The organism is Pinibacter aurantiacus (assembly GCF_019130065.1).
GTDB classification, from domain to species: Bacteria; Bacteroidota; Bacteroidia; order Chitinophagales; family Chitinophagaceae; genus Pinibacter; species Pinibacter aurantiacus.
This window is the reverse complement of the sequence record NZ_JAHSPG010000003.1, coordinates 576715-634385: the sequence shown is the minus strand read 5'-3', so window position 1 is coordinate 634385 and position 57671 is coordinate 576715. Positions and strand designations below refer to the sequence as shown.

The window sequence follows — 57671 nt, the reverse complement described above, 5'->3', positions numbered from 1 at the left end:
GAGAGACTGGCTGAAAGAGAAAACGGAATTCATCATGTCCCAGGATCTTGAAAAAGTGAACCAGCTGTTTGCTTTGAAAAAGAAATTTAGTTTGCGAAAATCTTTGCAGCGCGAGCTTTCAGTCGTTCACCGTGTACTCAATTATCCATTTGCAAATACTCCGGAAACAATCGCTCATTTTGAACTAAAGGCAGCAGCGAATGAGTTGCTCTCCAACTACATAAAAAAAGCATTGATGCTAAAAAGTAGCGTGGCTGATGAAAAAATAGTGCGACCAGAGGTTCTCAGGATGCGTGAAATCAAAAGCTACATCAGGCAAAATGTTTTACGCGGCACACCTATTTCACTACCTGAACTGGCAGATAAATTTTCCATGAGTGAAGCCAGTTTAAAAAGATATTTTAAAAAGTTTGCCAGCACCACTTTCACAGATTTTTACAATAACGAAAGGCTGAAAAAAGCTTTCGATGTTATCAGTAGCGACAGGAACAGTACTATACAGGAAATTGCCGGTCGGCTGGGCTACAAAAACACCTCTCACTTTGCAAAATCCTTCAAGACATTTTACAACTTTTATCCCAGCGAGATCAGGAGCAGGTTTTCGGCGTAGGGAGTAACTGAATAGCTGAATAACTGAATAACTGAAAGTTGTTAGTTGTTGGTTGTTGGTTGTTAGTTGTTAGGCTTTCTGCGCAGGGTTCCTTACCAACAACTATCAACTAACAACCAGCAACAGGCCTTGAGACTTCAGTTATTCAGTTACTCAGTTATTCAGTTATCTGCATCCAGGTTTTTTGTAAAAATCTGAGGAAAGTTATGGAAAACGGTGGCCCCCGCATCTCTAAGGAGCTAATATGAAACTCCTGAAAAGATTATTCATACTTTTTGGCCTATTGCTGACAGTTATGTTGTCGGCAGCCGCCTTTTATTACTATTCTCTCAAAAAAATGCCTTCGGCAAATGAAATATTGAAGGCAAATATTTCTTATAAAAACAGCACCGCATTTAAGATAGTGGCTCCTTCCCTGGTTAAATATTCTTCTCAACACAAGATGAGTAACCGCTACATATTCTTTGTTGACATGCATATTGCATCCGGCAAAAACAGGTTTTTCGTGTACGACATCCAGAAAGATTCCATTGTTAACAGCGGTCTTGTTGCGCATGGAAGATGTAACCAGGAGTGGTTGGAAGGGCGCAGATATGGTAACGAAGTTGGCTGCGGTTGCACATCCCTCGGGAAATACAAAGTTGGAAATCCTTACAGCGGGCGTTTTGGAAGAGCTTATAAATTGGTTGGCCTTGATTCAACCAACAGTAATGCTTTTAAACGATTTGTGGTTTTACACGCACATCAATGCGTTCCCCGGAAGGAAGTTGATCCGCTTGGCATTTGCCAGAGCGATGGTTGCCCTACCGTTTCACCTTTGTTCCTGGAGCACTTAACGAAATATATCGATTCCTCAACAGATCCGATTTTACTCTACATATACGACCGAACCTGATAAACCCTACCTCCTATGTGCTAAAAGTCCCGGTGCAAGACCGGGACTTTGTTTTTATGTAAAAGCTGTTTTTCAAATCTAGTGTTGTGGCCTTCCCTGCTGTGGGTGCGGCGTTGGTTGTGGCTGTGCATGCGGCATGTTTTGCGGTTGCGGCCTTGGTTGCTGCATCTGCTGAGGCTGATGTTGCGGCTGCTGGCGTATTTCCGGTTGACGCACCGGCTGTGGCTGCTGATGCACTTCGCGTTGCACAGGTTGCGGAGCCGGATGATTCACGTTCTGTGGCCTGCTGTTAGTTGCAGGAGCAGGATTTATATGTTCCGGTGCACTATTTCTGTTCGTATGTACTTCTTTGTTAGAAGGCATATTGTTCCTGTTATGATTAACATTTACCGATGGCCTGTTCGCATTTTCATTTGCCGGACGGCTTACATTATTGTTTAGCGGCCTTTCGTGATTCACATTGTTTGGCACAGTTGTGTTTACCGGCCTGCCGTTATTTGGTCTGTTCGGCGCAACGTTCGCACTGTTGTTACTTGGAACCGCATGGTTATTGTTTCTGATAACTGGTCTGTAAATATTCACCGTGTTATTGGCAACATTGGTTGTGCCCGGTCTTGAAGCGTTATTTACATGCATCGTTGTTACTGGTCTGCCCACAGTTCTTTCCACATCTGCACGACGCGGTCCGCTCACATATCTTGCATTGTTATAAACGTTGGTATTGTTGATCACCGTTGTTTTGTTGATGATGGTAACATTCTGCGACCTGTTTACATAGTAGTTATGAATTTGCGGAGAAGTGATGTACCTCACCGGCACAAAACACCAGCGGTCCGCAGGTACAACGGTTACTGAGATACCTACACCGGGAGATAATGGCGCCCATCCGTAATAATCGCCGCTGCTGCGCCAGCTAACCCATGCCGGTGCCCACTCGTAGCCCGGAACCCAGATCCACCCGTAGGCATTGTCGTAGGCCCAGCGACCGTAGTGGAAGGGTGCCCAGCCCCAATCGTAGTCGGAAACCCATGTCCAACCATAATCCGTATATGCCCAGTGGCCGGCAGTTTCGTATGGGGTGAAGCCGGGAGTATTACAAATCCAAACACGTCCATAGCTACCATAATCTATCCACCTCCCGTAAGGACTTAGTGTGTTATAAAATACGTTTATGTCCACATCCTGTGCTTTCAGGGTATTGTTAGGCATTGCCGAGACCAATGAAAATGAGATCAGCAATACTTGTATAATTCGTTTCATAAGTGCAAATTTTTCAACTATATGGGATGAAAAATCGTGCCACCGGTTTAAGAATCGATTCTTAAATAAAACAAAAAAGCAGACCTCTTTAAAAAGTCTGCTTTTGTAATGTAGTTAAAATGAAATATTTACACTGCGAAGCTTTCTCCACATGCGCAAGTTCTTGCTGCATTTGGATTGCTGAAGAAAAATCCTTTTCCATTCAGTCCGTCGGAGAATTCCAAAGTGGTATTTACAAGGTATAAAAAGCTTTTAAGGTCGGTTACTACTTTAATGCCTTTATCTTCGAAAACCTGGTCGCCCGGTTTTTGTTCGTGATCGAAGTCCATTTTATAGCTCAAACCTGAACATCCACCGCCTACAACAGATACACGTAAAAAGTAATTTGAAACATCGTTATCACCTGCTGTTTCTACCAGTAATTTTTCCACCTTCTCCTTTGCGTTGTCACTTATAAAAATCATACTGTTTAGTTTAATTTTTGTAATGGGTAATCTGAAAATGCTCCCATTGATCAAGTTCAAAATTACATTTATTCTTAATTAATGACGAAAGTCATTTGTTAAAGCTGTGAGCTTTGAGTAATTCAATGTTGCTTGTTAGGCTGTTTGGAAAATAAAGGTTGCTTGTCATCCCGAGGAACGAGGGATCTGGGTCTTACGCATACATGCTGTTTGTGCAACTCTCAGATCCCTCCTTCGTCGGGATGACAAGCAGCCTTTTCCAGTAAATCGTATCCTTTAAAATCTAGTCGCATATTTTACTTTGACACAATTGCTAATGTATTCGTAATGTTTTTTCCGTTCTAAGCTTCGTAACCGTTGCCACCACTTTTTCAACCACATAATCGATCTCTTCTTCGGTAGTAAATTTTCCCAAACTAAAACGTAAACATGAGCGTGAAAGTTCGTCACTTATACCCAGCGCCTTCAATACATAAGATGGCTCAAGCGATGCAGATGTACAGGCTGAGCCGGATGATACAGCCACTTCTTTGTTGAATCCCGCCAGTAATTCGTCGCTTCTCAGGCCCTGGAAGGATACATTGCTGATGTGGGGCAGACGATGCTCAATACTGCCGTTTACAAACGCGCCATCAAGCTTAAGTAATGATCGTTCAAGCTTATCCCGCAACTGTGTCATTCGCGCTGCATCGGCTTCCATTTCGCTTGCAGCAATATCCGCAGCCTTTCCAAAGCCCACTATTCCCGGTACATTTAGCGTGCCGCTTCGCATTCCTCGTTCATGACCACCACCGTCCATTTGCGCAGCAATCTTTACACGAGGGTTTTTTCTTCGCACATATAACGCACCTACGCCTTTTGGGCCGTACATTTTGTGTGCAGTAAAAGCCATCAGGTCGATGCCGTCTTCATTTACATTTACCGGCACTTTTCCCATTGCCTGTACCGCATCGCAAAAGAATATAATGTTGTGTTTTCTTGCAACAGCGCTTACTTCACGAACCGGCTGAAGATTACCGATCTCGTTATTTGCGTACATAATGGCAATCAAAATCGTAGTTGGTTTTATGGCTGCTTCCAGTTCGCTAATATCAATTCTTCCGTCTGGTTTTACTGGCAAATAAGTTACTTCGCCGCCTTTTTTTTCGATATGCTTGCAGGTATCCAAAACGGCCTTGTGCTCTGTAGATGTGGTAATGATGTGATTCCCCTTGCTTGCGTACAGCTCAAAAACACCTTTGATTGCCAGGTTATCTGATTCCGTAGCACCGGAAGTGAAAATGACTTCCTGCGTTTCTGCTCCAATGAATGCCGCCAATTGTTCCCGCGCCACTTCAACAGCGCCTTCTGCTGCCCAGCCAAACACATGATTACGGCTTGCCGCATTGCCAAAGTTTTCCGTGAAGTAAGGAAGCATAGCCTCCACCACCCGCGGATCGCAGGGCGTTGTTGCGCTGTAATCAAGATATATGGGCAATTTGGGCATCTACGAAATTACTGAATAACTGAATGACTGAATAACTGAATGTTCCTGTTTTACAGCCTTTTTGACTTTCAACGTTCAGTTATTCAGTTAATCAGTTATTCAGTTATTTTTGACTCATGAGAAAAATCGAACACATTGGAATTGCGGTGAAAAGCTTGTCAGCCGCCATTCCGCTATATGAAGCGTTGTTGAATACCGGATGTTACAAAACCGAAACTGTTGAAACTGAAATGGTGAACACTGCCTTTTTCCGAACAGGAGAGAGTAAAATAGAGCTGCTTGAAAGTGCTGATGAACAAGGGGTTATAGCAAAGTTTATTGAAAAGAAAGGAGAAGGTATCCATCACATAGCCTTTGACGTAGCCGATATTCATGCCGAAATGGCGAGATTGAAAGCTGAAGGCTTTACGCTATTAAACGAGGTGCCTAAAAAAGGCGCCGACAATAAGCTTGTTTGCTTTGTGCATCCCAAAGGAACGAGTGGTGTGCTGGTAGAGCTGTGTCAGGAAATAATTGAAAAGTAAAAAGTAAAAATTCAAAACTGGCTGCTACTTGTACAGTTTTAGCACAGGAACCATTTTTGACTTTTTAATTTTGATTTTTGAATTGTCGCCTATTCGCTTTCTTCAACTTTATTCAAGCCAAGTTTTTCCACGGCTATTTGAGACGCTATCTGAGAGGCGTCTTTTTTGTTGTAGGCTTTTCCCTGCGAAATGACTTCGCCATCCACAACTGCGCCTATAGTAAACAGGCGGCGGCCGCCTTCAATGCGCTCTTCAAGGGTTTCAAATTCCAGGTTCTTGCCATTTTTGTTTGCCCAGCCGTATAATTTGTTTTTGTGGTTGATCTCAAGATTTTCAAGATCGTCCATAAACATGTAGGGTTGAATAACGCGTAGTAAAACCCAGTCTTTTGTTTTTTTATAGCCTTTATCGAGGTAGACTGCTCCAACAACCGCTTCGAGCGTGTTGCCGAATATCTGGCTCATTTTAAGCGAATTGTCAAACTTGTTGTAGTAGATAATTTTTTTCAGGCCCATTTTTACCGCGACATCATTCAGCGTAGTTCTGTTCACCATTTTACTACGCATTTCGGTAAGAAATCCTTCTTCACGATAGGGATATTTCTTGAATAAATAATCGGCTACAATGCCGCTCAGTATTGCATCTCCTAAATATTCTAGGCGCTCGTTATTGTCTGCAGCGCTGTCACGCACAGAACGGTGAGTTAATGCAGTTTTATACAGCGAAATATTGCCGGGAGTGAACCCTAAAACATTATTCACTTGCTTTTTAAACGAAGTATTTTTAGCAGAGCTTTTGGAAAAAACGTCGAAAAATCCCACAGACTTTTATTGGTTTATTTACTAAAGGTAAATCCTGTTTGCCAAAAAAAGACAGACTTCTGAAAAAAACAGTGAACCTTGATCTGAATCATGATGAAAAGACTAAAAATCTTATTCATAATGCTTTACAATAATTGCCGCATTGTGCCCTCCGAACCCGAAAGTGTTGCTCAGTGCTGCTCTTATCGGGCGCGTTTGAGCCTTGTTAAAGGTGAAGTTCATCTTGTTATCCAGTTCAGGATCGTCTGTAAAGTGGTTGATAGTTGGTGGCACGATACCGTGTTTCAAAGCCATGATACAAGCAATGGCTTCAATTACACCCGCAGCACCAAGACAGTGGCCTGTCATTGATTTGGTAGAGCTTATGTTTAATTTATAAGCGTGCTCGCCGAAAACTTCTCCGATAGCTTTGATTTCAGCTATGTCTCCAAGCGGAGTAGAAGTTCCGTGAGTGTTGATGTAGTCAATATCTTCCGGTTGCATGCCTGCGTCTTTAAGAGCGGCAATCATTACATTTTTTGCACCCAGCCCTTCCGGATGTGGAGCTGTGATGTGGTGTGCATCTGCAGTTGCGCCTGCACCTGCGATCTCACAATAAATTTTTGCACCTCTTGCAAGGGCGTGTTCCAATTCTTCTAATACAAGGATACCGGCAGCTTCTCCCATAACAAAGCCATCGCGATCCTTATCGTAAGGACGGCTGGCTGTTTTAGGATCGTCATTTCTTTCGCTCATCGCTTTCATAGCATTGAAACCACCAACGCCGGCTTCGCTGATAACAGCTTCACTACCGCCGGACAGTAAGATGTCTGCTTTGCCTAAGCGGATGAGATTGTAGGCTTCCATGATACCGTTTGTGCTACTTGCGCAAGCACTTACTACCGCGAAGTTTGGTCCGCGAAGGTTGTGCCTCATTGAAATGTGGCCTGCAGCAATGTCCAGGATCATTTTTGGAATAAAGAAAGGATTGTAGCGCGGAGTACCGTCACCTTTGGCAAATTCCATCACCTCGTTTTGGAAAGTGATCAATCCGCCGATGCCGCTACCGAAGATAACGCCAGTTCTGTCCGGATTGACATTCTCTTTGGAAAGGCCTGCATCTGCCATTGCTTCATCACTTGCTACGATAGCCAGTTGAGTAAAGCGGTCAATTTTGCGGGCTTCTTTACGATCCATGAATTGGGTTGGATCGAAGTTCTTTACCTCACAGGCAAACTTTGTTTTGAATTTGGAAGCATCAAATAAAGTAATAGCATCGGCACCTGATACGCCGTTCACGAGACCGTTCCAATAATCGTTTAAATTGTTACCAAGCGGTGTGAGTGCGCCAATACCTGTAACTACTACTCTTTTCAGTTCCATTTTCGGTTTGTCTGGATTTAAGATGATTAATCCGCCTTCGAATAACATAAATTATCGAAAGGCGGATTAGTAAAAATTTTGCCTATATTAGGATCTACCGTGAGACTACTTTGCGTGCTCTTCCAAGTAAGCAACGGCTTGACCAACGGTAGTGATGGTTTCAGCTTGTTCGTCAGGAATTGAAATGTTGAATTCTTTTTCAAATTCCATAATCAACTCCACGGTGTCCAAAGAATCGGCACCTAGGTCATTTGTAAAAGAAGCCTCATTAGTTACCTCAGCCTCGTCTACACCTAATTTGTCAACTATAATCTTTTTAACTCTTGTTGCGATGTCTGACATTGTTGTAAAGTTTAGTTACGGGTGCAAAAATATAATTTTTGGCTAAATGGCAATGTTTAAGCAGCATTTTGTTCAAAAAAGAAGAATTACTGTAGAAATCATTGCTTCAACCTTCTTGGCATAACAAGCTTGAATGCACGCTGGTTCTAAGTTTTCCAAAAAAATAAAATAATTATTGTCCAACGTTATTTTTTGAAAAATAGGGTCGTTTTGGCGCGAAAATATGACTACTTTCTCTCTGTATTATAGAAAAATGAGATATTTCGGGTGTATTTGGTTGGCCCGGATCAAAATTTATGTGCCCTTATATTTGTAAATTACATTAAATCTACAGCATGGCTTTAAAACTTATAGACTACGGTTCCAGGGAATATCAGCAAATGGTTCATTTGCGCAATGAAGTGTTGCGTAAACCGCTCGGTTTGTATTTTACCAAGGAAGAATTAGAAAGCGAAAAAGATCATATTTTGATCGGAGCCTTTGAAGATGACGAACTGCTGGCCTGCTGTATATTAATACAAGTTGACAAAGAAACAGTGAGGCTTCGTCAAATGGCAGTACTCAGAAATCTCCAGGGAAAAGGCGTTGGCCGGGCCATTATGAACTTCGCAGAAAAAGTTGCCCTCGACCGTGGGTATACGAGAATGGTGATGCACGCCCGCAAATCTGCCGTTGGCTTTTATGAAAAACTGGGTTACGAAGTCACCAGCAATGAGTTTGTAGAGGTTACCATCCCTCACTTTGAAATGGAAAAGCCGCTGATAAGCGTGCCGGAGTAGTAGGTTTTCTTTTCGTTCTCCAAAAACTACATTACAGTTATTATATATGGCAATTGCTGCAGCATATGCTACCATCCTTTAGGTTGGTCAAGTACATTTGTGTAAACCTATCGCTATGGCATATAGAGGCAAGATCATCAGAAATGAGGTTACGGGACAGTCTATACGATTTGTCATCACATCCGGCGACAGCAAGGGTGAGTTGCTTGAAATGGTGACGACCTACGCGCCGCATTCCACGCCGCCTGCACCGCATTATCATCCCGAACAGCATGAGGAGTTTAGTGTTCTGGAAGGAGAGTTGACGGTAAAACTGGATGGTAGCATCATTGTTTTACGAAAAGGTCAATCCATCGATATTCCCAAAAACAGCAATCACAGCATGTGGAACGCCTCGGCGGCAAAAACTATTGTTAGCTGGAGGGTGACGCCTGCGTTAAATACAGAATATTTCCTTGAAACAGCTACCGGCCTGGCCAACGATGGCAAGGTGAACACAAATGGTCGTCCTGGTTTGTTACAAGTTGCATTATTGGCGAACCGGCATCGTGGCGAATTCAGGCTTTCGAAACCATCGTTTATTGTGCAGCGTATTTTGTTTTCAATATTGTCGCCAGTTGCCTTGCTGGCAGGTAAGAAGGCAAGTTACCCGGAGTACATTAATTGATTTTGTAGAGACAAGGCACTGCCTTGTCTGTTTTTCAAGACAGAGGGTTCATTTTTCAAAGAGACAAGGCAGCGTTTTTTTTCAACGAGACAAGGCAGTGCCTTGTCTGTACGTGTTAGTGTTTTTGCAGCAACTCCAAAAACTTTCGGTCTAATTTGTAGCCGTGCCAATCTTCGTAAGTCACATCTGAGCGGCCAGAATTAAGAATGCCGAAATCGCCGATAAAGTTCCAAATGGCAAAGCCTATATTGTTGGCTGATAAAATATCGAGCACGTCTGTGAACCACGCAATGAAAACATCGTGCGGCGTTTTGTTCCAGCAACCACATTCACCGCAATGCACACCCACTCCCTTTTTGGTTAGATCGATCCATGGCTGATAATATTTTACCAGCATCGATTTGTCGAGGTATTGATTGCCTACTTGTCCGGGCCATTTAGGTTCTGGCAGATGTTCCGGATCTTTATTTGCCCATGGCGCTTTGTAGTGTGAAATGGCGTGAGGGAAATAGCCGCGGCAACTTTGTGCAATGTTTAAATCTATTATTTCCGGAATAACGGAACTGCCAACGTCATTGCCATCTGCAATTACTAAATGCGTGGGGTTTTCCTTTCGAATGGCTTCTGCCGCGCCTTTTGCAACTTTCCTGTAAACATCGCCCGGTACAGAGCTTGCGGCAGAATGTTGGTCGTTCATGTCTTCGCGCATACTTGGCTCATTCACCAAGTCGAAGCTTATCTTTTTGTTGGAAATATTTTTGTAACGCTTCGCCCACATGTTCCAGTGAAAGTAAAATGCTTTTTGTGCCTCTTCATCTTTCCATAAATTATAGGGCTCATGAAAGCCGGCATTGATGCAGTATCCTGGCGCACGATGCAAATTGATGCTTACATGCATGTTGTATTTCTGTGCCATGTAAACGACTTTGTCAACAAGCTCGACGGCCACTTCATTTATATTATATACTTCGTCCGGTGTAATATTTTTGCTGCGGTCAAATTTTAAATAGCCGGGATAGGCAATGGGCAGTCGAACAAAGTCGAAGCCCCAATCCTGCATCCATTTGAAATGCTCCTCAGTTGCAACGATTTTTTCGAATGGCCTTGGAGAAAAGAAATCCAGGAGATTGAATCCTTTCCATTTGGGCAGTTTATTTTTTAAAGGTGCTTTAGGAAATGCAGATGTTCCGGTTAAGCTTACTGCCGCGGCCAGCATGCTGGTGTTCTTAATAAATATTCTTCTTTTCATGGCAAGAAAAAGAAAGTGAATGATTTAGTGACGAACATTAATTTAAAGCTTTTTGCCGCGCAAAGGGAGTGGAGAAGAAATAGTACCGCATTTTGCTAAAAAAACATTGATCTATTTTTCGCGCAGGTCATCATCAGCGGCGTAGGTTTCGTCCTGGTTTGCTTCGTTATCTGACATTGATTCCGGGTCAGGCAATTCTCCGTTGCCACCGCATTCGTCTTCCTGCGGAGAGCTTTTTTTGTCGTCATCCGGCTTTTCCGTTTTGTCTTTTTTAGGATCGTACATTAACTTGATTTTTATGTGCTTGTATTAAACTACAATAAAAGTTGTACCAAATCAAGCCTCTGACTTATTTTAAATTAAATAAGTTATGACTCACAGCACAGATCAATTTGTGTCAGAATTTTTACTTTAAAAATGTGACAGCTTTGAATAAAAGTGTGACTGATTCAGAAACAGAATTGAAAACCAATAAAATAGTTTTGACAAGAATTAAATAATTGCTTGTTTAAAACGGATGGTATGAGAAAATTATTCGCCATCCTATGGAAAACCCAACATTCGCTAGTATTCATAAATCCTATTTTTTGCGTGGTCATATTTTGTATGATCATGAACGAATCTGTTACGGCGCAGATACAGTTGCCACAACCTGCTCAACCATTGCCCGGAGGTCCGGTGAATCCCTTTGCACCACAGACGTCTCCCGTTTCTCCTAACATAGGCCCAACACTTCAAGACATTATTGATCAGGAGCAAATGAGGAACAATATCCAACGCCAGCAAGCAATTGAAGAGGCAAACCGTGATATTGAAATGCTTTATAGCAAAGAGCGGGAATGGACGTACTTAACAAAAGTATATCGTGAGGCTTATGATTCTTTATCGCAACTCAATCCAGATAGTTTTTCAATATCAAAAGCGGTGTTCATTGCAGAAAATGCTTTTTACGACAATAGGTATAAATATGTAGATTTTCAGCAGGCGCTTCAGCGTAATGCTGCACTCGTAAAGCAAATTGTAAAACGGGAAGGGTTAAGTGAAAAGAACAATCTGGCACTTAACTACGGGATTATGAAGTTGTATGGACAGCCCAATAATTTTTATAATGCCCAAACCAAGCAAAGAACGACTGTTGAACCGTTCGGCTACGATTTTGAAGATTTTATGGGTAAGCAGGATTACAGCAAAATGTTTACCCTTAAAGCCCTCGCCACGCGCAAAGGACAGTGCCATTCGTTGCCGCTTATTTATTTGATGCTTGCAGAGCAACTTCATGCCAACGCCTGGTTGTCGATGGCGCCTCAGCATTCCTTTATACAATTCATGGATGGCAATAATAACCTGCTAAATTTTGAAACCACCAATGGTCAGTTGGTTTCCTCTGCGTGGTTGCTGCAATCGGGTTTTATCAATGCAAATTCCTTGCACATGGGCACTTTTCTGGACACGCTCTCTAGCCGTCGCTTATATGCGCAGTGCATGGTTGATTTGCTAAACGGATTCATATTTCGTTTTGGCGACGACAATGATTTTGCCAAGAATATGACACAAAAAATACTACAGATCGATTCCAATAATCTTAGTGCAAATATGATTAAGGCCAACAGACTCACTGCTGTTGCCATGAAGAAGATAGTTGAAGCCGGCCGACCAAAGCCAAAAGACCTTCCTAATTATTCGGAAGCTTATGCCGCCTGGCAGCAAATGCAACAAGCCTACGAAAAAGTAGATGCACTCGGCTACCAGGATATGCCCCGCGAAGCATATAACGCATGGCTCAAAAGCATAAATACTCAACAGCAAAAGCAAGCGACTAAAGAAGCGCAGCAACGCATGCAACAGGAAATGCAACGGCTGAGAAACCTAAAAGTAACCATAACCAATACTCCGCGAAAAAAATAACACCAAACTCTTTTTGACAACTATGAAAAAAGTACAACTTTTATGTTTGCTATTGTTGGTGCTGGCGGCTGCGGCGAAAGCGCAGAACACAAACCCGTTTAAAAGCATTGGCAAAAAAGGAAAGATAATTACCTTGTCCCGCGGCCGCTATGAAGAAGTGTTTGATACGGATACGATACAACGAATTGGATCTGTATTGTACAACACTCGTACCAAAAAAGTAGTAAAGCTGCTGGATGAAAAACAGGTTTATGAAAAATACTCTGACAACACCTCGAGTAGTCGTTGGTATAGTGTGGACCCTTTGGCAGATAAGTTTGCGCAGTATAGTCCATATAATTTTTGTGTGAATAATCCGATAAATCTTATAGACCCAACGGGAATGGCGGCAACTGATTGGGTGGGGAAGATAAATACGACGGGCGGCACAAACTGGAGCTGGGATGAAAACGTAAAATCAGAAGAACAGGCAAAGGCTGCGGGGTATGATAGCTATTTGGCGCCAGGCTCAAGAATAGAAAATGCCAGTATAAATGGCGCTGCTCCGGGCGTAGTTTTTATGGGCTATAGTGCCAATGATTTTGGTTATGATGAATCTAACTTTACAAACTGGAATGCGCAACACGGCTCGGAGTATGGCAACCGTACCGAAGCGTATAGAGCATGGCATAGCGATCCTAATTATCATTACGGCGAAGGTTTTTGGGACAAGACATTTAGGACGATTGGGTATGGAACGATGGAAGCAAGGCGGGAGTATGCTGCGGGAGGGATGAATATGTACGGGGGATATGGGAGGCAGCTATTTTCGGTTAACCCTAGTAAATTTGACTATTTTTTTGGAAAGGTTGTGACTGGAGATGCTAAAAATATAGCTCGTTCTGTTCAGAACTTGAACGACTTGACCCAATTGGGAATAACTACGCAAGAAGAATTGATCGCCGTTTTTAATCAAGCGATTAAGAGTGGTACAATTGTCTCAACAAAGGCAACTGAGTACGGCACAACAATAATGAAAAGCGTTAACATAGGTGATAAGGGAAGTGTGGGGGTTGGATTTTTTTATGAAGGTGGAAATATGAATTTGATTCCCAAGATCACTACACTGATTCCTAAAATATATTAATTTATGGAAGTAGTCTTTAAAGAGATATCTGAAACAGAATTTTTGACTCAACAAATTACAGTGCTTTTTACTAATAAAAACGGCAATAGAAAATTTGGAATTGTATCACTGAGTAACAGAAGTTATAAATTTTCATGGCAAAGCGATTTAATAGAGCCTGTAATCACAAAAATTGCAGATAGCATTTGTGCTGTAGGGGTAGACCAACATTTTGTAATTATAGATTTTGAACAAAATAAACTCCTTTTGGATTTAAGTCTTTTTTACAATTTTTATGATACAAAAATCTGGGAAGAACAGATTTTTGTGTGTACGGAATTGGAAGTCTTAGTAGTTGACAAGGTCGCTTTCCGCATTGTTCGTTCAATAGACTTGCCCGATTTTTTTGAAAGGTTAGTATTTGAAGACAAAAAGATTAGAATTGTTTGTATGGGACAGCTTGTTGTCGAGCAGACTTTATGATTTTTTGAGTTTATCATGTTAAATAATAATATGGATTATATAAAAGAAATAATAAACAAACCTGATTATTCCCTCGAAGAAATAATTGGTTGCTTTGAAAAAGTAAAAGAGAATGGAGATGTTGCAGTAATAAAATTTGATGGCGAACGTGGTGAAAATAGTTATACTGTTTTTGTTTCGTTTCCTACAAAAAAAAGGGATATGCTTAGAGCAGATGAAAATGATCTGAAAACTGCTTTATTGAAAGTCTTAAGTAAGTACATAGAATAACTGATGAAAAAAATTATCGCCCTGTCAACACTACTTCTGTACATCAATTTCTGTTATACTCAGCCTTTGTTAAATACAAAAAATAATTATAATGCTTGCCTTGACTCTCTTTCGGTATTGCTTAAAAATAATGGAAACTTCAAAAAAGCTGTATTTCTATCTGAGAATTGTTTTTTCAATAACAAAATGCAATATGAGAAGTTCGATGCAGAAGTACATCGTCTGACACAGATTGCAAAGCTTTGGCAAAGAGCCAATCCTTTGATTGATTATAAGGAAAAAGATTCTGCCGATTTGATCAATAATCTTTCCATATTCAAGCTGCTGAAAGATACAATTACATTTATTGGGCCTTCAGAAGAAAAATATTATCACCAGCCTTACACGTATGATTTTAATGATTTTTTCGGCAGGGAAAATTGGAGCAATATGTTTGTAACCAAATTACTGCTTACACATAAAGGCAATTGCCACAGCTTGCCTTATTTATATAAAATGCTGGCAGATGAGTTAAACGCGAACTGTTGGCTGGCGCTTGCCCCCAATCACATGTATATCAAAAACAGGTGCAGGAAAATTGGTTGGTATAATACTGAGCTTACTAGCGGAGAATTTCCTGTTGACGCATGGATAACTGCTTCCGGCTATATACCGGTAAAAGCTGTGCAACAAGGAATTTACATGGACACATTAAGTAATCAACAAGCAATCGCCTTATGCATTTTGGATTTAGCAAAAGCCTATCAACAGCAGACAGATAACTTTGATGATGGATTTATTATGCAATGCTGCGATTTAGTATTGAAATATCATTCAAATAATGTGCAGGCCTTACTATTAAAAGCAGAAACCGGCAAGCGCATGTATCAAAAAGAAAAATTTAATAAAATCAATACATCCAGTGCATCGTTCAAAGAGATGGAACAATTATATACGCAGATATATAATATCGGTTACCGTGAAATGCCAGATAAAATGTACATGCAATGGTTGCGCAGCGTTGTTGAACAAAGTGAGAAGTATAGCAACAAACAATTTGCTGATGTAATAAGGAAAAATTAAAAAGAAAGGCTCCACAATTTGTGGAGCCTTTCTTTTTGATTGAATCATGTTATTCAGGGAACACAAACGTTATCACACCTCTAAAGCCAAAATCTGTTTTAAAATTGGAAGGTCCTGCTACCGGTATTCTTGGGCCAACACCCAAAGAGACTATTTGTTTGCCAAGTTTTGTAACGCCTGTCATGATCGGGTTCACAAACGCTGTGGTTGTTTTTGCGTGCCAGTTTGCAGTGATCTCCGCATTTACACCAAGACCGGCACCGCTTTTCCAGTTGTGTGTAAAAAATGGTTGGAGGAACATTTGATTAATATCTGATCTGTCGCTAGGTCCTGCAAATGACCAGATCTGATTAACAAGAAAGCCAAACGTTAATCCTGGCGATTGTTTTAGCACCAATGCTGTTGGACCCACTCCCCATTTTTTGCCTGAAAGAAACTCGTTAGTACCAGTGGGAACAAGAAACGCAGGACCCGCTCCCCAGATCAATCCATTTTTTGGTTTTGCTGGTGAGAAAAAACCGCTGATGGTTGCATCGCCTAGCCCGAATTCATTTTTATCTGGTCCGCTTATATTGTGCTGATCAATAACCGGCACAATGTAACGTGTAATAAGATTGAGTTTGGAATTAAGTTTAAAAGGAATTACCGGCTGTACATTCAGCGTGTATCTAGAACCCTTGTATGGCCCAATGCCATAATCGACATTGCTTTGAAGAGGTACGCTTATGAGGCTGGCAACAGGGTTTGCTAGTTTGTCTGCCAGCTCTTGTGCGTCGCCGCCTGTAGGCTTGCCTGCTTCTTGTGCTATTGCAGATAGTCCAAGAAACGATAGGAATAGAATAAAGTTTAGTCTTTTCATCGTTGTTGTTGTTTTAGTCTTCAGGAAAGATTGAAAGCTAAAAACAACGTGAATAACTAAATTGTTTAGAAAAGTACTAACATCTTGTTTACTTGGTGGACAGATGTTCTGAAATTAAACTTCTAAAAATTTCCTCAGTTTCATTACTGTCAAACATTCTTTTTTGAATTACATGAGCGTCTTCTCCGGGAATGTAAAGAAATATAAAGTTGCGCGATTCCTGATAATGAGTAAATCCTTTCCACGGACGAGTATATTCAATACCTACACCAGTTTTTTCCATTCCCCATTCGTTGAATGTATATACTATGTTGTTAAAATGATTTTTACGAACTATTCTTAACACGATAGCTGCCAGAGCACCAAACGCAAGAAAAAAAGCGGCTATTACAAATGGTACCCACAATGCACTGAAGGCGGAGGCGTAGTTAGTCTCTTTTCCCGTGGGAGTTGCGAAAATTGTAATTACAGTGTTGAATATTGAAATGGCTACCAACCAAATGAAAAGCCTTCTCATTATTTTCATTCGTAGAAACTGGTAGTAAATCACTTTTAGAAATTCTGGAAATGTCATATCCTGTTTAATACAAACTTTATTTTCCATTGTAAGGGGTTTGGATGTAAACCAAAAATATATAAAAAACCGAAGCTAAAATGAAAGAATCATATCAGTGCAAATCCATTTAATCCCTGCCCGAATAAATTCATTCAGGCGGGCGTGTCATCTGTGTGCAATTCTTTTTTCTTTTTGCGTAAATGGATTTCCTGATTGTAGAAATGATTTGAATCATAACGTCCAATCTTTGTATCTCTAAAACAGACCCTTAATGAAGAAGATTGTTTCCTTACTATTGTTATCTGCATCTATAATATCTACCGTTAATGCACAAACGAAAAAAGAAGTAAGCGCTATAAAAAGCCTTTGCGGATGTTACGAGGTTGAATTTAAATACGCTGAAACCTTTGCTCCATCTAAAGAGTATCAGTTTAAAGAAAGATATAAAACAGGCGGCCTTGAGTGGGTGGTAGCGGAAGAATTTTCCGATAAAAAAATGGTGCTTCAACATTTGTTGGTGATCAATGATTCCACAGTTATTAAGCACTGGAGAGAAGATTGGGAATATCAACAAAATCAATGGCTTGCATTTGACAAGAATGCAACATGGAAAAAAGTATCTGTGCCTGGGGCAAACGTAAAAGGCCAGTGGACACAAACAGTGTGGGAAGTAGATGATGCACCACGCTATCAGGGCAGCGCAAAATGGGTGGAAAATGATGGTAAATATTATTGGGAGAGCACTGCTGACGCGCCTTTGCCTAGACGCGAATACACTAAACGAAACGACTACAATGTAATGAAACGCGGCAACCGCATCATTGTTACTGACAGCATGTGGATACATGAACAGGACAATGAAAAAATAATTAGAAAGGATGGAGCAGTTGATCAGTTGCTCGTTCTTGAAAAAGGCTATAATATTTATCGTAAAGTAGACGATAGTAAATGTGCACAGGCAAAGCAGTGGTGGGTTTCTCACAAACCTTTCTGGAACGCTGTTCGTCAATCATGGACTGGCATCATAAATCAGCAAAATCAAATTCACCTGCAATCTAAAGTAGATGATAAATTCCTTTATCAGCAATTAGATGCAATTGAAGAAAAGAAACTGGATACAAATACTTTGCAGCAAGAGACCCGTGCGGTAATCACTAAATACGTACAACCTACCGAGAACAAGACAGCAAGCAAGTAGAGAGACGTGAAACGTGAATGGTAATCTCTGATTGTAAATTGCAAATTGAGATCGAGACTGAGGAGTCGTGCATTCACGATTCACCATTCGCGACTCACTGTCCTTCCCATGCCCAAACTTAATCACTCTGATATGTATAAATGTTTAGCGCTGTGCTGTTGTGTTTTGTTGCACGTTTATAACGCGGGGGCACAAAGCAGCAATGCAACCGTAAAAGGAACGGTGCAGGATGAAGCAGGTAAACCTGTGAGCGGCGCTATTGTGCAGCTTAAGCAAATAAAGAAGCAAACGCAAACATCCAATGATGGTTCGTTTGCCTTGAATGCACCTGCCGGAAAATATACATTGTCTGTAGAATCAATGAATGCGGAAGCGCAAGAAATGAGCGTTGAAATGCATAATGGTGAAACTGTTGAATTGCCCGTTTTACATACAACTGCAAAGTATAAAGAACTGGAGCCAACAGTTTGCACCGGGCAGTTTGAGCCGCAGTCGTTGCGAAGGTCCGTTTACAATGTTCGTGTCATCTCATCGCAAAGAATAAAAGCACAGGCATCAAATGATCTCACCGGCATTTTGAATAAAGAACTTGGTTTCCGTTTTACATACGATGGCGCAACAGGTACTTCTGATGTTGTACTGATGGGTCTTAGCGGAAGAACGGTAAAAATATTGCTGGATGGTGCACCTATGACCGATCGCGGAGATACACGCGAAAGCCTGAACCAGATTGATGTAAACACGATCGAAAGAATTGAAATTGTCGAGGGGCCAATGTCTGTTTCTTACGGGTCAGATGCATTGGCAGGCGTAGTGAATATCATCACTAAAAAAACAACTTCTCATCGTTGGGATGTGAATGCCAAAGTGCAGGAAGAAACGGTGGGCAAAGAGTATGATCCATTTACCGGAAAGGGGGCACACTTTCAAAATGTTGGCGCTGCCTGGCAATACAAAGGGTGGGGCATTTCCGGAGGCATTACTCATAATGACAACGGAGGCTGGCAAGGAACTGACACCGGCAGGGTGAAGCAATGGAAACCTAAGGAGCAATTGCTTGGGAACATAAAGCTTGGCTACGCAAATGATCATTTCAATATCTGGTACAGACTGAATACATTGAACGAAACGATTTTGAGTGAAGGCAGGAATAACGCAGGCAAAGCACAGGATCAAAAGTATATCACGGATCGCTACATGCACCAGGTGCAAACAGAATGGCGTGCGACTGACAAGCTAACCGTCAACGGAATTTTATCTTACACGGACTATCAAAGAAGAACACAAACAACAGATGTAGATCTGGCAACTGGTTATCGCACGCTTTCTATTGATGGCGAAGGTTTGCAGGATGTCGCAAAATTCAACACACTGGTTGTAAAACCTGTTGCGCAGTATAAATTCAACGACATTGTTTCATTGCAGGCAGGTCTTGACCTCACAATGGATAATGCATCGGGACAGCGCATAAAAGGATCGCCGTCGATAAATGATTATGCATTTTTTGCTTCCTCGGAAGTCAAGCTGTTTGAAAAGTTGTATGTGCGTCCGGGCGTGCGGTTGATAAAAAACTCAGTTTATGATGCACCACCGATAATCCCATCATTGAATGTAAAATGGAACCTTTCGAAAAATGTAGATGTTCGTGTTGCCTATGCAAATGGCTTTCGCTCGCCTGCATTGCGTGAATTGTATTTCAACTTTATTGACGCGAACCATGCCATCATCGGCAATCCGAATTTAAAAGCAGAAACGTCAAATAGTTTTGATGCGTCCGTAAACTGGCAACCTGTAACAAAAGGGGAGTTTAAGATACGTACCGGCATCCGGGGTTATTACAACAATTTTAATAACCTGATCAACTATGGTATTGATCCGTCAAACACAACGGTTACAACACTGATCAATGTCGATAAAAATAAAACAGTTGGCATACTGCAGGAGAACTCTATAAGCTGGAAAAAGCTGAGCGGCAGTGTTGGTATCGGATACCTTGGTTCATACAACCAGATCTATAGCGATAGTGCTGGTAAAGCAAATTCCCTGCCTGAGTTTATGTGGACGCCGGAAGTGAATGCGAACTTGTTATACTCGTTCAGTAAAATTAAAATGACCGTTGGTGTATTTTACAAATTCACCGGCAAGCGAAATGTTTACACAAGCACACAAGATGGCGTTGTGTTGGGCACAACATCTCCTTATCATCTGCTTGATGTAACGCTTACAAAGACTGTTGGAAAATATATATCACTCAATGGCGGCGTGAAAAATGTTGCCAATGTTACAGACGTTCAAAACACCATAGCAACCGCATCTGCGGGCGCGCCACATGCCACCAGTGGCCCTGTGCAGTTGGGTTGTGGTAGAAGCTATTTCCTGGGTGTGGGCTTTCAGATGTTTAGGAATTAGAAATTAGGAATTAGAAATTAGGAATTAGGAATTAGGAATTAGGAGGAGAATACTCCTTAATAATAATCAGTCATTTATTGCATATCAAAATATTTGCTGCCGTTTTGCGGCGGACAGGAATCGTATTAATTATTCATTATTAATTATTAATTACCATGAAAAGGTTTTATAGTTTTTTAGTGCTGCTAGCAATAGCAGGAAGCATCGTGTCTTGTAAAAAAGACGATCCTCCAGCGCCGGATAACTTTGCGAATTTTGAGTCTGCAAGTCAGGGCATAGATGAAGCAACAACAGAAGTTTCTTTTGCTGTGAAATTATCCCGCGCAGCCGACAAAGACGTTACCGTGAATGTGCAATTGCAAGACAGCGGTGTTGTATATTCTACGCATTATACAACTGTACCAGCTGCTTCAAATGGGGCATTGTCTATAACGATTCCCGCAGGTTCTACAAGCGCTTCCTTCAAATTGAAAAAAGCATCTGATATATTTTTATCGGGAAGCGAGTATGTAAACTTTACGATTCAATCTGCAAGTACGCCCGCTAAAGTAGGATCAACTGCTGCATTGAAAGTTTTGTTTTCCTCTATCGTTTCAAAAGGCGCTGCAAACTTTCAGCTGAGCGGCATTGCAGGATCAGAAGCTGGTAGCAGCGCTGCCAACTCTGTTTTTGTTGACCTTAGCAACAACAAACAAACACCTGTATTACGTGCCTCCTGGGATCTTGGTTTTTACACGGGTAATGAGTTTCGCGTAATCATTAACAATACAACAGGTGCCAATGCTGTAAAGGTTAACAAAACAGATATCAACAGTGTGTCTCTTGCAGACATTAATCTGACAACAACTCCATTAACATTTGGACAAGGCGAAGGCGATCTTGCTTTTGTTGACGATGTTACCGGCGATCTCACGAAAACGGTAATTGGCGAAGTATCTGCTAATGACGCAGACAACAAAGTGTACATCATCAATAGAGCGAATGGTGGTGGTTTTGGTTCGTTGTATGCAGGCACAGCTGATTCGTTGATAAAAGTGCGTGTGTTGAAAACCGCAACCGGCTACACTTTGCAGTATGCTTCTATTAAAGAAACGACTTTCAAAACCGTTATCATCACGAAAAATACTTCCTACAATTTTCAACACGTATCCTTTAACAAAGGTGCAGAGGTGACCGTTCAACCAACAAAAGGCGCATGGGATATTGAGTGGACCTACAATACCTACAAAACTGCGTTGAGTGCTGATGCATATGTGCCGTATGCTTATCCTGATTTCGTTTTGGTTAACGACAAAGGTGGTGTGAAAGTTGCGCAAATTCTTACCACAACTAAAACCTATGACGCATATGCAGAAGCCGATATCGTTTCGACAACCTTCGCTGCTGACCGTAATTTAATTGGCAGTAGCTGGCGCTCTACAGGTGGCCCGGGCGGCGGCGCAACTGGCGCAAAGACTGATAGGTTCTACGTAATTAAGGATGCAGTAGGCAATGTGTACAAATTGAAATTCATTTCAATGGGCGCTGGTGACGGCGGAACGAGAGGTAAGCCAGTGATTGAATACGCGTTGGTGAAAAAAAGTTAATTAAGAATTGGAAATTGGGATTCCGTAGAGACGCATTGCATGCGTCTTGCGCTCTTCAAAGAATCAATCAATTAGAACTGTGTTCTCAGTGTGTATATTATGACTAATGCAAGTCCTGGCGATAGCCGGGACTTTTTTATTTAAAGCGATAGTGATGGGTGTAATGGTATTGAAAAAAAGCAAAGGTCCTGAAATGCATTTCAGGACCTTTTGGTTTTTATATACCTAAGGCTATTGACTAACCTTAAACTCTACTCTTCTGTTTTTAGCTTTACCTTCTTTCGTACCGTTGTCTGCTATTGGGCTGGCATCTCCATATCCGTTCGTTGTGACTCTGTCACCGCTAATGCCTTTCTTTGTTAAGTATGTCTTCGCTGCTGCGGCACGTTTTTCAGAAAGTTTTTGATTGGCTTCTGGCTTACCGGTGTTATCTGTATAGCCATTGATCTCAACTTTTGTTTCAGGATATTTCTTCATGTAGAATACCAGTTGACTCAATGCCGCATTTCCACCTTTTGTCAACGTTGCGCTACCACTAACGAATTGCACTGCACTTGCGCTGAATTTTTCAATCGCAGGACATCCGTTGTTTTCTTTCACACCTGCGATGGTTGGACATTTGTCTTCTTCATCGTTAACGCCATCGCCATCTGTATCGGGAATTGGACAACCATTGTATTTAGCCACACCAGCTTGTTGAGGACATTTATCCTCTTCGTCATTAATACCATCGCCGTCGCTATCGGGGATCGGACAACCATTGTATTTCGCTACACCCGCTTGTTGCGGACATTTGTCTTCTTCGTCATTAATACCATCACCGTCGCTATCAGGAATAGGACAACCGCCGTATTTGGCCACACCTGCCTGGTTAGGACATTTATCTTCACTATCAGGAATGCCATCATTGTCACTATCAAGAGGCGCCGGAGGAGGTGGTGGCGGAGGTGGCGGAGTTGTAGCTTTAACATGCTTTCCAAAAAGTTTCACCTTTAAGCCAGCCTGCACACCCTGGTTGTATACTTTGGCTGTTGACAGACCAGTGTTGTCCTCATACACCTTGTTGAACCCATGAATGTATCTTGCATAGAAAGAAACAACATGTCTTGGAAACAATTCAAAACCGGCGGTGAGCGCAAAGTCATTTTTCTTGATATTGTCTTTGATATCCTTGTCATGCTCTTTGTCTTTTGCCGACATTAAGAAGTCAAACTGTGGGCCAACCATGAAATCAAAATATTTTCCTGCATGCAATTTTACCAAAACAGGAACAGACAAGTAGTCTAACTGGTTATCTGTTTTAATACCGGTTTGAGTGAACTTGCCGCCCATGCGTGAAAACAATGCCTGTGGTTCAAGGGAAATTGTTTTACCAATTGGGAAACCTACAAAAATACCAGCTGCCCAATCCCATCTCCAATCAGTACTAAGGCCAGACGGTTTATCTGTTACCCGTAAATTTGAATAATTGGCACCTCCAAGCAAGCCTCCGTAAACAGAATAGTGGTCCTTACTCGTTGTCGTCATATCCTGCGCATGCAATGCAGAAAATGCACACATACAAACTACACCTGTAACGACTAATAATTTTTTTTTCATAAACAAGAAATTTAATTGAAAGAATAGCAGCAATAAAGCGTCATTGCCAGTATTTTCATACTAACATTTCCCGGTAGAAAAAAATAAGCTAAATTTTTTCTTCTATAGCTTAACAGATCTTGAAAATCAATAGGCAATAAGGCTTTTATAAACTGTTAAGAAATACTTATAAAAAATCATTCCGCGGGGAGGGCGATGACTGAATAACTGAATAATTAAATAACTGAAATGGCATGAATTCAGTCAGTCACTCGCTTAATCAACCGCTCAGTTATTCAGTTATTCAGTTATTCAATTATTCAGTTACTGATAACTGCTATAAAAACTTCTTATAAAATCCGTTGCCTGTGTGTAGAGCGGTTTGGTGAACTCAACAAAAAGTTGTTGTGGTGGAGGCGGTACTCCGGGCTGTCTTCCGATCATTGCAAGTTCGTCGACCGTTAATGCTCGCTCATCTCCGTTAAAAGAACCCCAACTTGTTGCCCACGTATAACCGCCTGTAAAGCGGCGCGAAGCAAGTGATCTGTTTGTAGTATAATCTGTAATGTACACATCAAGCAAACCTCTGGAATCTATGTTGCGCGTGTATGCAGTGACTCTTGCCGTAACAGTGCCATACACGTCAAATGGAGTGCCTGACTTGTCTCTGGAGGTTCCAATCTTTACGCTGTCTCTCTTAACATCGTACGTGTTCTTGCTGTCGTACACATTGCCAACAACAAAATCGTAAAAACCAACTTGCAAAACCTGATCAGGATTTATCTGATATTCCTGCGCTTCTGAAGGTGTATAAAAACGAATGAATTTATCTTTCAGTGTTGATGAAGTGTAGTTCAATATTTGCGTGTAAAAGAAATCAGCATTTACCTGGTAAGCTCCTGAAATGGGCGCCATATCGATCATTACTTTTAGCGTGGCCAGCCACAATGCGTCATTTATCTTGTTGTTTACATCTTTGTAATTAGGATCTATTTGTTGCACCTGCAAAAAGTTGTAGTACGCTGTTTTCGCCGACTCCCGTGAGTTGATGTTCAGCGCAGCTTCTCCCATTCTATACGATTCGTCTGCAGCGAGCCCGCGGTATTTATTCAGTTCGTCCGTATAGGTATTGGGGTAAGGAATTACCTTCATTGCTCCCGGACTGGTGATGATGTTCCTCGCAATGTTGCTCATGGCTTCATAATTGCGGTAAACCTGCAAATAATTTCCCTGCTTATAAAATTGAGTGAGGCCGGTTTCTTCCTGCTTTGTATAATTTACCGCCAACGGGTAAGCTTCCTTTAATGTTTCGATTGCTTTTTTATTGGTGGGAGAAGAGCGCAAACGATCGATGGATTGAAGACAGGCGCTGTAATAATCACCTTTTTTAAGAGCGGCTTTACCTGCAGAGCAACCGCTGATCACTACAAAAGTGGCAGATACAATTAGCAATGCAAGGCATACATGTAGGCTGTTTTTCTTCGGATACATAGATAAAGGGTTGTTCAAATGTGCCGTAAAGATAGTGGTGGGACGTGAATGGTCAAACGTGAATCATGAAATCTTGATAAACAACCCCTCCGCGATTCTATTTTACCAGTCAGCGCTCAAAAAGCCGCGATTCCCCTTACGCACAGTTATTTCACGATTGACTATTCCCGATTATTATTGTCAATTGCACAATTATTGCTGTTTTTGCTTCCGCTTTCAAAATATTTCCTAACTTAATCCGCAATATTTTCACCAAGAATACAAATTGACCAATACAATGAACAGAAAAAAACACTTCATGCCGCTTATTGCAGGAGCAGCATTGATTACGATTGCAGCTTGTAATAACTCTGCAACAACTGAACAGGCCAGTGCAAACGATAGCACGAAAGTGGAAGCATCATCTGCTTCTCCGTTAGACAAGAAAAATTTTGAAGCAACTGTTGATGGCAAACAAACGGATCTGTATACGTTGAAAACCGCAAATGGTTTAAGCGCTGCTGTTACCAACTTTGGTGGCAGATTGGTTGGCTTGTGGGTGCCGGGTAAAGATGGCCAGAAGACCGACGTGGTAGTTGGTTTTGGAAGTGTAAAACAATACCAGGATTCAACGGATGCGTTTTTCGGTGGATTGATCGGCCGTTATGGCAATAGAATAGGTAAAGCAAAATTTTCTCTTGACGGTAAGGAGTATAAACTGTTTGCCAACAACGGTCCTAACACATTGCACGGCGGTAAAAAAGGCTACAGCTCTTGTGTGTGGGATGCTAAACAAGTGAATGACTCTACGGTTGAATTGACTTATTTGTCAAAAGATATGGAAGAAGGATTCCCGGGTAACCTGAATGTAAAAGTTACTTACGCTTTGGCAAATGATGAATTGAAAATAGATTACGAGGCAACTACTGACAAGAAAACAGTTTGCAACCTTACCAACCATGCGTACTTCAACCTGAATGGCGAAGGAAGCGGAACAATCAACAATCATTTGGTACAAATCAATGCTGATAAATACACTCCGGTAGATGCTACCTTGATCCCAACAGGTAAAAATGAACCGGTTGCAAGTACTCCGTTTGATTTTACAAAACCAACAACCATCGGCGCTCGTGTAAATGATACAACGAACGTGCAATTGAAAAATGGCAAAGGTTATGATCACAACTTTGTGTTAAATGCAAACACCGGCTCTGGTCTTAATCATGCAGCAACTGTAGTGGGCGATAAATCAGGCATCGTAATGGATGTGTTGACGCAAGAGCCTGGTCTTCAATTCTATGGTGGTAACTTCATGGCAAGCAAAAACACTTTCAAAAGTGGTGCGAAAGATGATTTCAGAACAGCTTTCTGTATGGAAACACAACATTTTCCTGATTCACCAAACCAACCATCGTTCCCATCAACAACTTTGAATCCTGGCCAAACATATAAGACCAGCACAGTTTATAAGTTTAGTGTTAAATAAAATTAATGAATGCGTAGGGCGAATTGCATTCGCCCTGGGTCGCCGTCGCGGTGCCATTGATACACATGCATGAATTTCAGAGACGCCTGAAAAGGCGTCTCTACTTTTTTGTGACGTAGTTTTAGCGTAGCTGATTATAATATGGTGTAACCAGTCTATGGTACCTTCAAAGCTTTAATCCGCGTCATATTTTTCATAAAACGATTAGAACGATGTTATATCAGAATGTCTTCAGAAAGAAGACGCTTTTTCAAGCGTCTCTACTTAAAATTTTCATCTGTTTATTTTTCATTTTTTCTGCAACAAATTTGTTTGCGCAACAACGCATTGTAAGTTCCATCAACACCAACTGGCAGTTCCATAAAGGCGAAGTGGCCAATACCGGCGATAAAAGTGTGGGCTGGGAAAACGTGTCACTGCCCCACACATGGAACGCTACCGATGTGATGGATGATGAACCCGGTTATTACAGAGGTGTTGGCTGGTACAAGAAAACGCTGTTCATCGATAACTCCTGGAAGAATAAGGATGTCTATATTTTCTTTGAAGCGGCAAATCAAATCGCCGAGATTTTTTTAAATGGAAAAAAAGTTGGTTCACACACCGGAGGGTATAATTTTTTCTCTTTTAAAATAAATGACTTCATACAACTGAACGACGGTGCTGGTGTAACAGCCAATGAAATTACTGTAAGGGTTGACAATGCACACAACGAAAACGTTCCGCCACTCGGCGCCGATTTTACTTTTTATGGCGGCATCTACCGCGATGTTTATTTGATAGCTGCAGATCGTGTGCACTTCGATATGGACAACTATGCTTCAAAAGGAGTGTTCGTGTCAACCCCTTCCGTGTCTGCTGAGAAGGCAAATGTTTTGATAAAAGGCGCATTTATAAACAACAATGCAAAAGCGAAAAAACTTGTTGTTCGATCTGTTATTAAAGATGCGGAAGGCAAAATAATTGCATCGAAAGAAACTGCGTTCAAATCAAAGACCGCTGGCACTAATGCTTTCGAGCAAAAGATAGATAATATTAGCCAGCCAAAATTGTGGTCGCCCGAAAGCCCGTATGTCTACAACGTCGTGACAACCCTTATAGATAAAGAAACCAATCAGCAGGTAGATGAAGTGGTAAATGCGCTTGGCTTTCGCTGGTTTTCGTTTGATGCCAACTCCGGGTTTTTTCTCAATGGAAAACATATGAAGCTGGTGGGCGCAAACCGCCATCAGGATTATCCGGGCATGGGCAACGCGATCTCCGATGCGATGAACATTAAGGACATTGAGCTGATGAAACAAATGGGTGCGAACTTTATCCGCATTGCGCACTATCCGCAAGATCCTACTATCCTTGAAACCTGTGACAGGCTCGGCATCATGGCATCCGTGGAAATTCCAATTGTCAACAGGATTACCGATAGCGATGCATTTTACAACAATTGTAAACAAATGCAGGTTGAAATGATACGCCAGTCATACAATCATCCAAGTGTGATCATTTGGGCATACATGAATGAAGTAATGATCGCTCCACGTTACGGCGACAAAACGCCGGAGCGAGATGCGTATTTTAAAACATTGGCGAAATTTGCACAGCAACTGGAAGATCTTACCAGGAAAGAAGATTCCACACGTTACACCATGATTCCATTTTACGGAAACTTTGATGTGCATTACAAATACGGGCTCACAAAAATTCCAATGGTTGTGGGCTGGAACCTGTACCAGGGCTGGTATGGCGCCGATATCAATGGCTTTGATGCTTTTCTTGAGAGACATCATAAGGAAGTTGCAGATAAACCGGTGATCATTTCGGAATATGGTGCAGATGTAGATGCGCGACTGCATGATTTTACGCCTGTTCGTTTTGACAAAACAGCTGAGTATGGCAATTATTATCATGAGCATTATTTCAAAGCGATGATGGACAGGCCTTTCGTTGCCGGAATGGCGCTATGGAACTTTGTGGAGTTCAACGCAGAAGCAAGAACAGAAACGAACCCGCACATGAATATGAAGGGCATAGTGTCTGCAACCCGCGAGCCGAAAGACGTTTATTGGTACTATCAATCGCATTTGTTGCAAACTCCGGTTATTAAAATTGGTTCCCGTAACTGGACGCTTCGCAGTGCAACAGCCACAGATGATAACGATTCGTATTGCTCGCAGCCTGTAGAGATCTATACCAATCAAAACGAAATTGAAGTATTGCTGAATGGAAAATCTTTAGGAAAAGTAAAACCGGATTTTGGTGTGGCAAAGATCAATGTGCCATTTGCCAACGGCAACAATAAACTGGAAGCAATCAGCGCAGAAAAGAGTGTTACAGAAAAAGATGTGGTTGATGTTCAGTTCACGCTTTTGCCTAAAAAATTAAACAGCACAAAAATGCCGTTCAGTGATATTCACGTGAGTCTTGGTGATGAAAGATATTTTACCGACACAAAAGATAATATCGTGTGGCAACCGGAGCAGGCATACTCGGCGGGAAGTTGGGGATACATTGGCGGACACGTTTTTAAATTGAAGGGCAATGATCGCCTGCCTTACGGTTCTGACAGAAACATTATTGGCACCGATCACGATGCTTTGTTTGAAACACAACGTGTAGGCATTGAGCAATTCAAGCTAGATGTTCCTGATGGTGCTTACGAAGTAACGCTTCATTTTGCGGAATTGTCAACAGATAAGCAGGCAGAAAAGCTGGTGTACAATCTTGATAAGAATGCCGGCGAAACTGCAACCGCAGAGCAAAGGGCTTTTGATGTATTGGTGAATAACATTCCGGTTATTAATGGATTGAGCAATACCAACTATCTGTTGCCAATTACTGCCTATTCTACCAAAACAAAAATATCTGCCAATAACAATGGAGGTATTACCGTAAGCTTCAAAGCTGTAAAAGGAGAAACGATTTTGAATGGCATTGAGGTGAGGAGAGTTTATTAATTTGAAAATTTGAAAATTTGAAAATGGTAGGGGCGAATCGCATTCGCCCTTGACATTAACGGATTTCTCTGAGTGCCGGATGCCGCGGTTCGTGTCCCCACGAACCGCACAGACATTCAGCTTTGATGGTTCGTGAGGGACACGAACCGCGGCACTTTCGCTTCGCGAATTTTTAACATGTCGCCCCTCTGGGGCTGGCTCTATGTTTTCCAGATTGATTTCTTTTTCTACTGACGTGTCGCCCCGCTGGGGCTGTTTGCAACTTGCTGAATGTATTGAATAACTCCATTGGTGGGACATGTTAGTTTGCAATAAACAATGTCGAAAAATGAGCAAGCCCCAGGGGGGCAACACGTCAGTAGAAAAAAAGAAAAAGAGTGGTCAATTAAATACCAGCACCAGAGGGGCGACATGTTAAAAATTCGCGAAGCGAAAAAGAATCGACGATCATCGTTTTAAAATAAAAATCCCTGATAGTTCAAATGCTATCAGGGATTTTTATTTATTGTGGAGTATGTTATGATTCACATTTCAACGCTCACGTCTAGTGCAGCAATTGCAACTGGTTACACGCGTAAGGCTGCACCAACACTTTATCAGGATAATTAACAGTGTCGCCGCCGCAAATTGCAGTCACACTGTAGTAGCCCGCAGGCAATGTATAGTTTGCAGCTCCTTGCGCACCACAATCCGGAGCTGTTGCAGTAAAGTTTTCAACGAATTCCTTTTGCCCATTGATGATTACTTCAATAGGATCATTTTGATTGCAGCTTTCAGATGCCCACACTGTCAGGTTGCCTGTAGGTATACTTCCGATAACATCTTTCTTAAGTACAGAGGTGAATTTACCATTTGTAATATTTACCGCTATACCGTTGCCGCTCATCACCTCGCCACTAAAAGTTCCCGACACACTGGATGTATCGAGGTTGGAGATATTTACGCTAAACTTGGCCTGGCTTGCATCGCTTTGATAAATGACATTATTGTTTTGCGTATAGGTGAAAAATGCTTGCGGTGAGGTATAGGTACCATTCGCTATCTGGGTGCCGTAAATAACAATTGCAATTTTATCGGAGCCATTGTCGGCTGTGCCATTAAGATTCAGGAATACGATATTGGAGGCAGTATCAATGTAGGCGGAATCTACCGTGCCTTTAAAATTGTTGTCACCTTCGGAAAATGACCAGGTGGAAGTTATTGTAGTGTCTTTTTTTTCAACGCTGTGTTCCTTTGAACAGCCCGCAACGAAAAGAAATACCAAACATGCAATGGAAAGAATGCTTACAAATGATTTCATAAACGGTGGTTTTCTATTTTAAATATGCTTGGTCATTCATAGGCGATTGTTTCAATACACGAAAAGTGTACCAAACAACAGGATACTGAACAAATCAGGGTAATTTAAACGATCGAAGTTACCGTCAGGGCAAAAGGAGGGTGTTTGGTTTAGAACGTTTAGACAAAAATAATATTGTGCATGGGGCGAATCGTGTTCGCCCCCTACTTATTACGTCCGTGATCAAACCAATATTTTAAACAGCTTTGATGTCATCATTTACAGTGGTGCTTGATGTAGCAACCGCTTCGCTTCCCGTGGTGTGGTGATGGAAAAACTTTTTCTGGAAAAGTAAAATAGCGATCACCCCAACAGAGATAGAAGCATCTGCAAGATTGAACACCGGGCTAAAGAATTCAAAATCGTCACCGCCAATAACCGGCAGCCATTTAGGAAAGTGAGAGTGAATGATAGGGAAGTAAAACATATCTACCACTTTGCCGTGAAGAAAGCCTGCATAGCCTTGTTTTGGGAACATTTTGGCAACGGCAGTAAATGTACTTTCTTCAAAGATCAAACCATAGAACATGCTATCGATAAGGTTTCCAAGGGCGCCGGCAAAAATTAAACCTACGCAGATGATAAAACCTTTATGATATTTCTTTTTGATAATGCTGAGGATATAATAAACACCAAAGATCACGGCGAACAAACGGAACAGGGTCAGCAACATTTTCCCCCAGTCACCTCCAAATTTCCAACCCCATGCCATGCCCTCGTTTTCTACGAAGTATATCTGGCACCAGCTAGCATTAGGGCCAAACGGACGGATACCGCGGTCATATTTCGTCATAGGTACGTGAGAAGGGTCCCAATTGTAGCTAAGCGGCATATGTGTCTTAATCCAAATCTTAATCACCTGATCCACAACGATAATCAACAGAATCAATAAGAATATATTCCTTGGCTTCACTTATGAAAAATTTTGAGGCAAAGATAATGGGGAATGCGATATATGCCTTAAAAAAGCCAAATACTCAACGCCTTGAGTATGTTATTGATATATAGCGACTTGCAAAAATAACACGGCAAATTTATCAACAACTTCAATTTTATCTATCTTGAGGCATTAACCCAAAGGTATAACCCTGTCTAAACCTACGTTCCAATGAAGCCTCAATACCCTGGAAAATGGTATGTTTTTTTACTGATATTTTGCCTCTTGAAAACCAGTGCTAATGCACAGTCGTTTACAGCAGATTTTACCGCAGATAAATATGCAGGTTGTGTTCCACTGCAAATTAATTTCAACAATACAACTTACGGTACCGGTACAGACGTTACGTACAAATGGGATTTTGATAATGGCAACGGTGCCACCAAAGCCAGCCCCTCAGCAATTTTTTATGAAGAGAGGGATTATCTTGTAAAGCTTACTGTTACAAGCGGCGGCAAAACATCTGTTCAAACTAAAAAGATTACTGTTTACAAAAAGCCCACGGTAGATTTTCAGGCAAACATGCTGAAAGGGTGCATACCAGCAGCATTTACCTTTACAGCAAGTGCCACAAGTGTTGCTGGCGTACCTAACAATTATACCTGGGATTTTGGTGATGGCGCTGTTACTCAAACCTCCAGCCAGGTTGCTTCGCACACGTATAATGTCTTGCAAAAACCAACTGTCAGTTTAACTGTATCCAACTCTTACGGCTGTACAAATACTATTAAGAAAGATGAGTTGCTAACAATATTGCCTTCCATTTATTCAAACTTTACTTCCGACAAAAAAATATTGTGTAAAACGTCAGATGCGGTGCAGTTCACCAATCTTAGTTCAGGGCCGGGGACATTAAGCTATGAATGGAATTTTGGAGATGGCAACAAGAGTACAGATATATCGCCCTCTTATGTATTCAACAAGAAGGGCATTTACACAGTTTCACTTACTACAAAAAATACCGACGGTTGTAGCATAACAAAAAGTTTAAGTGAATACCTCAACGTTGCCAGCTACAGTGTCAGTTTAACTCCTCCATCTCTTGTTTGCGACAATACAAGCGGTAGTTTTTCGCCCGCACTTTCACCATATACCTATAACTATTCATGGGTGCTGGATGGAGTGCCTATTGGCTGGAATGGTAGTTCGTATTACTATAGCTCGCTTCCGGTGGGAACACATGAAATTAAAGTAAAGGCAATGTTTGACAACTGCCCTGATTCTGCAACTCAAAAATTCGAAGTAAAACCATCTCCCAAGACGAATGGCTTTATATCTGAACTACAGGGATTTTGTGGGGCACCTGTCGACGTGAAGTTTAAAGACACCACGGCAGATGCGACTTCATGGCGGTGGTTCTTCAACTATTATAACTCCTCGAGCAATCCGGATGCGACCATTCAGGCACCTACGCGCAACTACACATCTGATGGATACTATTATGTTCAGCTAACAGTGGGCAATGCTTATGGATGTAGCAAAACAGTATCAAAAGGTGTTGACATTTACCGGCCATCGGGAAGCATATCGATTAAAAGTTCTACCGGAAAGAATCCCAGGGACAATTGCGGACCTTTTGATGTAGAACTGTTTACTTCAGGCGTGGCAGACATTGTTTCTTACAACTGGAACTTTGGAGACGGCGAAACATCGACAGACGCTGTACCCAAACATACTTATTCAAAACCGGGCGCATATGTTCCTTCCTTAAGCTATACTACAAAAAACGGTTGCACGGGATCTATGTCTACCAGTGCATTCACTGTTTTTACTCCTGCAAAGATTACAGATTTTGTGGCGAGCAACACCACCTTGTGTGGTCCTAATCCTGCAACATTTACCGCCACTACAACAGGTTCAATACAATTTTATAATTGGGATTTTGGCGGACGCTCCGGCTCAGGATCGGCTACTTCGGTTTCGTATGGTGCCGAAGGCGTGTATAATGTGCGATTGATTGCCGGAAACAGCGCATGCCGCGATACGCTGACCAAAGACAACTACATCACTGTGAAGCCGCCATTTCCTAAAATCTCCGGTACAGCGAATACTTGCGACGGTACGAGAGGTGAAGTTACGTTTTCACAAAGCTCAGTAAACGCCACCTCTGTAATCTGGAATTGGGGAGATAACACGCCGGCTGTAACTACGCCCGGAACACAAGCTGTCGCCAAACACACATACACACAAAACGGACAGTACTACGTAACGCTTACTGCTGTTAATGGAGATTGCAGTGTAAGTACAAGTACCAGTGTGACCGTCTATTTAAAACAAAGCCCTGTATTGGCCATTGACAAAAAAATAGTTTGTGCAGAAAATGATCAGTTGACATTTAATTTTTCCAATTACCCGGTCAACAATCAGTATTATTATTATGATAGCTACTACAATCAATACTATTACTTCGACAATCCAAGGTTGATTTATGGAGATGGGCCATATCCCGGTTATTTGTACAACTACACCAAGTCCGCTGCTGTGAATAATGATGTGAAATTTTCTGCCACAACCGGCGGATTTAAACAGGGCACAAACACCATTGCCATGGTTGTGACCTCGAGATATTTTGGCTGCAACGATACAACCAACTTTGTTCCGATACAGGTGATACAAGCATCTAAAGCCGGCTTCCAGGTATTAAACGAAGGAGTTTGCTATCAAACTCCCATAACATTTAAAGACACATCCAACGCAAACGGTACCAAAATAAAAGAATGGAACTGGAACTTTGGTGATGGTGCTACACAGACCGTAACAACAGCAGGAGCGACAGTTTCACATCAATACGCAAGTCCGGGATATTTTACAGTAACGCTAAGCCTGAAGGACGATGCGGGCTGCGTGAATTCCTCCACCACAACATACAGATCGGTAAAAGTGGGAGGTCCAAAGCCTGCGTTCTATCCATCATCAAGCAATGTGCAATTGAATTCGACGGTTTATTTTTACAATAATTCCCAAAACCCTGACACGAGAAATACAGTCTATACCTGGGATCTTGGAAATGCCACTTCGACTCAATACAGCCCAAGCAGCACATATCCGATTGCGGGAACTTACAAAATAACACTCACTGCAATTGATACCATTACAAAATGTGGCGGCTCGGTTACACAGGAGATTATTGTAAAAGATTTTTATCCGGCGTTGGGAAAAAGTCTCTCAAACATAAGCGGTCGCAGTTGCCCTCCGGTGTTGGTTAATTTTTCAAATAACTCGTATAACTACACTAAAGTGACATGGGACTTCGGCGATGGCATTACTGCCGACAATATCAACTACGCAAGTCACGTATATGAAAAGCCAGGTAAATACTACGTTACATTGTATGTATATGGTTATAACGGATTAACAGCAACGTATAAAGATTCGATAATTGTAAGTCAGCCTTCAGGCACGTTAACGGCCTCTCCAGCCGAAGTTTGTATAGGGCAGGCTATAGCGTTGGATGGCACGGCACAAGGTGCTGTCAGCTATAAGTGGGATATGGGAGATGGTAATATTCTTTCAGGAGCTGATGTAAAAAATACATACACATATGCTGCCAGCGGCTCATATAAACCAATGCTTTTAATAACAGATGCCAGTGGGTGCACTGCAACGGCAGCAGCGCCGGCTTCAGTAAAAGTGCGGGAAAATCCCATTCTTACATTTGATCCGAAAGATCCGGTTTTGTGTTTGGGCAAATCAATTCAATTGAATGCAAGTGGCGGACAAACCTATTCATGGTCCCCCTCAAATGGATTGAGCAAAACCGACATCGCATCTCCATCCGCATCGCCCGTAGAAACAACCACCTATAAAGTAAGCATTAAAGATGATCTTGGTTGCTCAAACGAAGGTTCTACTACGATATTTGTTGCCAAGCCGATAGATATTCAGTTAAAAGGAGATACCGCAACCTGCACAGGTAACACCGTTGCACTATCTGCTTCAGGAGCTACCACTTACAAATGGATAAATAGTGTGGCGGCATTAAATGGTTCCGACATTCCAAATCCCGAAGTGAAAGTCACGAAAACAGATACCTATACGCTGGTAGGATACGACAAATACAACTGCTTTACAGACACTGCCGAAATAAAGATTCGTGCTAAACCATTGCCGACAGTAAATGCAGGAACAGCAGAAACAGTAATGGTAGGTTCGTCAACACAATTAAATGCAACGGGTAGCAAGGATATTGTTCAGTGGTTATGGCAGCCATCCAATTATCTGGATTGTGTAAGTTGCCCCAACACAAAACTGACTCCATTTTCTGACATGGATTATACCATTACAGTGAAAAACAATGAAGGCTGTTCTGCTTCTGATATGATAGCAATGAAAGTATTGTGCGGCGAAAGTCTTGTAAGGATTCCAAACGCCTTTACACCAAACGGAGATGGTAACAATGATGTGTTTATCATCAAAGGAATTGGCATGTTGAAACATCTTACCATTTTTGACAGATGGGGCGTTAAAGTGTACGACCGCAGCGATATTATTGCCTCAAACAGATCTACCTGCTGGGATGGTACAATGAATGGTAAACCATTGCCAACTGGCACCTACATTTATTACGCAGAAATGCAGTGTCCATCCGGTGCGTCGTTTGTTCAAAGAGGTTCGGTAGTATTGATAAGATAAGTGAGGAAGAATGCTAAACGCTTAACGCATAATGCCAAAGGCACAACGCTAAACGCCCCGATTCATAAAGACATGAACCGGGGCGTTTAGCGTTTGGCGTTCTGCGTTAAGCATTATGCCTTTAGCGTTTCCCTATCCCTCCTCGAAATAAACCCTCTTCACTCGCTGCGATATACCGGTCATAATTTCATAGGGAATGGTGCCTGCCCATTTTGCGACGTCCACAATGCTGAGGCCATTTCCAAACACAGTTACTTCATCACCTTCTTTTACATCTTCAATACCGGTAACGTCGATCATCGTCATATCCATGCACACACTGCCTATCACAGGTGCGAGTTTTCCGTTAATCATCATTTTTCCTGCGCCATTGCCGAGCCTTCTCTCATAACCATCTGCATAGCCGATGCGCACAGTGGCAATGACCGTATTTTCTTTGGCCTTGCCGCGACGATTATAACCAACCGTATCGTTTGGATGCAAATGTTTTACCTGCGCCACTGTTGTTTTCAACGCAGACACTTCCTGCAAGGACAGTCTGCCCGTTTCTGCGCTGTCAACACCATACAGGCCAATGCCCAGTCGCACCATATCCAGTTGCAGATGCGGATGGCGCAATATACCGGCAGTGTTGGCAATATGCTTTATGAATTTATATCCGAGCGTTTCTTCTATTGCGGCACATGCGTTCAAGAATTTTTCTCCCTGTTGCCTTGTAAACTCATCTTCATTTGGATCTTCACTTGCCGCAAGATGACTGAATACAGATTGCACTTTGAAAGAACTGTTTTTGAGTGCCTCCAACAATAGCGGTAACTCCAGAATGTCGAAGCCCAGCCTGTTCATGCCCGTTTCCAGTTCCACGTGCACAGGAAAATCCTTGATGTTTTGCTTTTTTAAAAACGAGTCAAAGTCGTGCATTTCCTGGAATGAAAAAAGATCAGGCTGCAATTCAAACTGTACAATGGCATCATAGCTGCTCTCCTCAGGATTCATTACCATGATGGGTAAAGTAATACCTGCCTTTCTTAGTTCCACACCTTCATCTGCATAGGCTACTGCCAGGTAATCTACTTTATGGAATTGAAGCAAATTGGCCACTTCATAACTTCCGCTACCATAAGAAAATGCCTTCACCATTGCCATCATTTTGGTAGATGGCTGTAGCAATTGCTGATACACTTTCAGGTTGTTGGCAAATGCTTCAAGGTTTATTTCAAGCACCGTTTGATGTGCCTTTTGCTCGAGCAAACGGCTTACTTGTTCGAACTTAAAAATGCGGGCACCTTTTAGCAAAATGCTTTCATTGGTAAAATTGTAATGATAAAAGTCGCGTTTGAAAGCTTCTGTAGAAGGATAGAAATGCGTTTCAAGCCCCTCTATTTTTTCAAAAGATTTATGATGGCGGCTGATGTGATCACCAATGCCGATCAGGCGATTGATGTGTTTTTCTTTTAGTGTCCTCGCTACAATATCGTATAGCTCCGCATCGCTTTCTGCACTTTGTAAAATATCAGAAAGTATCACCGTTCTTTTTGGGTGCTGCTGTTGTTGCGCCAGAAAATCCAAAGCAATTTTAAGCGAGCTTATATCCGCAGAATAGCTGTCGTTAATAATAGAACAATTGTTTGTTCCTTTTTTTAACTCCAGGCGCATGGCCACTTGCGTAAGCTGCATCATGCGTTCTGCTATAACGTTTTGATCAACGTTTTCATGCAGTAAAACACACCAACAAGTGATCGCATTTTCAATGGACGCATCATCAATAAAAGGAACTTTCAAAGAAATTTTTGCACCGTTATATTCTGCTTCAATCGTAGTTGAATTGTTTTTCTTTACGATAGAACAAACCCTTACCGTTGCGCCAGTCTTCGCGCTCCAGTCAAACAATTTCATGTCGGGTCTGCTCTCTGCTTGCTGAAACTGGTGGAGGTACGAAGCAATACCTTCATTTATTTCTGAATAATCTTTGCAGTAAATAAGTGTGTTAACATGTTTGAAGAGTTGTAGCTTTTCATTCACTTTCTGGCGCGTGCTCATAAAGCCCTGGCTGTGTGCCTCGCCGATGTTGGTAAAAACACCGATCGTAGGTTGAATGATCTTCTCCAGTTTTTCCATTTCGCCACTCTGCGAAATACCCGCTTCAAAAATGCCGAGATTGTATTGCTCGTCCATTTGCCACACACTCAATGGAACACCTATTTGCGAGTTGTAACTCTTGGGACTTTTTACAATGTTGTAATCCGCTTCCAGCAATTGGTTCAGCCACTCCTTCACAATCGTCTTTCCGTTGCTTCCCGTGATGCCGATAACCGGAAACTTAAACTGCTTGCGATGGTGAATGGATAGCGTTTGCAGTGCAACCAATGTGTCTTTTACCTGGATGATGTTTGCGCCGGGAAGCTCCATTTCAGGGACCTCGCTTACAACAAAGTTGCGCACGCCTTTTTCATAAGTTTCCAGCAGAAAGCTATGACCATTTCTGCGGCCACCTTTTAGCGCAAAAAACAGGGAGCTCGCAGGAAACAAGACCTTACGACTGTCTAGCAATAGCCTGTCAATGGAGACGTCATCCGTGCCCGTTTGCAGTAGTTTCCCTTTAACGATCTGAACAATAGTCGGAATAGTATATTGCAATGGTTCGATATTTTTAAATAAGCAAAAGCATCATCTCCCTTCAATTTACATACCGGAAAATTGGAGTAGACAAGCGTACAGAAATATGTTTCTTTCTGCGATCAGGGTAGGTGAGTGGTCGATCAATGAAGATCTTTCTGTTCCATATCGGGGTCCGTATCTTTTTTAGCAACCGCAGCAGAATAAACAATTGAGAGCCCGATACAGAGGACAATCACCAGCAACGAAATGTATGAAGGTATTTTCAGGTGAAAGATTTCTGCCAGCATTTTCAGGCCGATAAAAACCAGCACGATTGCAATGCCCTGCTGCAGGTAAGCAAATTTGTTTACAGCGCCCTTTAACAAAAAGAACAAAGAACGCAAACCAAGCACCGCAAAGATATTGGAAGTATAAACGATCAGTCTTTCCTGAGTAATGGCAAATACCGCCGGTATGGAGTCAAGCGCAAAAAGAATGTCCGTTGTTGCCAGCATGATAACTGCTACAAATAAAATGGTGTAGTATTTTTTGCCATCCTGGTACACAACAAAACTTCCGTTGCCATCTTCATGCGTCAATGGAAAAACACGTTGAAGGAATTTATAAACCCTGTTGTTGCTCAAGTCAGGTTCTTCATCGTGTTTTGTGGTAAACATTTTGATACCTGTCCATAACAAGATTGCGCCAAAGATCCACAGCACCCAGGTAAAGCGTTCGATAAGAACAATGCCTACAGATATGAAAATGACACGCAGCAAAATGGCCAGCAAAATACCAATGAGCAACAGCCTTCCGTAAAATTTTTCCTTGATGCCAAAGAAGGTAAAAATGAGAATGAAAACAAAGATGTTATCAATGCTCAGCGACCACTCCATGAGGTAGGCGCTCAAATATTCGACAGCGTGTTTTGGGCCGTCTTCAAACCAAACAAATATGCCAAAGCCCAACGCAAGTACCACCCAAAAAATCGTTTGTGTCAAAGCCTTTTTAATCGTTACTACAGCATTTTTTTTACTGAGTAAGCCAAGGTCAAAAACCAATGCAAGGATAATTACAATTCCAAAAACGATATAAGAAATCTGTTGTGGTGTCAGTGCCATTCTGCTGAAGATATTTTAATGCCCGCAAAAATACTTATTTGGATGCATGCGTCCCAACGGGACTCTCATAAATGTAATGAAAAAAGCCAATCGTTAGGCAATGATTAATATTGACATTTCTATTTGCCAGAAGGCTTCGACAAGCTCAGCCTGACACTCCGCTCGGGTTGTCAGGCTGAGCTTGTCGAAGCCTTAACGATTAGTGACTGTTTTTACAGCTGCAAACTTTATTCCGCTGTACGGTACTTTCTTTTACGAATGTATTGGTACAAGATGCCGAAAATAAACACCAGCAATAGCGGCAACACAATGTTAATGATTTGCCATTTCGATTTTTCTGATTCTATTTTCTTTTTATCAAGCAAACGAAGGGTATAATCTTTACTGCGTGCCTCAAGAATACCGGAGTTGTCCGTAAGGTATTCGAGACAGTTCGAAAGAAAATCCTTGTTGGCATATTGATACTGCGTAAACATATTCATGCCCAGTGGCAGCGGGCCTTCTTTTTGCGTAACGGCATTTAATGCAATATCACCATCCGCAATCACGATCATCTTATTGTCCGGCGAACTATTTGCAAATGCTCCGGGCCCTGCAAATGCGTCCTTCTGTGGTTGCGTAAGCCTGTTGGCAAAAAGCGATTGGAATTTTCCTTCGAGCAAAACAGCCACAGGAACATTCGCTTTGTTAAATGTTTTCAGGTCATCCTCGTTTTGAATGCTCTGGAAGGAAACTTTGGCCGGAGTGCTTAAAACCCTGCTATTAGAAGATGATGCCAGCAAAATTGTTTTCTTAATACCGTCTGCTTTCACCGTATCTATGCTGTTGGGAAATTGAGAAACGACATAGTCAAGATTCTTTGCAATAGGGTGGTTGCTGTAATTGGTTAGCAATGGGAAATAAGGCCACGGCAGCAGTTCCATTTGAGGCTTGCCTCCCATGCTTCCCACAACAGAAGGAATTTTGTCTGCGTTCAAATCCTGCAAAAGATCTGGATTGATGCGCACACCATATTTGAACAGCAGGTCTTCTATGTTTAGGTTTCGGTCGAAAGCAATAAAGTCATTTTGTGCCCTTTGCAGGCTATCCATTTCTGCATACAACTCGTCTACCAGCCACATGATCTTACCACCATGCATTACGTACTGGTCTAGCTTTACTTTTTGAACATCAGTAAAAGGAACCGTAGGTTTTACAATTACCAGCGCGCTGAAAACAGAAGGAATTTCAGGAAAACTATCAATCGGAAAAATGCGGGTAACATAATCGTGCTTCAAAGTGTTCTCGATAAAACCATACACATTATAAGATAGCGGCTCCCCATTGCCGGATAAGTAACCAACAACCGGTACACTGTCCTGCGTAATTTTTTGAATCGCACGGGCAAACTTGTATTCCAGCAACGCTTCAGCATTATTGAGCGAGTTAATGCCATCCACTGCACTTTGTCCTTGAAGTAAATCGATAGCAATGGCGCGACCTCTGTAAGTAATCAATGCACCGGGATAAACAAGACGTTGTTCCTGACCTTCACCTTCTTTCACTTGCGCGTGGATGTTCATCGGATTTAAGCCCAATCTTCTCAGAGAATCCTGGAACTGCGCTTGTGCGCTGTCACCTAATCCTTCACCCGGTTTTGTAAAACTGTATTGAATATTTCTCTTGCTTACTTCTTTAAACTCCTGCAACAGGTCTTTGGTGCTGTTGGCAAGTTTTTTAAAACCTGCAGGCAATTCTCCACTCAGGAATACATTAATCGAAACCTTGTCCTCCAAACCGTATATGAGTTTTTTTGTTGGTTGGGAAATGGTAAACCTTTTTTCTTTTGTAAGATCCAACCTATAGTGCACGGCAGAAGCGATGTAGGTGATTGCCAGCAAAATGATCAATAAGAACAGCCACCAAAGTTTCGTGTTAAATAACTTCTTCATTCCAATATATTTTGCGGCGAGCCGCTTTAGAAAGTTTTGAGTTTTGAGTTTTAAGTATCGGAGATTTCTATGCTGCGCTAAATCTTCTCGACAGATTCCTCCATGTGAACACAAGGAAAAAAACAATCACAGATAGAAAATAAATAACATCACGACTGTCAATCACACCACGACTTAAACTTTTATAATGGAAATCAATTCCTATCATTTCAATATAGTAATCTGCACCTGAAGCAAAAACAGGAATGCGGCTGATCGCATTAAAACCTGTGTACACAATAAAACACGCAAATGCACTAATAATGAAAGCAACCACTGCATTATTACTGAAGCTGCTACAGCAAATACCGATTGCAGTAAAAATCGCCGCCAGCAAAAACAAACCTATGTATGACCCAATGGTTGCGCCTGTATCAATGCCACTTGTTTCCGAAAGTGCATTTACAGAAATAGCATAGATGATGGTTGGTAACAAAGCGATGATAACAATAAGAAGGCAGCCAAAGTATTTGCCCAATATCACTTGTTTATAAGAAACGGGACTCGTTTGCAAAATTTCATAAGTGCCTGTTTTAAATTCTTCTGCAAAACTTCTCATGGTTATTGCTGGAATTAGAAATAGCAAAATCCACGGAGCGAGATTAAAAAACTGATCGAGGGTAGCATAGCCATCGTCGAAAATATTAGTGTCGGGAAAAACAAACAGGAATAACCCCGTTAGCAATAGAAAGATGGAAATAGCAATTAAGCCTGTCAGGCTGCTGAAGAATTGTCGGAATTCTTTAATACAAATTGGCCACATAGGAGTCAAAAATAAGATTTACAGTGTACAGAAATGCAAGTATATTCTAAATACATATAGATTATAAACGATTTATATGCGTATTTATTAAGGTAAGTGAGTAGAATAAGTGGAAAAAAATGCACATAAAAAAACGGTTGAATGTAGATTTAACTTATATTCGCTGAATACTTAACTATTACTTAACACCTTTCCTACGATATAATTTACGGTTTTGATTTATTAAAAATATTATCCAAAACCAACTGCTATAATTCCGCCACCCAGGCGGAATTTTTTTATCTGTACCCTTTCAACATCCGCTATGACCGGCGTTCTACTCAAAGTAACAACAGAAATATCAGCCCGAACCTTTTTGAATTTTTCCTTTTTCCTTTTGACTTAATGCCAGCCAATAAAAAGCCGCTCATCATTTCTTAACGATTTGATAAGCGGCTAAAAAATCCCTAAACTGTGAACAATCTTAATATGTAAGTTCTCCCATCTTTCCAGCTTCAAAATTTGCAATGGCTTCCTGGATTTCAGGAAAACTGTTCATTACAAACGGGCCATAACTCACCACCTTTTCATTGATCGGCTCACCGCCAAAAGCAATTAAGGTCACATCTTCCAATGCTTTAAAAACGACTTGCGTTCCTTCCGGTGCAAATTGTACTACCTGTCCTGCCTGTATTTCATCTGCCAATATTTTCACTTTTCCTTCCATTACATACAAGCCTGCTGTATAGCCATCTTTCACAGGTAGTGTAAATGTGTTTCCCGCTTTAACATTGATGTGGTAGTAGTACATCGATGTATGAGTGGTAACGGGAGAAGTCTTGCCTTCATATTCGCCTATTAAAACTTTTACACGGCTCGTTTCATTATCCACTACCGGTAAAGTTGCAGAAGGGTAGTTTCTGAAGGAAGGCTCAAGCCTTTTCTTATCAGAAGGCAAATTGATCCAAACCTGCATTAATTCGAGGTTTCCGCCTTTTTCTAGAAACTGTTCCGTTGGTCCTTCGCTGTGAATGATACCCGATCCTGATGTCATCCAGTTAATATCGCCCGGATGTGCGATCTGGTCATGTCCTTTATTATCACGGTGGAAAAACTCTCCATCAATGATATAGCTCACCACTTCAAAACCAGCATGTGGGTGAGGTGGTATTCTTATCGACGCACCTGCCGGAACAGTTGCCGGCACCATATGATCGATAAATATAAAAGGGTCTACTTGTTTCAAATTCCTGGTAGGCAAAGCCCTTTTCACTTTATTCGCGCCTACAAATTCTATCGAAGCATCTTCGATAGTGTTTATTATTCTTGTAGTCATTGCTTGTCCTTTTTTTAAGTTGTTTGCTGTTAGTTAATAGTTGTTAAACTGGCCAACTAACAGCAACTTCATTTTCAATTTTCAACTTTCAATTTTCAATTAACTCTCCACTCTCCATTCTCAACTCTCAACTAATCATTGGTACCTCGATCGCCAGTACATCCGCATCTGCCAATGCTTTTATCTCCACGTTGTCACTTCCGCTTATGCCAATGGCATCTCTCTTATTCACAATCTGTCCATTCACTTCAATGCTTCCTTCAATTACAAACAGGTAAACACCGTTTCCTGCGAATTTGGGTACGTAATTCAATGTTGCATTTTGATCCAAAGATGCTCTCGCAAAAACAGCATCCTGGTTAATCCAAAGACCGCCGTCTTTTTCATCAGGACTTACTACTATTTGCCAGTTATTTTTTCTCGCCTCGCTGTCAAATGTTTTTTGATCATAATGCGGCTTGATGTTATTCAGTTTTGGGAAAACCCAGATCTGCAAAAAGTTTACAGGCTCCGTTTTCGAAGCATTGTATTCCGAATGATGCAAACCTGTTCCTGCGCTCATTATCTGGACATCTCCGGTATTAATGAATTTTTCGTTTCCCGTTGAATCCTTGTGGGCCAGAGATCCTTTTAATGGGATCGAAACAATTTCCATATTGTCGTGCGGATGTGCGCCAAAACCGCCACCTCCAGCCACTACATCATCATTCAAAACACGAAGTGCTCCAAAATGTATTTTGGAAGGCTCATACCAACTAGCAAAACTGAATGAATGGTAAGAATCCAGCCAGCCATGATTGGCATGACCTCTTTCTGATGAAGGATGAAATACTGTTTCCATAAAATTAAACTCCTTTTAGTTTAGTGTTTAAACATCAATTAATGTACCAAGAGATAATCAGCTGATAAAACTGCCAGCTTGTCGCGAGAAATATTATCACATTATGCAAAAGGCTTCGACAAGCTCAGCCTGACAGCATTAGCAGAGTGTCAGGCTGAGCTTGTCGAAGCCCTGCTAAAAAGATATAGCTATTAGTTCAGTAATTCGAAGTTGAAAACGTCGTCCTCTTCGCGGTTCTCGTTGAATTCCACAATGAAGTTGTTTCTTCCTTCACCCGCCAGGATCGTCATGTACTTCATTTGTACCAGCTCCAACATGCTGAGGAACAGGAAGATAGCGTGGATTCGGTTGTCGCAGAATTCGAATATTTTTTCGAACGACATTGTTTTTTCGCGGGTTACGGTGGCCAGCATGTGTTCGCGGCTTTTTTCCATAGTGTAGTGATACTGCACTACGGTATGTACTGGTTTGTTGTTGCGCTCATACACTTTTTGCATAGCCTTTTCAAAGGCCTTCATTAGTTTGAAAAGTGTAATCGCCTGTATTTCAGTTCCTTCACCCGCTTCTTCGCCAATGGACGAGATGTCTTTTTGCAGATTACCGCGTTTTACCATCAGCATACGGATGGCTTCCATTTCCGCCATTTCCGCCGCGGCCTGCTTGTATTTTTTGTATTCGAGAATTTTGTCGATCAATTCCTGGCGAGGGTCAATTTCATTTCCCTGTGCATCCAGTTCTTTTCTTGGCAACAGCATTTTTGCTTTAATGCGCATTAATGTGGAAACGAAAAGAATGAATTCGCTCGAAAGCTCGATGTTCAGGTTTTCCTGGGAATGTATATAAGCGAGAAAGTCATTGATAATCTTGGTGATAGGAATATTATAAATATCCAATTCATCCCTCTCAATGAAGAACAATAAAAGGTCAAACGGGCCCTCAAACTGAGGTAACTTGATCTGATATGTTGGCTGCTGACTCACGTATTATATTTTAAGAATAAAGCCTGCTGATAACAACAGGCTTTACAAAAATATAGTATTTACGAGGGAAATTGCCTAAGAAGGCGAATAACATTTTTTCATTCGGTATTTCAAGAATGCCTTTATTTGAAAATTTGAAAATATGAGAATTTGAAAATTCTTTCAGCTCAACTTTCATTTTCTTAATTAACTCTCCAAATATCCTGGAGTAAACAATTAGCCCAACAGACTACGCTTAAAGCATTTTCAAATTTTCAAATCCTCAAATTTTCAAATTGCTAGAACTTTACAGCCAATCCAACCCCCACACTCTCACGCAATTGCGTACGTGGCGAGTCGTGGTTGGGGCCAAAAACACGTACATCATCGTCATAAATAATGTCCAGTGCAACGCTCGCCTGGAGCCACTTGTTCACCTTTAGGGCCAGCAGGTTTGTAAAGTAGACGTCTACATTTTGCGGATTGTGCTGGTAATTGGAGAAAAGGTCAAGCCTGGACTTATACACCACATTTTTCATGATCTCGTGCATGTAGTTTATGGTCATAAACGCACCTATTTCATTACGAACGTGTTTGCCGGTATCTACGCCATAAGCGCCTTTTGCGGAAAGATCATTATCGGTAACAAATGTCCAGCGCGAAGTGAGCGGCGACACAAAAATGGTAAAATAGTCCGTTGGCCTGAAATCAATACCGGCAGAGAGAAGCAGGTAGCCCGGAGCCATGAAGTTGGATATTTTTTCCACCGTGGTGTCGTTTGGGTAGTTGTAACCTGCGGTAAACTGGCTGCGGAAATTCACCAGTCCGCTCAAATACCATTTCGGAGCCAATTCATATCCGTACTTGGAATAAAGATCTATTTTATCGTTGCTTTTGCGCATACCCAGCGACGTTGTTTTCACATAGCCAAGACCAAGATCCAGTGTATTATCCCATGTATGTCTCCCTTTTTTATAGTAGCCATATAAACTCAGGATACTATTAAAGTTGATTGACAGCTCATCGCCACCTGCGGCCCAGTTTGAAAGAGATGTCTGTCCAAAAGTGAGGGAAAACAGACCGCCGACCTTCCAGTTTCTGGGAATTGTATCATTTGGATCTTTTTTAACCGCTCTGTTACTTTCTGTCTGTAGACTTTTGATCGTTTGATCCTGTGCAAATAGCCAACCCGTCATCAAAACCAGGCTACATGCGAGCATTGCTTTTTTCATAATGATTGTGTTTAAAATAATTAATAATTAATAATTAAAAATTAATAGGTGCGGCATCCTGACAAGATTGATGTCAATCATGAAAGACTGCTCTATTAATTATTAATTATTAATTATTAATTGTCAAAGAGATTCTTTTATCGTGAAACGTTGCCTATTTCTTCAACTCATCCCTTATTTCCATCAACAATTTATCTGTGCTGGAAGGTTCTGCAGGAGCAGCGGGAGCATCTTTTTTCAATCTGTTGAGCCCTTTTACTACCATAAATAAAACAAAGGCTATGATGAGGAAGTTGATGAATACCTGGATGAAATTTCCCCACGCGAATATTGCGGCGCCGGCTTTTTTGGCTGCGTCGTAAGTGGCGTAATGCGTGCCATCGAGCGAAACAAATTTGTCGGTAAAACTGATGCCATGCAGCAGCACGCGGGAGATGATAGGCATCAGGAGGTCATTTACAATTGAGTCAACGATCTTTCCAAAGGCGGCACCAATAATAACACCTATTGCAAGATCCATTACGTTGCCCTTCATGGCAAATTCTTTAAACTCTTTTACAAAGCCCATAGTAGTTCAATTTTTATTGTTTAATCAGGTTTCTATTATTACAAATAGCTTAAAGTAATGTTGAGGATTCTGGATCAATTACTGCGGTTAGGTATTACGTTTACATTTCGAAGAATTGAAATGCATTGTTTCCGTTTGCGACAAATGTATATAAAAAAATAGTTCGGCTAATCAGTTCAGCATCATTATTATACCAATTATCGTGTTTTACATGCGAGCCGCTTTATCAAATAATCAATGCTTTTTGAGGGCAACTGGGTAATTTGCTCCGGCCACTAAATAAAAATGCCGGCACAATGCCGGCATTTTATAATCTATGTTTTAATCAGGCTAGATAGCCATGATTTCTTTTTCTTTTGTTGCAAGATGTTTTTCAATCTGCGCTATATATTTATCTGTGATAGTCTGAATATCTTTCTCAGCGTCTTTCGCAGCATCTTCGCTCAAGCCATCTTTCTGCAATTTTTTAATCATCTCAATTGCATCTCTGCGAATATTGCGGATAGATACTTTTGAAGCTTCTCCTTCACCATTGGCTCTCTTTACAAATTCTTTACGACGCTCTTCCGTAAGTGGTGGAAGGAACAGGCGAATGATCAATCCATCGTTTTGTGGATTTAAACCAATATTTGAATTGATGATAGCTCTTTCAATCGGTTGAAGCATGTTCTTCTCCCAGGGCTGAATGGTCAAGGTGCGTGCATCTACCACAGATACATTGGCAACTTGTGCAAGCGGAGTAGCTGAACCGTAATAGTCTACGGTAATGCCATCGACTATTTGAGGGTTTGCTTTTCCGGCGCGTATTTTTGTTAATTCACTTTCCAGGTGTTTAATCGCCTTGCTCATAGACGATTCCGTATCATCCATTATTATTGCTAATTCATCAGACATAGTGCTAATATTAATGGCGCAAATCTAATGTGAATTTTGTAAGTATTTAAAAGTAAAAATTAAAAAATCAAAATTCAAAAAAATGAGCTCCTCGTCATCTACAAAATGGCATCGTTTAGAAGGCGTGCCAGGATTGCTTTTGACTTTTGATTTTTGACTTTTAACTTGTCTCTACTTCTGCTCCAATACGGAATCCTTTGTCAGTGGAACTATTTTGGTAGAAAGAGCATTGCTTTCAACAGCGCTTTTTTGCAGGTTCGCCACAAACAATCTTGGGCGCTTGGTTTTTTGCAAAATACCGATTCCCACAAAGAAGGCTGTACTGATGCCCAACACGAGCAAAGTACAATTCACAGAAGGAGAAAAATAAGCTGAAGCGATGATTACAACAATGTTAGCGGCAACTAATGTAAGAACGATATTTCTGTGGGATAGGCCTCTGTCAAGTAACAAGTGATGAATGTGATTTCTGTCCGGGCTAAATGGTGAACGTCTTTTCAGCATTCTTATACTAAACACTCTTAGTGTATCGAGCAATGGAATGAACAACAACGCGATTCCAATTGCAGGGCCGCTGCTCATTGGCATTGTGGATGTTTCTGATACATTGATAAATTTGATCACCAATATAGAGTTGATAAGGCCGATAAGCAACGAGCCGGTATCACCCATGAATATTTTTGCAGGCTGGAAGTTAAATAGCAGGAACGCAACCAGTGCGCCAGCAAGCGAAAATGCAAGGATTGAATAAGCTGTTTCGCCAACCTGAAGCATATAAATTCCTACAAGCGCAGATACCATTAGACCGAGACTTCCTGCAAGACCATCAATACCGTCAATAAGATTGAAAGAATTGATCACCACAAGAATTGTAAAATAAGTAAGCAACAAGCTGTACATCTCAGGCAATTCATGAATGCCTAAGAAGCCATGCATGCTGTTGATTTGAATTCCTCCTTTATAGATTACAATAAAGGCAGCCAGCACCTGGCCAATGAATTTTTTTATTGGGGACAGAATAAGAATGTCATCTTTAATACCAAGGAAGAAAATAACCAGTGTAGCAGCAATGAAATATTGCATTTCGCTGGATTGGGCAAAGTTTGTACTAAGCATGCAGCCAAACACAAAACCGGCAAAAATGCCAAGGCCGCCCAATGAAGGGATCGGCGTTACGTGTACCTTTCTTTCGTCCGGTACATCGTACAGTTTTTTGATTTTGGCAACCTTAATGATGATTGGTATGGCCAAATAAGAGACTGCAAAAGAGATAGATAAGCTTAGTATTACATCTAACATAAGGTTTAATTGATTGCGGTACAAAAATATACTTTAAGTTGGATAACCCTTATTCAAAGTGGTCTGATAACCAAAAATTTTTATTCTTCTAATGGTTTACCATGATATTAGACAGGAATGCAGGTTAAATACAATGCAAATAAAGTACCACATACCGTTTATATTAGAAAACTTTAATGTATTCAAATTGTTGGTATAAATTTTTTTTAAGATTAGATTTGTTAAACTCAACACTTTATATATGCCTACACTACAAGAAACTGCATCGCAGATAAGGAGGGATATTTTGAGAATGGTACACGGCGCAAACAGTGGGCATCCCGGCGGCTCTTTAGGTTGTACAGAATTTTTTACAGCACTTTATTTTAAAATATTGAAGCATAACCCATCCTTTTCAATGGATGGAAAAGGAGAAGATATTTTCTTTTTGTCCAATGGACACATTTCACCGGTTTTCTATGCAACTCTTGCAAGATCAGGTTATTTCGAATTAAAAGAATTAAACACATTTAGGAAATTAGATTCTCGTCTTCAGGGACACCCAACTACTCATGAACACCTTCCGGGCATTCGCGTAGCCAGCGGATCACTGGGGCAGGGCATGAGTGTAGCCATTGGAGCGGCACTCGCAAAAAAGCTTAACAACGATCCGCAAACCGTTTTTACACTTCATGGAGACGGGGAATTGGATGAAGGACAAAACTGGGAAGCTTTAATGTTTGCAGCACACCACAAAGTGGATAATCTTATTTCAACTGTAGACTGGAATGGACAACAAATTGACGGCCCTACCGCAAAAGTGATGAATTTGGGCAACCTGCCTGAAAAATTTGCCTCTTTTGGTTGGGAAGTAATTCGCCTCGAGGACGGAAATAACATGGATCTTGTTGTCAGCACCATTGAAAGCGCGAAGACATTTTTAGGGAAAGGAAAACCGATCGCTATCATGATGCATACTGTTATGGGCAAAGGCGTGGATTTTATGGAAGGACATCACGAGTGGCACGGAGTAGCACCGAATGATGAACAGTTGGCTAAGGCGCTGGCGCAGATACCGGAGACGCTGGGAGACTATCCGGCAATTTGAGAATTTGAAGATTTGAAAATTTGAAAATGAGAGGTGTGACTTGCATCATGGATTTTCAACTCTTCGAATGTTTTGAAATTGGGTAACCGTTTTGGTGGTCGACAATAAAGAATTTTCAAATTTTCAAATTTTCAAATTCCCACATTGCGCCTATCGCAACTCAATTGGCTGTAAAGAAGCTTTTCTAGAGGGAAACCAGGAGGCCAGCATTGCCACAATTATAACGGTAAAGAGCACCAGCAAAACATCTGATGCGTATAGTTTTACAGGGTAATGATCTATTACAAAACTGCCTCCTTCGAGAGCAATGATTTTGAATTTTTCCTGCGCCCAGCAAATAATCACCGCCAGCAGAACGCCGCCCACGCCGCCAACAGAAGCTAATAGTAGGCCCTCACTTAGAAAAATGCCCTGCACTTTATTGTCGGGCGTGCCAAGCGCTTTTAATATTTGAATATCTTTTTGTTTTTCCAGAACCAGCATCGTCAATGCACCGATCATTGTAAACGCAGCCACCGTAAGTATCAATGAAAGTACGCCGTAAATGATCCATTTTTCCAGCTGCATGGCAGAGAAAAATGTTTTGTTCTGCTCGTACCTTGTTGTTACATCAATTTTGTTTCCGAGAGCTGCCTGCAAATTGCGTTTGACCTTATCCGGATTGGCACCGGCTTTTAAAGAAATTTCTGCCGCGCTGTATTCATCCGGCTGTAAGTGCAGCATACGCTGCATAAAGCCAATGTTGGTAATGACATACTTATTGTCGAAATCTTCCTGAATAGCAAAAGCCCCTGAAGTGCTTATATTATCTGCCGCGAGACTTTGCAGTGGGTCGGTGGTCTCACCTTTTTGCGGGAGGTAAACCGTTAATGGAAGCAAAGCTTTTTCTGCCTCTAGTGCCAAAGCATTTTCAACACCAACTCCCAATACAGCTACCGGTTTATCTGCGGTCCCCAATTCATAATTGCCATGTCTTACATGTTGCTTTACACTGGTGACCTTCGTGTAATCAGAGTCAACACCTTTTAAATACACCAGGCTTTGCCAATCGCCATTTCTCATCAGAGCCTTTTCTTCCACATTCAGCGAATAGGCATCCACGCCTGGAACAGTCTTGATCTTTGCCAATTCTTCCGGAGTAAAAATGATCGTTTTGCCCTTTACCGGAACCACTTTAAGGTCGGTGTAAAACGACGCATACAGTGATTTTACCAGGTCTTCAAAACCATTGTACACGCTAAGCACCACGATAAATGAAGCAGTACCCACCATAATGGCAAGTACACTTATCCATGCAATGATGTTAATGGCGTTGGTTGATTTTTTAGATCTGAAATAGCGCCAGGCAAATAGAAAATTCAATCGGGAAGTTTTTTATGCTGTAAACTTAGGATTTCTCTTCGTCTGAAGAAGGGCGTTCCTCATTGATCTTTTTAAATAATTCTTCCATTTTAAATACATAATCCAATGTATCATCGACGTAGAAGGTAAGTTGCGGCATAGAGCGCAACTGGCTTTTTACGCGGGCAACCAGTTCTTTTTTGATTTCCCACTCTCTTTCCTCAATTTTTTTGAGGGTAGCCTTGGGGTCTTTTATCTGGAAAAAACTTAGATATATTCTCGCCTGGAACAGGTCAGGAGTAATTTTTACGGAGGAAATGGAAACCATTCCGCCATCTATCATGCTTAAACCGAGTTTTTGAAAAATGGCGTTCAGTTCTTCATTTAACAAACCTGCCACCTGTTTTTGTCTTTTTCCTTCTTCCATAATATTACCTTTGTGCGCTGTAAATTTACAGCTTTAAAAGTGAAGCTGGGATAAAACCACACGATCAAATATAAAATGAAGAAGTTTTCGAGGATTTTTAAGTATATCAGGCGGTACAGCGACAAGTTGACGCTTTATTTTGTTTTTACATTACTGGCTACATTATTTGGTGTTTTTTCCATCGCCATGTTGATGCCTTTCTTTGATCTTATTTTCAAGCCCGATCAGCCTGCAAAACAAATTTTGAGTGACACAAAATTGTTGTCGGTAGTGAACCGATACCTTGTAGGTGTGATTCAACGCGACGGACGTGTTGCCGCATTGACTATCATCTGCGTGTTTCTTATTGGGTCTACATTATTAAAAAATCTTTTCCTATATCTCTCCAATCTTTTATCGGCGCCAATCAGAAGTGCTGTGGTCACAGAAATGAGGAAGGACTTGTATAACAAGATCCTTGAGCTGCCGGTAGGCTATTTTACCGAAAAAAGAAAGGGCGATATTATGTCGAGAATGACCAATGATATCGTCGAAATTGAAAGTTCGATAGTGGGTACTATGGAAGGATTGGTAAAAGATCCTATCACGATAATCGGATACCTCATCTCGCTGATCATTATTTCACCTGTGCTTTCTCTTTTTCTTTTGATTTTATTGCCCGTAACAGGTTTTTTTATCGGGAGGATCAGTCGTAAATTGAAAACGCAATCACAAGACGCAGCTGTGAGACTCGGTGAAAGTTTGTCGATCATGGATGAAACGCTTGGCGGTCTTCGTGTGATCAAAGCATTTATGGCAGAGAAACTATTGAGCACAAGATTTTTTGCAATAAATGATGACCTTTTCCGCATTCGCAAAAAAATGAATGCCCGTCGCGATCTTGCTTCTCCTCTTACCGAATTGCTTGGTGTAATGGTGCTTTGTATTATTTTGTACTTCGGAGGACGACTTGTATTGGCTGGTGGCAATACGCTTACAGCATCTGGTTTGCTGGCGTACATAGCTTCTTTCGGATTGCTCATTAATCCGGCAAAAAATATTTCAACTTCTTTCTTTAACATACAAAGAGGTGCTGCAGCGATTGAGCGTGTGGAAGAAGTACTGAACGCACCGGTAACTGTACAGGACAATCTCAACGGTAAGCAATTGCCAGCCTTTAATGATAGCATTGAATTACGCAACGTGTCATTTGCCTACGATGATGCAGTGATTTTAAAGAACATCAATCTTACTATTAAAAAAGGTAAAACCGTTGCGTTGGTAGGTTCCTCCGGTGCCGGAAAGTCAACTCTGGCCGACCTTGTACCGCGTTTTCATGATGCAACGGGTGGTGAAGTGTTGATTGATGGTGTTAATATAAAAGACTATTCTTTAGCATCAGTGAGACAACACATAAGCATTGTAACGCAGGAGCCGATCTTGTTTAATGATACCATCGCAAACAATATTTCTTTGGGCTCTCCAAATGCTACTAAGGAAGATATCATTAACGCCGCAACGGTAGCCAATGCGCATAAATTCATTGTACAAAAAGAAGAAGGTTACGATACCAACATTGGTGACCGCGGCTCTAAACTGAGCGGCGGTGAAAGACAAAGGCTCACCATCGCCAGGGCGGTATTGAAAAATCCTCCGATCTTAATCCTGGATGAAGCCACTTCTTCCCTCGATACAGAAAGTGAAAGACTGGTGCAGGACGCCATCAATAATATGATGCAAAACCGCACCAGCATTGTGATTGCACACCGACTTTCCACCATTCGCCACGCAGATGAAATCATAGTATTGCAAAAAGGTGAAATTGTAGAACGCGGTACGCATGAAGAGTTGATTGCGCTGGAAGGTTTCTACAAGAAGCTGGTAAATATGCAGGAAGTGAAATAGGGGAGATCAATTAGGAATTAGGAATTAAGAATTAAGAATTCTTTGAATGTTTACTACAAAAGATAACGCATAGATGCTCTGGCTCGTGAAGACACGAGCCAGAGTTTTTTATTTAATGTTCTAAATTTTTTAAACTTCCTATCTATGGATGAAAAAAATGACTGGTGGGATGAGATTAGCGATGAGCAAAAAGAAGCTATCGACAAAGCCCTGACAGAAGCAGAAGAGGGAAAACTTAGATCTCATGAAAGCGTAATCAAAGAGTTGTTAGAGCGGTTAAAAAACAAGTCCAGCTAAGCTTTTAGTTGGTTTTCGCCGCCGTTGTTGGTGTAAATCGTTGCTTTGGGCGGGAGCTCACCAACAACAACCAGCACAATTGTTGTTGGTACGTCGGCGCTGCAAGCTGAGCTTCGATACCAACAACGGCGATGACCTTATAGCTCATTCAAAAAATCTTTTGCAAATGTTCCTTTTAGCTTTCCCAGTTTGAACTGCTGCATTTCCTTCAAGCCTCTTTTAATGTTTGCTTTTACGTTTTCTACTTTTGATGAAACCGCTTGCTTTGTCAGATATTCGGATTGCTTTTTCTTATTTCGTCGAAGTTTCATGGGATCTGTTTTTCATCTATTAAGACAGCAAATCTAAGATTGTATCGTACAATTGGCTTAATCGAAATGGGCGACACAATTTTTTACACCATCGGTATCACATTTCTCAAAACCTTTTTTACATTCGACGATCAAATAAATGCCTAACATGAGGAAAAATCTACTGTTTGTCGCATCAATTGCATTGATGTGCAGTGCAAACATTTCTTTTGCCCAAAAGAAAACATTCTCGTTCAACGATGTTTTCAAATCCGGCGCCAATCTGAATATTACCAAGCCATTGCCGGACATCTCGAGATGGATCGACAATGAACATTACCTGGAAACAAAGAGAGAAGATGGCAAAGCCACACAATACAGCGTGGACGCCAAAACAGGCAAAGCGGTTGTTTTCACCGGACAATTGAAACCTACCCAGCCAATAGTACCAATGATCGGCGTGGAAGGTGCGGTAAATATGACCGCTTCTCCGGATGGAAAATTTTTCGCATACACAAAGAACAACAATCTCTATGCTTTGGAGATTGCAACACATAAAGAAACACAACTTACAACTGATGGCTCTGACAACATTTTGAATGGATATGCTTCATGGGTGTACTATGAAGAAATTCTCGGAAGAGCCAGTCATTACAAGGCTTTCTGGTGGAGCGATGACAGCAAACACCTTGCATTCATGCGTTTTGATCAATCAATGGTGCCTGTTTTCCCTATTTATGTCGCAGACGGTCAACATGGTTATTTGGAAAATCAACGCTATCCAAAAGCCGGCGATAAAAACCCCGAAGTAAAAATTGGTATCGCCGACATTGCCAATGCAAAAGTGAATTGGGCAGATTTCAACGACAAGGACGATCAGTATTTCGGCACTCCAATGTGGGCACCAGACAATACCTTATGGGTGCAGTGGATGAACCGCGACCAGAACAACCTGAAAATTTATTCAGTAGGTTTCGATGGCGCAAAAAAACAGGTGTACAGCGAAGAACAAAAAACATGGATCGTACTGGATGAAGATGATCGTTTCCAGTTCATCAACGGAGGAAAACAGTTCATTGTTAAAAGTGACAAAAGCGGTTGGAAACAATTGTATCTCTACAATGCAGATGGCACGTTTGTAAATGCAATTACCCAGGGCGATTTTACCGTTACTGCCGTTTCATTTGTGGATGAAAAAAACAAAGCCGTTTACTTTAAAGCACGCAAAGAAAACTCAGCTCGATTTGATTTATATAAAGCTCCTTTCAATGGCAAAGGCATTACCAGACTGACTTTTGGCGAATACACCCACGACGCGATCAATGTTTCGCCGGATGGCAAATATTTCATCACTACCTATTCCAATCTTAACACGCCACCAACAATGGCGCTGGTTGACAACAAAGGAAAAGTAATTCGTGAATTGGGCGATAGCAGGGGCGCAAATTTTGAGAGCTATGCACTCCCAAAAACAGAATTGGTAAGGGTAAAAAGCGATGACGGTTTGTTTGATTTGCCAGTAACGATCACTTATCCTATCAACTTCGATCCTTCCAAAAAATATCCGGTATTGGTAAGTATTTATGGTGGCCCGGATGCAGGCACCGTTTACGACAGATGGAAACCTGTTGGTGGCCTTAACCAGTGGTGGGCACAAGAGGGCCTGGTGCAGGTGGCTTTTGACAATCGCAGCAGTGGCCACTTCGGAAAAAACGGCATGAACTACATTTATCGTCAGTTGGGTAAATATGAAATTGGAGATTTCATGACCTGTGGCCGCTGGTTGAAAAAACAGCCATGGATGGATAATGGCAAACTTTGCATTACCGGCGGCAGCTTTGGTGGTTACATGACTTGCATGGCGCTAACCTACGGTGCAGATGTATTTGATTTTGGTATTGCGCAAGCTTCTGTAACAGACTGGCAGTTGTACGATACGCATTACACCGAGCGTTTTATGGATACGCCAAAAGACAATCCGGATGGGTATAAAAACACTGCTGTTAATACCTATGCCGATAAATACAAAGGATTGATAAGAATTGTACACGGCACAACCGATGACAATGTGCACATGCAAAACAGCATTCAACTGATCAACAAGCTGGAAGATCTGAAAAAGGATTTTGAGTTTATGCTCTATCCAAACGAGCGTCACGGAATCGGTTCAAATGTTGCGGCTAAGCGCATTCACAATGCACTTGAGTCTTACAAGTTTTACTACAAGAATTTGTTGAATAAACCTATGCCGGAAGATTTCTGGAAATAAGAGAAGAAGAAACACCACTAAGGACACGAAGTTTCACTATGTAAATTATATACATGACCATCTTAGTGAAACTCGTGTCCTTAGTGCCTTAGTGGTAAATGAGCGACTCACACTACCAAACTAACTTCCCCCAGACTAAACTCCCGCTCCATTGTATCAAAAGTCATCAATTTGCCTTGTTCATTCACGCCCTTGATGATTGTTTCAAAAACGGCGATATCCTTTCTCAGT

Annotated in this window: 49 protein-coding genes (2 of these 49 only partly in view); 20 read left to right on the top strand and 29 right to left on the bottom strand. The window is 41.5% G+C overall.

Annotated elements, in window-relative coordinates:
• Positions 1 to 610: the 3' portion of a helix-turn-helix transcriptional regulator gene (locus tag KTO63_RS08400; protein ID WP_217790776.1), read on the top strand. The gene continues 413 nt to the left of window position 1, outside the view; only the last 610 of its 1023 coding nucleotides appear in the window; its start codon lies off the left edge, out of view; the stop codon is at positions 608 to 610.
• 244 nt (positions 611 to 854) lie between these two features.
• Positions 855 to 1505 carry a murein L,D-transpeptidase catalytic domain-containing protein gene (locus tag KTO63_RS08395; protein WP_232373088.1) on the top strand — a complete coding sequence of 217 codons (651 nt, stop codon included), beginning with the start codon at positions 855 to 857 and terminating at the stop codon, positions 1503 to 1505.
• A 78-nt stretch (positions 1506 to 1583) separates the two neighbouring features.
• Here the strand turns inward: KTO63_RS08395 and KTO63_RS08390 are convergent, their stop codons facing one another.
• From KTO63_RS08390 to KTO63_RS08380, 3 genes are all read right to left on the bottom strand, one after another.
• Positions 1584 to 2765, bottom strand: a complete 1182-nt coding sequence (locus tag KTO63_RS08390) for a DUF6600 domain-containing protein (protein WP_217790775.1) — start codon at positions 2763 to 2765, stop codon at positions 1584 to 1586.
• 128 nt (positions 2766 to 2893) lie between these two features.
• Positions 2894 to 3229 carry a HesB/IscA family protein gene (locus tag KTO63_RS08385; protein ID WP_217790774.1) on the bottom strand — a complete coding sequence of 112 codons (336 nt, stop codon included), beginning with the start codon at positions 3227 to 3229 and terminating at the stop codon, positions 2894 to 2896.
• Positions 3230 to 3542: 313 nt separating this feature from the next.
• Positions 3543 to 4715 carry an IscS subfamily cysteine desulfurase gene (locus KTO63_RS08380; protein WP_217790773.1) on the bottom strand — a complete coding sequence of 391 codons (1173 nt, stop codon included), beginning with the start codon at positions 4713 to 4715 and terminating at the stop codon, positions 3543 to 3545.
• Between the two features lie 116 nt (positions 4716 to 4831).
• Between KTO63_RS08380 and mce the strand changes: the two genes are divergently transcribed.
• Positions 4832 to 5239: a methylmalonyl-CoA epimerase gene (mce, locus tag KTO63_RS08375; protein WP_217790772.1), complete on the top strand. Its 408-nt coding sequence runs from the start codon at positions 4832 to 4834 to the stop codon at positions 5237 to 5239.
• An 89-nt stretch (positions 5240 to 5328) separates the two neighbouring features.
• Here mce and rnc read toward each other — a convergent pair whose 3' ends face one another.
• From rnc to KTO63_RS08360, 3 genes are all read right to left on the bottom strand, one after another.
• Positions 5329 to 6060 (bottom strand): ribonuclease III, encoded by a 732-nt coding sequence (rnc, locus tag KTO63_RS08370; protein WP_217790771.1) that lies wholly within the window; start codon positions 6058 to 6060, stop codon positions 5329 to 5331.
• 111 nt (positions 6061 to 6171) lie between these two features.
• On the bottom strand, positions 6172 to 7422 hold the full coding sequence (gene fabF, locus KTO63_RS08365; RefSeq protein WP_217790770.1) for a beta-ketoacyl-ACP synthase II: 1251 nt from the start codon (positions 7420 to 7422) through the stop codon (positions 6172 to 6174).
• A 105-nt stretch (positions 7423 to 7527) separates the two neighbouring features.
• Complete coding sequence (locus KTO63_RS08360; protein WP_026751146.1) at positions 7528 to 7764, bottom strand: acyl carrier protein; 237 nt, start codon at positions 7762 to 7764, stop codon at positions 7528 to 7530.
• A 335-nt stretch (positions 7765 to 8099) separates the two neighbouring features.
• Here KTO63_RS08360 and KTO63_RS08355 point away from each other — a divergent pair, with 335 nt between their 5' ends.
• Together KTO63_RS08355 and KTO63_RS08350 are read left to right on the top strand one after the other, a co-directional pair.
• A complete protein-coding gene (locus tag KTO63_RS08355; protein ID WP_217790769.1) occupies positions 8100 to 8543 on the top strand; it encodes a GNAT family N-acetyltransferase in 444 nt (147 codons plus the stop codon).
• A 115-nt stretch (positions 8544 to 8658) separates the two neighbouring features.
• Positions 8659 to 9210: a cupin domain-containing protein gene (locus KTO63_RS08350; RefSeq protein WP_217790768.1), complete on the top strand. Its 552-nt coding sequence runs from the start codon at positions 8659 to 8661 to the stop codon at positions 9208 to 9210.
• A gap of 115 nt (positions 9211 to 9325) precedes the next feature.
• Here KTO63_RS08350 and KTO63_RS08345 read toward each other — a convergent pair whose 3' ends face one another.
• Both KTO63_RS08345 and KTO63_RS08340 read right to left on the bottom strand, forming a co-directional pair.
• Complete coding sequence (locus tag KTO63_RS08345; protein WP_217790767.1) at positions 9326 to 10459, bottom strand: glycoside hydrolase family 5 protein; 1134 nt, start codon at positions 10457 to 10459, stop codon at positions 9326 to 9328.
• A gap of 111 nt (positions 10460 to 10570) precedes the next feature.
• A complete protein-coding gene (locus KTO63_RS08340) occupies positions 10571 to 10744 on the bottom strand; it encodes a hypothetical protein (protein WP_217790766.1) in 174 nt (57 codons plus the stop codon).
• A 237-nt stretch (positions 10745 to 10981) separates the two neighbouring features.
• Between KTO63_RS08340 and KTO63_RS08335 the strand changes: the two genes are divergently transcribed.
• Genes KTO63_RS08335 through KTO63_RS08315 form a run of 5 tightly spaced genes read left to right on the top strand, consistent with a single transcriptional unit; the run spans position 10982 to position 15284 of the window.
• Positions 10982 to 12364, top strand: a complete 1383-nt coding sequence (locus KTO63_RS08335; RefSeq protein WP_217790765.1) for a hypothetical protein — start codon at positions 10982 to 10984, stop codon at positions 12362 to 12364.
• Positions 12365 to 12386: 22 nt separating this feature from the next.
• Positions 12387 to 13490 (top strand): hypothetical protein, encoded by a 1104-nt coding sequence (locus tag KTO63_RS08330; RefSeq protein WP_217790764.1) that lies wholly within the window; start codon positions 12387 to 12389, stop codon positions 13488 to 13490.
• 3 nt (positions 13491 to 13493) lie between these two features.
• A complete protein-coding gene (locus KTO63_RS08325) occupies positions 13494 to 13952 on the top strand; it encodes a hypothetical protein (protein ID WP_217790763.1) in 459 nt (152 codons plus the stop codon).
• A gap of 30 nt (positions 13953 to 13982) precedes the next feature.
• Positions 13983 to 14222, top strand: coding sequence for a hypothetical protein (locus tag KTO63_RS08320; protein ID WP_217790762.1), 240 nt, complete (start codon positions 13983 to 13985; stop codon positions 14220 to 14222).
• Between the two features lie 3 nt (positions 14223 to 14225).
• Complete coding sequence (locus tag KTO63_RS08315) at positions 14226 to 15284, top strand: hypothetical protein (RefSeq protein WP_217790761.1); 1059 nt, start codon at positions 14226 to 14228, stop codon at positions 15282 to 15284.
• Between the two features lie 49 nt (positions 15285 to 15333).
• Here the strand turns inward: KTO63_RS08315 and KTO63_RS08310 are convergent, their stop codons facing one another.
• Together KTO63_RS08310 and KTO63_RS08305 are read right to left on the bottom strand one after the other, a co-directional pair.
• Positions 15334 to 16143 (bottom strand): hypothetical protein, encoded by an 810-nt coding sequence (locus KTO63_RS08310; protein ID WP_217790760.1) that lies wholly within the window; start codon positions 16141 to 16143, stop codon positions 15334 to 15336.
• Positions 16144 to 16231: 88 nt separating this feature from the next.
• Positions 16232 to 16747, bottom strand: a complete 516-nt coding sequence (locus KTO63_RS08305) for a YcxB family protein (RefSeq protein WP_217790759.1) — start codon at positions 16745 to 16747, stop codon at positions 16232 to 16234.
• 223 nt (positions 16748 to 16970) lie between these two features.
• Between KTO63_RS08305 and KTO63_RS08300 the strand changes: the two genes are divergently transcribed.
• The 3 genes from KTO63_RS08300 to KTO63_RS08290 all read left to right on the top strand — a co-directional run bounded on the left by KTO63_RS08300 (position 16971) and on the right by KTO63_RS08290 (position 21892).
• Complete coding sequence (locus tag KTO63_RS08300; protein WP_217790758.1) at positions 16971 to 17897, top strand: DUF6607 family protein; 927 nt, start codon at positions 16971 to 16973, stop codon at positions 17895 to 17897.
• Positions 17898 to 18029: 132 nt separating this feature from the next.
• Entirely contained in the window at positions 18030 to 20306 is a 2277-nt protein-coding gene (locus KTO63_RS08295; protein WP_217790757.1) for a TonB-dependent receptor, read from the top strand.
• 155 nt (positions 20307 to 20461) lie between these two features.
• Complete coding sequence (locus KTO63_RS08290) at positions 20462 to 21892, top strand: HmuY family protein (protein WP_217790756.1); 1431 nt, start codon at positions 20462 to 20464, stop codon at positions 21890 to 21892.
• A 231-nt stretch (positions 21893 to 22123) separates the two neighbouring features.
• Here KTO63_RS08290 and KTO63_RS08285 read toward each other — a convergent pair whose 3' ends face one another.
• Together KTO63_RS08285 and KTO63_RS08280 are read right to left on the bottom strand one after the other, a co-directional pair.
• Positions 22124 to 23491 (bottom strand): OmpA family protein, encoded by a 1368-nt coding sequence (locus tag KTO63_RS08285; protein ID WP_217790755.1) that lies wholly within the window; start codon positions 23489 to 23491, stop codon positions 22124 to 22126.
• A gap of 303 nt (positions 23492 to 23794) precedes the next feature.
• Positions 23795 to 24961, bottom strand: a complete 1167-nt coding sequence (locus tag KTO63_RS08280) for a hypothetical protein (protein ID WP_217790754.1) — start codon at positions 24959 to 24961, stop codon at positions 23795 to 23797.
• Between the two features lie 277 nt (positions 24962 to 25238).
• Between KTO63_RS08280 and KTO63_RS08275 the strand changes: the two genes are divergently transcribed.
• Together KTO63_RS08275 and KTO63_RS08270 are read left to right on the top strand one after the other, a co-directional pair.
• On the top strand, positions 25239 to 26426 hold the full coding sequence (locus KTO63_RS08275) for an aldose epimerase family protein (protein ID WP_217790753.1): 1188 nt from the start codon (positions 25239 to 25241) through the stop codon (positions 26424 to 26426).
• Positions 26427 to 26638: 212 nt separating this feature from the next.
• Positions 26639 to 29377, top strand: coding sequence for a glycoside hydrolase family 2 TIM barrel-domain containing protein (locus tag KTO63_RS08270; protein ID WP_217790752.1), 2739 nt, complete (start codon positions 26639 to 26641; stop codon positions 29375 to 29377).
• Positions 29378 to 29921: 544 nt separating this feature from the next.
• Here KTO63_RS08270 and KTO63_RS08265 read toward each other — a convergent pair.
• Positions 29922 to 30677 (bottom strand): hypothetical protein, encoded by a 756-nt coding sequence (locus KTO63_RS08265; protein WP_217790751.1) that lies wholly within the window; start codon positions 30675 to 30677, stop codon positions 29922 to 29924.
• Between the two features lie 235 nt (positions 30678 to 30912).
• On the bottom strand, positions 30913 to 31629 hold the full coding sequence (locus KTO63_RS08260) for a lipoprotein signal peptidase (RefSeq protein WP_217790750.1): 717 nt from the start codon (positions 31627 to 31629) through the stop codon (positions 30913 to 30915).
• A 195-nt stretch (positions 31630 to 31824) separates the two neighbouring features.
• Between KTO63_RS08260 and KTO63_RS08255 the strand changes: the two genes are divergently transcribed.
• Positions 31825 to 36285, top strand: coding sequence for a PKD domain-containing protein (locus KTO63_RS08255; protein WP_217790749.1), 4461 nt, complete (start codon positions 31825 to 31827; stop codon positions 36283 to 36285).
• Positions 36286 to 36417: 132 nt separating this feature from the next.
• Here the strand turns inward: KTO63_RS08255 and KTO63_RS08250 are convergent, their stop codons facing one another.
• The 11 genes from KTO63_RS08250 to KTO63_RS08200 all read right to left on the bottom strand — a co-directional run bounded on the left by KTO63_RS08250 (position 36418) and on the right by KTO63_RS08200 (position 49845).
• Positions 36418 to 38922 (bottom strand): bifunctional UDP-N-acetylmuramoyl-tripeptide:D-alanyl-D-alanine ligase/alanine racemase, encoded by a 2505-nt coding sequence (locus KTO63_RS08250; protein WP_232373087.1) that lies wholly within the window; start codon positions 38920 to 38922, stop codon positions 36418 to 36420.
• Between the two features lie 122 nt (positions 38923 to 39044).
• The gene (locus KTO63_RS08245) at positions 39045 to 40004 is read right to left on the bottom strand and encodes a TerC/Alx family metal homeostasis membrane protein (RefSeq protein ID WP_232373086.1); all 960 of its coding nucleotides are present in this window, start codon (positions 40002 to 40004) and stop codon (positions 39045 to 39047) included.
• Between the two features lie 227 nt (positions 40005 to 40231).
• Positions 40232 to 41935: a gliding motility-associated ABC transporter substrate-binding protein GldG gene (gldG, locus tag KTO63_RS08240; protein WP_217790748.1), complete on the bottom strand. Its 1704-nt coding sequence runs from the start codon at positions 41933 to 41935 to the stop codon at positions 40232 to 40234.
• A 67-nt stretch (positions 41936 to 42002) separates the two neighbouring features.
• Entirely contained in the window at positions 42003 to 42737 is a 735-nt protein-coding gene (gene gldF, locus KTO63_RS08235) for a gliding motility-associated ABC transporter permease subunit GldF (RefSeq protein WP_217790747.1), read from the bottom strand.
• A gap of 463 nt (positions 42738 to 43200) precedes the next feature.
• Entirely contained in the window at positions 43201 to 44052 is an 852-nt protein-coding gene (locus KTO63_RS08230) for a pirin family protein (protein WP_217790746.1), read from the bottom strand.
• Positions 44053 to 44179: 127 nt separating this feature from the next.
• Positions 44180 to 44893 carry a pirin family protein gene (locus KTO63_RS08225; RefSeq protein WP_217790745.1) on the bottom strand — a complete coding sequence of 238 codons (714 nt, stop codon included), beginning with the start codon at positions 44891 to 44893 and terminating at the stop codon, positions 44180 to 44182.
• A 191-nt stretch (positions 44894 to 45084) separates the two neighbouring features.
• A complete protein-coding gene (locus KTO63_RS08220; protein ID WP_217790744.1) occupies positions 45085 to 45873 on the bottom strand; it encodes a segregation and condensation protein A in 789 nt (262 codons plus the stop codon).
• Between the two features lie 278 nt (positions 45874 to 46151).
• A complete protein-coding gene (locus KTO63_RS08215; protein ID WP_217790743.1) occupies positions 46152 to 47084 on the bottom strand; it encodes a DUF3078 domain-containing protein in 933 nt (310 codons plus the stop codon).
• A gap of 154 nt (positions 47085 to 47238) precedes the next feature.
• A complete protein-coding gene (gene mscL, locus KTO63_RS08210) occupies positions 47239 to 47652 on the bottom strand; it encodes a large conductance mechanosensitive channel protein MscL (RefSeq protein ID WP_217790742.1) in 414 nt (137 codons plus the stop codon).
• Between the two features lie 330 nt (positions 47653 to 47982).
• Positions 47983 to 48546: a ribosome recycling factor gene (gene frr, locus KTO63_RS08205; protein ID WP_217790741.1), complete on the bottom strand. Its 564-nt coding sequence runs from the start codon at positions 48544 to 48546 to the stop codon at positions 47983 to 47985.
• 171 nt (positions 48547 to 48717) lie between these two features.
• Positions 48718 to 49845, bottom strand: a complete 1128-nt coding sequence (locus tag KTO63_RS08200; RefSeq protein WP_217790740.1) for an MraY family glycosyltransferase — start codon at positions 49843 to 49845, stop codon at positions 48718 to 48720.
• A 199-nt stretch (positions 49846 to 50044) separates the two neighbouring features.
• Here KTO63_RS08200 and KTO63_RS08195 point away from each other — a divergent pair, with 199 nt between their 5' ends.
• On the top strand, positions 50045 to 50932 hold the full coding sequence (locus KTO63_RS08195) for a transketolase (RefSeq protein ID WP_317195751.1): 888 nt from the start codon (positions 50045 to 50047) through the stop codon (positions 50930 to 50932).
• 150 nt (positions 50933 to 51082) lie between these two features.
• Here the strand turns inward: KTO63_RS08195 and KTO63_RS08190 are convergent, their stop codons facing one another.
• Together KTO63_RS08190 and rbfA are read right to left on the bottom strand one after the other, a co-directional pair.
• Positions 51083 to 52294 carry an FtsX-like permease family protein gene (locus KTO63_RS08190; RefSeq protein ID WP_217790738.1) on the bottom strand — a complete coding sequence of 404 codons (1212 nt, stop codon included), beginning with the start codon at positions 52292 to 52294 and terminating at the stop codon, positions 51083 to 51085.
• 25 nt (positions 52295 to 52319) lie between these two features.
• Positions 52320 to 52700 carry a 30S ribosome-binding factor RbfA gene (gene rbfA, locus KTO63_RS08185; protein WP_217790737.1) on the bottom strand — a complete coding sequence of 127 codons (381 nt, stop codon included), beginning with the start codon at positions 52698 to 52700 and terminating at the stop codon, positions 52320 to 52322.
• A 75-nt stretch (positions 52701 to 52775) separates the two neighbouring features.
• On the opposite strand from rbfA, the gene KTO63_RS08180 reads away from it, so the two are divergent.
• A complete protein-coding gene (locus KTO63_RS08180; RefSeq protein ID WP_217790736.1) occupies positions 52776 to 54584 on the top strand; it encodes an ABC transporter ATP-binding protein in 1809 nt (602 codons plus the stop codon).
• Positions 54585 to 54728: 144 nt separating this feature from the next.
• Positions 54729 to 54881 (top strand): hypothetical protein, encoded by a 153-nt coding sequence (locus KTO63_RS08175; protein WP_217790735.1) that lies wholly within the window; start codon positions 54729 to 54731, stop codon positions 54879 to 54881.
• A gap of 137 nt (positions 54882 to 55018) precedes the next feature.
• Here KTO63_RS08175 and KTO63_RS08170 read toward each other — a convergent pair whose 3' ends face one another.
• Positions 55019 to 55192, bottom strand: a complete 174-nt coding sequence (locus KTO63_RS08170; protein WP_217790734.1) for a hypothetical protein — start codon at positions 55190 to 55192, stop codon at positions 55019 to 55021.
• 148 nt (positions 55193 to 55340) lie between these two features.
• Here KTO63_RS08170 and KTO63_RS08165 point away from each other — a divergent pair, with 148 nt between their 5' ends.
• A complete protein-coding gene (locus KTO63_RS08165; protein ID WP_217790733.1) occupies positions 55341 to 57440 on the top strand; it encodes a S9 family peptidase in 2100 nt (699 codons plus the stop codon).
• Between the two features lie 107 nt (positions 57441 to 57547).
• Here KTO63_RS08165 and KTO63_RS08160 read toward each other — a convergent pair whose 3' ends face one another.
• On the bottom strand, positions 57548 to 57671 hold the 3' portion of the coding sequence (locus KTO63_RS08160; protein WP_217790732.1) for a biotin--[acetyl-CoA-carboxylase] ligase. 617 nt of this gene lie beyond the right edge of the window; 124 of the gene's 741 nt are visible here — the last part of the coding sequence; the start codon falls outside the window, past its right edge — the gene reads right to left on this strand; its stop codon occupies positions 57548 to 57550.

What these genes read in the sequence shown, in the direction of transcription:
- rbfA (WP_217790737.1), bottom strand. Translation starts at nt 52,700, where the DNA reads ATGGAAGAAGGAAAAAGACAAAAACAGGTGGCAGGTTTGTTAAATGAA.
- KTO63_RS08300 (WP_217790758.1), top strand. Translation starts at nt 16,971, where the DNA reads ATGAAGAAGATTGTTTCCTTACTATTGTTATCTGCATCTATAATATCT.
- KTO63_RS08355 (WP_217790769.1), top strand. Translation starts at nt 8,100, where the DNA reads ATGGCTTTAAAACTTATAGACTACGGTTCCAGGGAATATCAGCAAATG.
- KTO63_RS08345 (WP_217790767.1), bottom strand. Translation starts at nt 10,459, where the DNA reads ATGAAAAGAAGAATATTTATTAAGAACACCAGCATGCTGGCCGCGGCA.
- KTO63_RS08255 (WP_217790749.1), top strand. Translation starts at nt 31,825, where the DNA reads ATGAAGCCTCAATACCCTGGAAAATGGTATGTTTTTTTACTGATATTT.
- KTO63_RS08165 (WP_217790733.1), top strand. Translation starts at nt 55,341, where the DNA reads ATGAGGAAAAATCTACTGTTTGTCGCATCAATTGCATTGATGTGCAGT.
- KTO63_RS08200 (WP_217790740.1), bottom strand. Translation starts at nt 49,845, where the DNA reads ATGTTAGATGTAATACTAAGCTTATCTATCTCTTTTGCAGTCTCTTAT.
- KTO63_RS08380 (WP_217790773.1), bottom strand. Translation starts at nt 4,715, where the DNA reads ATGCCCAAATTGCCCATATATCTTGATTACAGCGCAACAACGCCCTGC.
- KTO63_RS08390 (WP_217790775.1), bottom strand. Translation starts at nt 2,765, where the DNA reads ATGAAACGAATTATACAAGTATTGCTGATCTCATTTTCATTGGTCTCG.
- KTO63_RS08280 (WP_217790754.1), bottom strand. Translation starts at nt 24,961, where the DNA reads ATGTATCCGAAGAAAAACAGCCTACATGTATGCCTTGCATTGCTAATT.
- KTO63_RS08360 (WP_026751146.1), bottom strand. Translation starts at nt 7,764, where the DNA reads ATGTCAGACATCGCAACAAGAGTTAAAAAGATTATAGTTGACAAATTA.
- KTO63_RS08230 (WP_217790746.1), bottom strand. Translation starts at nt 44,052, where the DNA reads ATGACTACAAGAATAATAAACACTATCGAAGATGCTTCGATAGAATTT.
- KTO63_RS08315 (WP_217790761.1), top strand. Translation starts at nt 14,226, where the DNA reads ATGAAAAAAATTATCGCCCTGTCAACACTACTTCTGTACATCAATTTC.
- KTO63_RS08340 (WP_217790766.1), bottom strand. Translation starts at nt 10,744, where the DNA reads ATGTACGATCCTAAAAAAGACAAAACGGAAAAGCCGGATGACGACAAA.
- KTO63_RS08385 (WP_217790774.1), bottom strand. Translation starts at nt 3,229, where the DNA reads ATGATTTTTATAAGTGACAACGCAAAGGAGAAGGTGGAAAAATTACTG.
- KTO63_RS08265 (WP_217790751.1), bottom strand. Translation starts at nt 30,677, where the DNA reads ATGAAATCATTTGTAAGCATTCTTTCCATTGCATGTTTGGTATTTCTT.
- KTO63_RS08305 (WP_217790759.1), bottom strand. Translation starts at nt 16,747, where the DNA reads ATGGAAAATAAAGTTTGTATTAAACAGGATATGACATTTCCAGAATTT.
- KTO63_RS08320 (WP_217790762.1), top strand. Translation starts at nt 13,983, where the DNA reads ATGGATTATATAAAAGAAATAATAAACAAACCTGATTATTCCCTCGAA.
- KTO63_RS08275 (WP_217790753.1), top strand. Translation starts at nt 25,239, where the DNA reads ATGAACAGAAAAAAACACTTCATGCCGCTTATTGCAGGAGCAGCATTG.
- KTO63_RS08270 (WP_217790752.1), top strand. Translation starts at nt 26,639, where the DNA reads ATGTTATATCAGAATGTCTTCAGAAAGAAGACGCTTTTTCAAGCGTCT.
- KTO63_RS08285 (WP_217790755.1), bottom strand. Translation starts at nt 23,491, where the DNA reads ATGAAAAAAAAATTATTAGTCGTTACAGGTGTAGTTTGTATGTGTGCA.
- gldG (WP_217790748.1), bottom strand. Translation starts at nt 41,935, where the DNA reads ATGAAGAAGTTATTTAACACGAAACTTTGGTGGCTGTTCTTATTGATC.
- KTO63_RS08180 (WP_217790736.1), top strand. Translation starts at nt 52,776, where the DNA reads ATGAAGAAGTTTTCGAGGATTTTTAAGTATATCAGGCGGTACAGCGAC.
- KTO63_RS08395 (WP_232373088.1), top strand. Translation starts at nt 855, where the DNA reads ATGAAACTCCTGAAAAGATTATTCATACTTTTTGGCCTATTGCTGACA.
- KTO63_RS08350 (WP_217790768.1), top strand. Translation starts at nt 8,659, where the DNA reads ATGGCATATAGAGGCAAGATCATCAGAAATGAGGTTACGGGACAGTCT.
- KTO63_RS08335 (WP_217790765.1), top strand. Translation starts at nt 10,982, where the DNA reads ATGAGAAAATTATTCGCCATCCTATGGAAAACCCAACATTCGCTAGTA.
- KTO63_RS08170 (WP_217790734.1), bottom strand. Translation starts at nt 55,192, where the DNA reads ATGAAACTTCGACGAAATAAGAAAAAGCAATCCGAATATCTGACAAAG.
- frr (WP_217790741.1), bottom strand. Translation starts at nt 48,546, where the DNA reads ATGTCTGATGAATTAGCAATAATAATGGATGATACGGAATCGTCTATG.
- KTO63_RS08175 (WP_217790735.1), top strand. Translation starts at nt 54,729, where the DNA reads ATGGATGAAAAAAATGACTGGTGGGATGAGATTAGCGATGAGCAAAAA.
- KTO63_RS08225 (WP_217790745.1), bottom strand. Translation starts at nt 44,893, where the DNA reads ATGGAAACAGTATTTCATCCTTCATCAGAAAGAGGTCATGCCAATCAT.
- KTO63_RS08330 (WP_217790764.1), top strand. Translation starts at nt 12,387, where the DNA reads ATGAAAAAAGTACAACTTTTATGTTTGCTATTGTTGGTGCTGGCGGCT.
- KTO63_RS08310 (WP_217790760.1), bottom strand. Translation starts at nt 16,143, where the DNA reads ATGAAAAGACTAAACTTTATTCTATTCCTATCGTTTCTTGGACTATCT.
- mscL (WP_217790742.1), bottom strand. Translation starts at nt 47,652, where the DNA reads ATGGGCTTTGTAAAAGAGTTTAAAGAATTTGCCATGAAGGGCAACGTA.
- KTO63_RS08245 (WP_232373086.1), bottom strand. Translation starts at nt 40,004, where the DNA reads ATGGCACTGACACCACAACAGATTTCTTATATCGTTTTTGGAATTGTA.
- mce (WP_217790772.1), top strand. Translation starts at nt 4,832, where the DNA reads ATGAGAAAAATCGAACACATTGGAATTGCGGTGAAAAGCTTGTCAGCC.
- KTO63_RS08215 (WP_217790743.1), bottom strand. Translation starts at nt 47,084, where the DNA reads ATGAAAAAAGCAATGCTCGCATGTAGCCTGGTTTTGATGACGGGTTGG.
- fabF (WP_217790770.1), bottom strand. Translation starts at nt 7,422, where the DNA reads ATGGAACTGAAAAGAGTAGTAGTTACAGGTATTGGCGCACTCACACCG.
- gldF (WP_217790747.1), bottom strand. Translation starts at nt 42,737, where the DNA reads ATGTGGCCAATTTGTATTAAAGAATTCCGACAATTCTTCAGCAGCCTG.
- KTO63_RS08290 (WP_217790756.1), top strand. Translation starts at nt 20,462, where the DNA reads ATGAAAAGGTTTTATAGTTTTTTAGTGCTGCTAGCAATAGCAGGAAGC.
- KTO63_RS08325 (WP_217790763.1), top strand. Translation starts at nt 13,494, where the DNA reads ATGGAAGTAGTCTTTAAAGAGATATCTGAAACAGAATTTTTGACTCAA.
- KTO63_RS08295 (WP_217790757.1), top strand. Translation starts at nt 18,030, where the DNA reads ATGTATAAATGTTTAGCGCTGTGCTGTTGTGTTTTGTTGCACGTTTAT.